This window comes from Acutalibacter sp. 1XD8-33 (assembly GCF_003612555.1).
Classification (GTDB): Bacteria; Bacillota; Clostridia; order Oscillospirales; family Acutalibacteraceae; genus Acutalibacter.
In genome coordinates, this window is sequence record NZ_RAZF01000008.1 from 1 (window position 1) to 57,671 (window position 57,671).

The following is a 57,671-nucleotide window of genomic DNA, read 5'->3' on the forward strand; positions in this document are numbered from 1 at the left end:
GGATTTGTGGTGAAACCATTGTACCAGAAGGGCTGACGGGTCTTCAACTTTCATTTTAGTTTACAGTACGCTAAAAAATTCGTGGAGGAAATGATAATGGATATTATTGAGCTGACGAGAGAATTAGGTAAAGCGATCCAGGCAGACCCCAGATATGTGGAGATGCAGCTGGCCCGCCAGCAGAGCGATGAGGACCAGGAGCTCCAGGAGGCCATTGGGGAGTTCAACCTTAAGCGGATGGCCATCAGCAACGAAGCCGCTAAGCCTGACCGGAACGATGAAACCATGCAGCGTCTGAACAAGGAGTTCCGAGAGGTCTATGGAAAAATTATGACCAATGAGCATATGAAACGATATGATGCGGCCAAGACAGAGTTCGACGCGCTCTTCCAGAGGGTGACGGGAATTCTAAATCTTTGCGCAGAGGGAGATAATCCGGAAACCTGTGATTACGACGCGGCATCCTGCGGCGGCGACTGTTCCAGCTGTGCCGGATGCCACTAAAGCGGGTAGTCACATCGAGGAATACCAATTCCACGCGGGTAGGTTTTAAAATTTACAGATAAGGGGCTGGGAGCATGGCGGATTATTCCCCGATGATGAAGCAGTATTTTGAAGTGAAAAAGGAACATCCCAATTCCATTCTGTTTTTTCGGTTGGGAGACTTTTATGAGATGTTCTTCAACGATGCGAAAACTGTCTCCCAAGAGCTGGATTTAACGTTAACTGGAAGAGATTGCGGCCAGGGAGAACGCGCACCCATGTGCGGTATCCCCTTCCACAGTGCCGAGGGGTATATTACGAAACTCCTGGCAAAAGGATACCGGGTGACAATCTGTGACCAGGTGGAGGATCCAAAATCCGCCAAGGGTTTGGTAAAGCGAGAGATCGTTCGGGTAATCACGCCCGGCACCGTGTTGGAAGGCAGTATGCTGGACGAGGCCCGGAATAACTATATCTGTTCTATGTACTATTGTCCGGCGGGGGTGGGGTTATGCTTCGCGGATGTTTCCACAGGAGAACTCCATGCCGGGCAGATGGAGGCTGGGGGACATGACTTTACTCGAGAACTGGAAAACCGTCTGACTCGCTATTCCCCCAGAGAAATTCTAATCAATCCGCAGTTTACAGATTTGACGGCTGTGGGAAATTTTATCCGGGAACGGCTGCAAAGTTCTTTGGAATGTTTGGATGAAGAGATTTTCGCGTTGAATCCTGCCAAGGCAGCTGTGGAAAGGCAGTTCAATGGTAAACCCCTGGCAGAGTTGGGGCTAGAGGACAAACCTCTTACCATAATGGCGCTGGGGGCTCTGCTGGATTATCTGAGCCGTACCCAAATCACCGGGCTGGAGCGCATCACAGAAGTGGAGCTGGAGACGGACTCCGCCTATATGGCCCTAGATCTGAGCACCATGCGGAACTTGGAGCTGATTGAAACCATGCGCAATAAAGAGCGCAAGGGTTCGTTGCTTTGGGTCCTGGACCGGACAAAAACCGCTATGGGCAAGCGGCTGATTCGCGCTTGGCTGGAACGGCCCCTTTTGAGTCCGGCTAAAATCACATTGCGGTTGAACGCGGTGGAGGAATTGGTCGGGGATCAGCTCCTGTTGGACGAGCTGGTGGAACAGCTCACCGGCATCCATGATTTGGAGCGTATAATGACCCGTGTTGTTTATGGCTCCGCGAATGGGCGGGAATTGCGGGCGCTGTGCGCCGCCCTGCAAAAACTGCCTGGGCTGAAACGGGTTCTGGAACGCTGTCAGTCCACGCTGCTGGGAGACCTGAATTTCCAGATTGACAGCCTGGAGGATGTGGCCCAGCGAATTGACCGGGCGATTGACGAGAATCCTCCTTTTACAATCCGGGAGGGTAAGCTGATCAAAAAGGGGTATAGCCCAGAGCTGGACGAAATCCGCAGCGATATGAGCGGCGGACAGGCTCTGATCGCTTCTGTGGAAGCCCGGGAGCGGGAGCGCACCGGCATCCCCAAGCTGAAGGTGGGGTTTAACAAGGTATTCGGCTACTATATAGAGGTAACCAATTCCTATAAAGACCAAGTACCCCAGGATTACATACGCAAACAGACTCTCACCGGCGGGGAACGATATATTACGCCGGAGCTGAAAGAGCTGGAAAACCGGGTTCTCGGCGCTCACGACCGGTCTATTGAGTTGGAGGGTAAGCTCTTTGAGGAGATCCGCCGCAGTGTGGCCCAGGAGTTGAATCGGATCCAGCAGAGCGCCAAGGCTGTGGCATCGTTGGATGTGCTGGCGTCCTTTGCTGTGGTTTCCATAAAAAACGACTATTCCCGGCCTGTAGTGAATGTAAGCGGCAAGCTGTATCTCAAGGATGGCCGCCATCCGGTGGTGGAAGCGCTGCTTCATGAGTCGCCTTTTGTGCCCAACGATGTGGACCTGGACATGAACGATACTCGCGTGGCGGTGATCACTGGGCCCAATATGGCGGGGAAATCCACCTATATGCGTCAGATTGCCATCATCGCCATTATGGCCCAAATTGGCTGTTTTGTGCCTGCGGCGGTGGCGGAAATCGGCATTGTGGACGGAATCTACACCCGGGTGGGAGCCTCCGACGACCTTTCGGCGGGGCAGTCCACCTTTATGATTGAGATGAGCGAGGTAGCGGAGATTCTAAGAAATGCTACCTCTCAGAGCCTGATTATCTTTGATGAAATCGGCCGGGGCACCTCCACGTTTGATGGTATGAGCATTGCCCGGGCCGTGCTGGAATATGTACAGGATCCCAAGCTGTTGGGGGCAAAGACTCTTTTTGCCACCCATTACCATGAGCTGACGGAGATGGAAAGCCTCCTGTCTGGAGTTAGAAACTTCAATATCGCGGTGAAGAAGCGGGGAGACGATATCACCTTTTTGCGTCGGATTGTGCGGGGTGGAGCAGACGATAGCTTCGGGATCGAAGTGGCCAAGCTGGCCGGTGTGCCGGATAAGGTGATCCGGCGGGCAAAGCAGGTGCTGGCCGAACTGGAAAGCACAGGCGGAGAGGAAGTCTCCCGTCGGGCGGCGTTCCGCCTACAGGAGGAGCCTGTGCAGCTGACCATAGAGGGCACGGATGGGGAGGTGCTCCAGAAACTGCGGACCCTGGATGTAAACGCGCTGACCCCCATTCAGTGCATGAACACCCTCTTTGAACTGTGTAATTTGCTGAAAGATTAGGAGACTTCTTTATGGATCATTATCAGGATATCAACGCGGCCACCATTGACAGATGGATCGAAGAAGGCTGGGAGTGGGGCATTCCCATTTCCCATGAAGAATATGAAAGTGCCAGGAATGGCTGTTGGAACGTGCTTTTGAGCCCCACAAAGCCGGTGCCACATGAATGGTTTGGCGATTTAAAGGGGAAGCGGGTGCTGGGGCTTGCCAGCGGTGGCGGGCAGCAGATGCCTATTTTTGCGGCTCTGGGCGCGGTTTGCACGGTGTTCGACTACTCAGAGCGCCAATTGGAGAGCGAACGGCTGGTATCAGAGCGGGAGGGCTATGAGATCCGCATTGTCCGGGGGGATATGACCAAGCCCTTGCCTTTTAAGGACGGGGAATTCGATTTGATCTTCCACCCCGTCTCCAACTGCTATGTGCAAGAGGTCAAGCCTATTTTCAAGGAGTGCTACCGGGTGCTCAAGCCGGGTGGTATTCTGCTTTCCGGACTGGACAATGGAATCAACTTCCTCTTTGTGGACGAAAACAATCGGGAGGAGCTCTGCACCTTTCCCTTTGACCCCACGAAAGACCCGGGATTGATGGGGCAGATGCTGGAAGCGGACGACGGGGTGCAGTTTTCTCACACCATGGAGGAGCAGATTGGCGGCCAGCTGGAGGCAGGCTTCCGCATGACGCATCTCTATGAGGATACGAACGGCGCGGGTATACTCCACGAGCACAATATTCCTTGCTTTTTGGCCACGCGTGCAGTAAAGGAATGAGTAAGATGGGAAAAAAGAAACCGGAAATTCAGAGAGTTAACAGCTATCGTGATTCTCGGTTTTCCCAGAAAGTGCTCGACCAGCATGGCGCCTTTCTGGCAGAGGGCGCGCCCTTTGAGGTGGAGATCCTCAGCGGAAATTCCGCCCGGGTATCTGGGGCAAGGCCAGAACTTTACATTGCAGTGATCGAAGCTTTCCGCTTTTATGCAGGGCATATCTATAAGTTCTACAATACCCAGGGAGAATTGATCCGGGAGTATCCGCCGGTGGAGCTGTTTCCTGTAAAGCTAAAAGACATACAGCCCTCCCAGTTCTATGTGGATGAAGAGAAGCTGGTGGCGATCCACACTTTCATCAAAAATCCGGAGGATATCGTTATCCCTGTTATGCGGGCGGACGGACGATATATTTCTGGGGACGGGCATACTCGGCTGGCGGCGGCAGTGGACATGGGATTCGAATCCGTGCTTGCTTTTGCAGCTCCGGCAGGGGATTATCTCGCCGCTTTTGCCAAGGAAGCGAGAAAACGAGGCATTTTTTCTCCATATGATCTGTCAATCGTTTCTCATCAAGACTACGAAGTAAGATGGAATCAATTTTGTGATGAATTTATAGCAAAACAAAAATTGTGACATTTTTGGCATGTAAGAAATTCTACCAATAAAGAGGGATGCTATGCCTAAAATACAGGTATTGGACAAACAGGTGGCGGAGTTGATCGCGGCTGGCGAGGTGGTAGAACGGCCGTCGGCGGTTATCAAGGAACTGGTAGAAAATTCCGTAGACGCGGGGGCCAGCGTCATCACGGTAGAAATCCGCCGGGGTGGCATTACCTATATGCGGGTAACGGATAATGGCTGTGGCATTGCTCCCGAGGACGTGCCGGTAGCTTTTTTGCGTCATGCCACCAGCAAGGTGTCCAAGCAGGATGACTTGAACGCCATAGGGACCTTGGGCTTTCGAGGCGAAGCTCTGGCGTCGATCTCGGCAGTAGCGCATGTAGAGCTTTTCACGCGGGCCGAAGGTCAGGCTGCTGGCGTGCGTTATGCTTGTGGAGGAGAGACAGAACCGGAGTGTTCGGAAGCAGGCTGCCCTCAAGGGACAACTATTGTCGTGCGAGATTTATTTTTTAATACCCCCGCCAGAATGAAATTTCTGAAGAAGGACTCTACTGAAGGGAATTCTGTAGCCGGAGTTCTGGATAAGCTGGCTATGTCCCACCCAGAAATCTCCATTCGCCTTATCCGGGATGGTAAGGAACAGCTGCATACGCCGGGAGACAATAAGCTGTCCTCCGCAATTTATGCTGTATACGGGCGGGAATTTTCCTCCACATTGATTCCGGTGGAATACGATCTGGAGCATGTAAAGGTCAGCGGCTTTATCAGTGCGCCGTCTGGCAGCAGACCCAACCGAAGTATGCAGAATTTTTTCATCAATGGACGCTTTATCCGTAGCCGTACCGCCATGGCCGCTTTGGAGGAGGCCTATAAGGGTTCTATCATGGTGGGCAAATTTCCGGCCTGTGCGCTCCACCTGCAGGTGGCCTGTGGGGCGGTAGATGTTAATGTGCACCCCGCAAAACTGGAAGTGCGGTTTGTTAATGAGAGACCAATTTTTGACGCGGTATATCATGGAGTGCGATCCGCCTTAACGGCCGGTGATAAACCCAAAGTAATGGAGTTAAAGAGGCCTCCAGCCTCTCCTTATGCGTCGGTTCTGGAAAAGCAGGAACAGATTCGTTTTCCGGTTGAACCGGCGGGACATAAGCATACCCTTTTGCGGGACAGTGGGGCTGTAGCGCGAAACCTTTATGAGGAGCCCAATCCAATTTTGGCGTTGTTGGACCAAACGCCCCGGCCTGTTTCCCCGCCAAAAGAACCGCAGAAGCATATCCCTCGGTCAGTGCCAATGCCTTTGCCTGAACCGGAAGAAAAACAGACGGAGCCTCCTCAGCCGGCGGCAGAATCAGATTCTCCGCTTTCGCCAAAAGTGACATCGGATTTTTCCTCCCGCATATTGGGAGAGGCTTTTGGAACCTATATCATTGTGGAATATAGCCAGGATGAATTGATGCTGATTGATAAGCACGCCGCCCATGAAAGGCTGCTCTATGAACGGCTGAAGGCCAATGAGAACGGTTGTGAGGCGCAGACATTGTTAGAGCCGATAGCGGTTCATTTGGATAAGGACGAATACTCTGCGGTACTAGCGAATGAAGCAAGATTAAGCGAGGCAGGGTTTGAGGTATCTGATTTTGGCACGGGAACCGTGTTGGTTCGTTCGGCCCCACTGTTGCTGGATGGCCAGGATGCCGCTGCGGCTATGATGGAGATTGCAGGATACTTAGCTGGTTTTCGGACAGAGATTACTACCGAGCATATGGACTGGGTTTACCATAGTGTGGCTTGCCGTGCCGCAATGAAGGCCGGAGACCATACCAGCCGGAAAGAATTGCTCGCTCTCGCGGCCGAGTTGGAACGCAATCCTCAGGTGCGGTACTGCCCTCATGGCCGGCCGGTATATATCCTGTTGAAACGGCGGGAGATTGAAAAACAGTTTGGGAGAACATAATGGCAGAGAAGCAAACGGTAGTGGCTATAACCGGCCCTACGGCAACGGGAAAAACTGGGTTAGCCATTGCTTTGGCGAAAGAGTGGAATGGTGAGATTATTTCCTGCGATTCCATGCAGATATATCGAGGCCTGGAAATTGGCACTGCCCAGCCGACCGCTCAAGAACGGGATCAGGTGCCTCACCATCTGATCGGCTTTTTAGATTGGGAAGAAAAATTCAGCGTTTCTGACTATGTTTCTTTGGCAGGCAAGGCTATAATGGAAATTTGTAGCCAGGGGAAACTGCCCATTCTGGTGGGAGGAACGGGGCTTTACGCCCGGTCCCTGCTGCGAGGATTTACATTTAAAGAGGAATGTCGAAGTGAAGAGCTGCGGGAACAACTGTTTCACCAGGCTCAGGAATTGGGTCCGGGCGAGATGCACCGCCGTTTGACGGAACTTGATCCAATTTCAGCAGAGATCATCCATCCCAATAATACAAAGCGGGTATTGCGGGCCTTGGAGTATACCATACTCTCCGGTGAGCCTTTCTCTCAGCAGGCAGCTCGTTCCCAAAAAGCAGAACCAGTCTATAGATATGTTATGCTCTGCCCGGTGTTTCGGGACCGCCAAAAGTTATATGAACGGATTAACTTGCGGGTAGATGAGATGTTGGCCGCAGGACTTTTGGAAGAAGCGGTAGCTTTTTTCCGCTTTTGCCAAACCGCAAGGAAGCTGCCAACTGCGGCGCAGTCCATAGGGTATAAGGAACTGTTCCCCTATTTTCGGGGGAAAATCTCTTTGAATGAGGCGGTTGAAAGCATCAAACAAGAGAGCCGCCGGTATGCGAAAAGACAGCTGACCTGGTTTGCCCGGGAACCGCAGATACGGTACCTCTATATGGATGAGCTGCACTCCATTCAGGCGGCAAAAAAGATGGCGGTCGAAATATTGAGAGAAGAAGGGGTACTATAAATTGTGGCGATACCTCTTTTTTAGATAAAAGACGGCAAAGTTGGGAGGTGCTTTTTATTGGATTCGAAAAGAATCGGGACAATGGCCTCAGTTGTAATCGCGCTGCTGCTCCTTATTTATGTATGCTTTAATGTAGTGAATGGGCAGAGCAATTCAGCCGTTACTACAGAAATTGCCTTATATGGGGAGGTTTCTGATACGCTGCAGGCTCAAGGCTTTGCGGTTCGGGAAGAGGACGTGATTACACCAAGCTATCAAGGTGTGCTGAACTTTCGGGTGGCAAGCGGCGCCAGGGTTTCAAAAGGCGGCGTAATCGCAGATGTCTTTCACTCCGAAAGCGACGCGGCAGCTCAAAATATAGCCGACCGGCTCGACCGGGAAATTCAAAGCCTCTCTCCTCTTGCTCAACCAATAGATTATTTTGTTTCTGCTTCTGTGTCTACCGGCGATCAAATTTATGACTCTCTTGGCCGCATTCTAGTCAACGTGCAGAGGAATAAGTTTACCAGTGTAGTCGTGCCAAAGGAGGACTTATTGTCCTCGCTCAGCCGCAAGCAGGTTATTTCTGGAGAAGAAAGCGCGGAAGATTATGCCCAGCGGGTGGAAGAGCTGGAGGAGGAAAAAATGCAGTTGACTGCCGGCACGGCTCAGGCAGTAGATAGAGTGGAGGCGCCTGGCTCGGGATATTTTGTAGGCTCCACCGATGGATTTGAAAATGTGATAGGAGTGGATGATATTCTGGGAATCACTCCGGAAGAAGTGGAAAACCTGCTAGCTCTTCAGCAGGGAACAGGGACCCAGTCCTCAGTGGGAAAAATATGCTCCAATTTTAAATGGTATCTGGTCTGTGTGCTGGATGAGGACGATATGATGAAGTTTGAGGGAGTGGAGGATGTAAGCCTTGATATTCCCTTTGCCAGCACGGAGACAATCCCTGCCAAGGTTGCGGCAAAAAATCGAGACATAAAAACCGGAAAAACTGCGGTTGTACTGGAATGCTCCTACATGGATGCAGATATTGCCACTGTACGCAACGAAACTGTACAGATCAATGTGAAAAAGTATTCCGGAGTGTTGGTGAACGAGAGAGCTTTACGCTTCTGTGATGTAGAATATACAGAAGTAGATGAGACCGGAAATTCGGTCACAAAAGTGAGAGAAAATGTAAAAGGCGTATATGTGGTTTTTGGTGGCCAGCTAAAATTTGTACAAGTGTTCACCGAAAAGGATGTAAATGGATATGCGGTATGTAAGACGGAATTGAGCGATGGAGAAGAGAAAAATCTGGTTACGGATAGGACCGTGCAGCTATATGATAAAGTAGTGGTGGGAGGAGTGAACCTATATGATGGAAAAATCATTCAATGAGCGCTTTCAAGAGTTCGATGAAAATTATCAGGCGATTAAAGAGCGGATTGCCAAAGCGGCGTACCGGTCCGGCAGAAGCCATGAAGAGATCACCTTGCTGGCCGCTACAAAAACTGTGCCGGTAGAAATAATCAATTACGCTGTTTCGCAAGGTCTGACCCATTTGGGAGAAAACCGGGTGCAGGAGTTGTTGGACAAATACAGCGCTTTGGACAAGGAGCATTGCGACCTGCAAATGATCGGGCAATTGCAAACCAATAAGGTGAAGTATATTGTGGACAAGGTAAGCTGTGTCCAGTCTCTGGACAGCGTAAGGCTTGCCAAGGAGATTTCCCGGCTATGCGAAAAGGAAGGCCGGGTGATGAATGTGCTGGTAGAGGTGAACATCGGGAGAGAAGCAAGCAAGGGTGGCGTAGTTCCGGAGGGATTAACTGAGTTCATTGATGAGATCCGGCTTTTGCGGGGGATTCATATAAACGGATTAATGGCAATCCCCCCAATATGTAGTGATAAAAAAATTCTTTGCCGCTATTTTTCAGCTATGAGGCAATATTATGTTGACATAAAGGCGAAAAGCATGGATAATGTAGATATGATTTGTCTTTCGATGGGGATGTCCTCGGACTTTCCAGAGGCGATAGAGAATGGAGCGACTATGGTGCGTGTGGGTTCATCGCTGTTTGGAGCGAGGGCCTATCATTAAGGGAGGTTGCGTTATCAATGGCTGGGCTTATGGATAAGCTGCAAAAAATGTGGAACTCACCAGATGATGAATACGAGTATGAAGATTACCAGGATGAGGAAGAGGCGGAACCCGAGGAGGATTACAGCGCTGGCCGGGAGGAAACCAGACGGAATGTGACAACATCCTTTTCCTCTTTTTCATCGTATACGCCAAGAGAGAGGAATACTTCTCAAGGCAAAGTGGTAAATATCAATGCCAAGACACAGCTTCAGGTTGTGGTGTGCAAGCCGGTATCTTTTGGAGACGAGGTGCGCTCCATTGCCGATGAATTGTTACGCCGGCATACTGTGGTGCTGAATCTGGAAAAAACGGAGAAAGACGTGTCCCGGCGGATTGTGGATTTTTTAAGCGGCGTAGCCTATGCCAATAATGGGAAAATCAAACGTATTGCAACCTCTACCTTTATCATAACACCCTATACGGTGGACCTGACAGGCGACGATGTGCTGGACGAGCTTGAAAACAACGGACTGTATTTTTAATCATGGATAATCGCAGGGATTTACTTTCCGCCAAGCTGAAGGATTGTCTGAGACTGTCTCAGCATAGGCCGTGCTTTCTCGGCTTTCTGGATGAAAACGAAGCTGCTTTTTGCCAAGATTTCCTTAAGCGGAAACTGGCCCGGAGTCTATTTTGGGGCGGGTATGAAGGAGCGGAACGGGTGATAGCCGGCTTTTTTCCCGATTATATGGAGCCCTCCGCTGAGGAGTTTCCTTTAGCGGCTCTGTCTTTTATTTATCGCAGGGAGTACTGTCTCGGCCACAGGGACTTTCTGGGCTCTTTGATGGGATTAGGCATTGAAAGGAACGTGGTAGGGGATATTTTAGTGGCCGAGGGACGTTGTGTAATCTTTCTTCGAGAAGAAATGAGCCAATATGTTCAAGACCATCTCCAAAAGATAGGCCATGTGGGGGTAAAAATTGCACAAGGTTTTGAGGAGCCCCTGCCGGAAATTCGAGAGTATAAAGAGATCAAAGGGGTTATCGCCTCCAGCCGTCTGGACTGTTTGACAGCGCTGTTATGCCGGACCAGTCGGGAAAAGGCCGCCGCAATCATAACCGCCGGATTGGTATCGGTGAATCATCAAGAAGCGGTATTGGTGAACAGCCGCATAGGAGAGAACGATATTATTTCTATACGAGGCTATGGAAAGTTTAGAATAGATTCATTCGGACCTTTGACGGGCAAGGGCCGCTTAACGGTGAAATGTAGGAAATATCAATAGGGGAGGAACTTCGGAATGCTGACGGTGAAGGAAATCAATGAGATAAGTTTTGGAAAGGCGGGTTTTTCCGGATATAAACCAGAAGATGTAGACCGGTTTATCGATCAGGTTGCCGCCTCCTTTCAGGAGTTGCTGGGAGAAAGGGACGCCGCGATGAAGCAGGCTTCAGATCTGGCGGCGCTGAATTCAGAATTGGCCGCAAAAAATGCCGACTCTCAGCGAAAGCTCTCTATATTGGCCCAGAAGGTTGAGGCTTACCGGCAGGAGGAAGAGGGAATCAAAGAGGCGATTTTAAGCGCTCAGCGAATGTCCAAAGATTTGGTCAAGGAGGCCCAAACCAAATCAGACGCGATTTTGCAGGACTCCCGAGCGCAGGCCGAGGCGAAATTGTTGGAAGCCAACGAAGAGGCCCGGCGCATTACGTATCACGCTGAGGAGGACGCCGCCAAGGCTGCCAAAGAATACGCCCAGCAGGTCGAGGCGAAAAAAACAGAATTGGAAGAGGTCAAGCGACAGGTAACAGCGTTTCGTTCCTCTCTTTTGGAAATGTATAAAAAGCATTTGGAATGTATTGACCATATACCAGTATTCCGTCAAAAGGAAGATCGTTCTGCAAAGCCTGCTCCAAGCCCCAAGCCTGAGCCAGGAAGAGAACCGGATCCTCCTGTGCAGAACGTGAGACCCGAGCTGGTGGAGGAAGGGGAGTCTGTGCAAGAGGTTCAGGCCCAGGAACCTGTTGCCCCTGCCCCGGCAGTTCGCCAACCTGTATCGGAAACCATTTCAGAGCCTGATCCGGTTACTTCCGTCCGTATGCCGGAACCTCCCCAGCAACATCAGGCTTCAGCGCCGGGAAGCACTCGGGAGAGAAATGCCAGCGCCTCGCCACCGGAAGTATATCAAGAGGCCTCTGCCAGACCAACTGTTTCCAGGAACGTGCCTCATACAGATCACCCACGTTATCAGGAGCCTGCCAGGCGCACGCTGAACGACAGGGTGAACTATGTCCAGGAGCAGCTTCAGCCTTCGGCGCCGCCAGAAAGCTATTTAGGGGAAAACGACCTGTCCTCGGTGGGAATTGACTTAAATGCCCACAGCAATATACCAGAGGCATTACGCAGGGAAAAAAGCAATCATTATAGCAATCTTCCCTTTGGCGATGGGGTGGAAATTGACGATCGCAAACGAAGAAGATAGCCCGAAAGGAGACGCCCTTGAAACCTCTTTTAAAAAAGTTTGCCGTTTTATTGGCAGCGGTTGTTTTGATTTTTCTCGATCAGCTTTCAAAAGACTATATTTTCGATATTCTTAAAGCAACAGGCCGGATGCAAATAACCATTATTCCCGGACTGCTTGAATTCACATATCTGGAAAACCCCGCGGCAGCCTTTGGCCTTTTTGGCGGGATTATTGGCTTTGTGGCGGTGCTTACCTTGATCGTATCGTTAGGAATTGTTGCCGCGCTGTTTCTATACAAGCATCACAGTGTTTTCAGTTATATCTCCTCGGCGCTTTTGTTAGCCGGAGGCCTTGGAAACTTGCTTGACCGTATCACCCTGGGATATGTAGTGGACTTTATCCATGTGATGTTCTTTGGATATATTTTTAATGTGGCAGACTGCTGTGTGACAGTCGGCGCGCTATGCCTTGTGGCCCATTATATTGTCTGCATGAAACGTGAAAAAGATGCCAAAGCTCAGATAGAGAAGGCGGCTCCAAAATGTTGAATGACAAGGAGGCAGGTCAGGAAATCTTTTTGCAGGCACAAGATACGGATTTGCGGCTAGATAAATGGCTTGCGGCCCAACTGCCTGACATGAGCCGCTCTGCCATACAGAATTTAATTTCCAATGGAATGGTAACGTTGGAGGGAAAGGCGCTTTCTAAAAGCACAAAACTTGTTTTTGGCAAGGAGATCCGGGTATGGATACCAGAACCAGAAAGCCTGGATGTGGCTGCGGAAAAAATTCCTCTGGACATTCTCTATGAAGACGCTGATTTGTTGGTGGTCAATAAGCCAAAAGGAATGGTGGTACATCCTGCCCCGGGAAACTACACCGGCACGTTAGTCAATGCGTTGTTGGATCACTGCGGTGAAAGCCTTTCTGGAATTAACGGCATATTGCGTCCAGGCATTGTGCATCGAATTGACAAGGACACCAGCGGGCTGCTTTTGGTTGCCAAAAATGACATGGCGCATCGAGACCTGGCGGCGCAGATCCAAGCCCACAGTCTGGTTCGAGAATATCGGGCCGTAGTTTACGGCAAAATCCAGGAGGATCAGGGGACTGTCGAAGCACCCATTGGCAGGCATCCGGTTGAACGGAAGAAAATGGCTGTGCGCTGGGGATCCGCTTCTGCGCGGAAGGCGGTTACCCATTTTTACGTAGAGGAGCGGTTTCTTGGTTTTACGTATTTGCGGTTGCGCCTGGAGACAGGCCGTACACATCAAATCCGGGTACACATGGCAAGTCTGGGGCATCCGGTAGCAGGAGATCCGATGTATGGCCCTAAAAAGGTAATTTCTAAGCTGCACGGCCAATGCCTACATGCGGGGCTTTTGGGATTTCTTCATCCCAGAACAGGAAAATATTTGGAATTTACCAAAGAACTTCCGGAATATTTTGTGAATTTTTTATCAGAACTTCGTCAAAAGGGAGGGTGGAAGGATGATTGAAATTTTGCCGATGAAAAATTATGCTGAAGAGCAGGAAATCCTTGCTCAAATAGAAAACGCGGGGCCTGAAGCCAGAGTTTTGGCGATGTGTGAACGGGGCGCACTTTTAGGCTGGGCTGCCCTGGAATTGGAGGGAGAAATTCTGCGGATTTTACAGATCTATGCGGAAGGATATGATTTTTCCCGTAAGCCCCGGGGAGAAGAAGTTTTTATTTTAGACTCCCTGATGCGTTCGGCCGCTTCCTACGGCGAAAACTTCGGCGCAAACCAGATTGAAACGGCTTTTCCGGATTTTTATGGCTTTTTTAAGGTCAGAGGATTTGACTGCGATGAAAAGCATGCTTTTACCCCCATGTGTACCATTGTAAAATATGAATTTCATTAGCGAGGGCCTGCGGCAATTCCCATATGCCGTGGGCTTTTCTTAAAAATCTATGAAAACTTTGGAAAAGCGGTTGCATGAACGCCGGAGAAATGGTAAAATTTCTTAGTTAAGGATTTTTCGCTTTTGGAGACAGGAGGAGCCGCAATGTTAAGAAGTATGACGGGATATGGCCGGGGCGAAGGTACGGTGGGAGACAGGCATATCGTCTTTGAAGTAAAGTCGGTAAACCACAAGTATTTTGAACTGAACTCCCGTATTACCAGAGGCTGCCTCTACTTGGAAGATAAGCTGAAGGCTTATCTCCATCAGCGGGTTTCCAGGGGAAAGCTGGATGTTTTTCTCCAGGTGGAAAATCTGGGAGAAGCCGGCGGAGAGGTACAGGTTAACCATTCTCTGGCTTCTGGATACTATCAGGCGCTAAGCGAGTTGCAGGAACGCTATCGCTTACCCGATGGTCCCACCTTAGCTCTGCTGAGCAGGTATCAGGACGTGTTCTCGATACACAAAGCTCCAGATGATGAAGACGCCGTATGGCAGGCAGTGTTGGATGTTGCCGCACCTGCGATAGACTCTTTTTTACAGATGCGTGAGACTGAAGGTGTACGGCTAAAAACGGATATTATGAAAAAAGCCCTCAATATTCTGTCCTTGGTGGATAAGGTAGAAGAGCTTTCACCGAATACGGTAAAAGCGTATCGTGAGCGGCTTCAGGCGAAAATCCAAGAGATGCTGGGAGACAGTCGTTTTGACGAGCAGAGGGTGCTTACCGAGGTAGCGGTATTTGCTGATAAAGTGGCTATTGATGAGGAGACGGTTCGGCTCCGCAGTCATTTTGCCCAGTTGGAAAAATTGATGGAATCCAGCGAATCGGTGGGCAGAAAGATTGACTTTCTGGTGCAGGAAATGAACCGGGAGGCTAATACCATTGGCTCTAAGTCCCAGAATACGGATATTGCTTATCTGGTTGTGGAGATCAAGTCTGAAATTGAGAAAATTCGAGAACAGGTACAAAATGTCGAATAGATTCTAACAGTATGCGTAAGAATGAAATTCTGTCATCAGGAGGCGCCGAGCTTGAAATTGGTGAATATTGGCTTTGGCAATATGGTTTCTGCGGCAAAGGTGGTGGCGATTGTAAGCAACGAGTCTGCGCCTATCAAACGCTTGGTACAAGAGGCGAAAGAACGAGGAGCGGTGATTGACGCTACGTTTGGCCGAAAGACAAAAACCGTAATCATTATGGATAGCGGCAGCGTGGTTTTGTCCGCCATTATGCCGGAAACTGTGGCCGGGCGTTTTAACGGCAAGGATGACGGGGAGGAATATAAAAATGAGTAAGGGGCTTCTACTTGTGGTTTCCGCTCCCTCTGCGGGAGGCAAAGGAACCATTTTGAAAGAGCTGTTTCAGCAGGACCCCAATTTGCGTATGTCAGTTTCAGCTACTACCCGGAAGCCCAGGCCTGGAGAAGAGCATGGAAAACACTACTATTTTGTAACCCGGGAAGAATTTCAGGAAATGGTCGACGATGGAAATATGCTGGAATATGCGGAATATGTCGGTAACTGCTATGGTACGCCCAAGGGGCCGGTAGAGCGATGGAGAGCAGATGGTCTAGATGTGGTTTTAGAGATTGAAGTTCAAGGTGGAGCACAGATCAAGTGTGTTGCCCCAGATTGCGTTTCAATCTTCATTGCCCCTCCCAGCATGGAAGTATTGGAAAAAAGGTTGAGGGGCCGGGGCACTGAGGACGAGGAAACCATACAGAAGCGACTGGAAACTGCCCGAAAAGAAATTCCACATGGGAAAAATTACGATTATATTGTAGTAAACGATCGCCTGGAGGACGCAGTAGCAGATGTGCGGGCGATTTTGCGCAGTGAGAAAATGAAATCCGAACGAAATGCAGAATTGATTGAAAAGCTGTTAGCGCCCTAAGTTTTGGGCTATAATATTTGAAAATATCGAACAATAAGGAAAGGTATGTGTTGTTTATGCTGAAACCCTCCGCAAACATTATCAAGACTCCCCATATGAATCAATACTCCTTGGTGATTGCCGTGGCAAAACGGGCCAGGCAGATTTCGGAAAAGGCCGAGAACGAGGGGGCAAAATTACCTGATAAGCCCGTAGATATTGCCGTTCAGGACTTTGTTCAGGAACGTTATCGCATTGTCGAGCCAGAAAGTCTGGAAGAATGACAGCCTTGGCTCAGGTCGCGGTAGAAAGCACCGTTTATCATTTTGACAAGCTATTTACCTATCGGGTGCCAGAGCGTTTTCAGATGCAACTTCTTCCCGGAATGAGAGTCACCGTGCCATTTGGGGCAGGAAATCGAGAACGGATAGGCGTGGTTTTTGCCCTGGGGGGCCAGGACGGCAACGGACTGAAGGAAATTGCCTCTCTGCTGGATAAGGAGCCTATGCTGAATCAGAGCTTTTTGGAATTAGCGTGCTGGATGAAAGACCGGTATTACTGTACTCTGTTCGAGGCAGTTAAACTGATGATTCCCGCTGGCCTGCAGTTCCACCTGAAAAACAGCTATGTATTAAGCGGTGGCTTTACCGATTTTGACCGGGAGGAGTATGACGATCTTTCCTGGCGGATTATTTTAACACTGCGAAAGGCCGGAAAGGCGGTCCCTTTTGAGAAGCTGGTGGATTCATTCGGAATCTCGCAGGAATGTCCAGAATTTCAAACGCTTTTGAAAAAGGGTGTTGTCTGTAAAGTGAATCTGGCGATGAGCAAAATAGGCGACGCGACATCCAAGATGGTGCGCCCAATTGTTGATTTTTCTGGAAAACTGACGGCCAGGCAGAAAGATGTATACCAGGTGCTTACCGATGTGGGCGAGGTTTCTGAGAAAGAACTCTGTTACTTTACCGGTGCGTCTGCCTCGGTGGTAAAAGCATTGGCAGATAAGGGCGCGGCGGAAATTTTTCAATATGAAGTATACCGTCGGCCAGAGCGCTTGTATCAGCCGAATGAAGATAGAAAGTGGACGCTCTCTCTGTCTCAGCAACAAGTGCTGGAGGCGCTGATCAAAGAATACATTGGCGCAGGAAAAGGCAGCCGTTGCGGGCTATTATACGGCGTTACCGGCAGCGGGAAAACTTCTGTATTCTTAAAGCTTATAGAATATGTGCTGCAAGAGGGACGGGGAGCAATTGTGATGGTCCCCGAGATCTCTCTGACTGCGCAGACTCTCCGGCAGTTCCAGCAGCTCTTTGGAGACCAGGTCGCGGTGTTTCACAGCGGGCTTTCTCTGGGCGAGCGCATGGATGAATGGAAACGGGTCCGCCGAGGCGAGGCAAAAATTGCTGTGGGTACCCGTTCGGCAGTTTTTGCTCCGGTTCAGAAGCTAGGGCTTGTCGTTATTGATGAAGAGCAGGAACACACCTATAAATCGGAAGCCAGCCCTCGTTTTGACGCACGAGAAGTTGCACGATACCGCTGCGCAAAAGAGAACGCTTTTTGTCTGCTATGTTCGGCCACCCCATCTTTGGATACCTATCGAATGGCTCAAGACGGTAAGTTCCGGTTCCACCGGCTGGACGACCGATTCGGACATGCAAAAATACCACAGGTTGATTTGGTTGATTTAAATCAGGACTATTATCCGGGGGAAGAACATGCCATTGGGTCTGTGCTGGGTGATGCCTTGGTCAAGAATTATCAGCAGAAAAAACAGTCTATCGTGCTACTGAACCGGCGCGGATACCATACGTTTGCCAGCTGCCGTGCCTGCCAGGAGGTGGTAAGCTGCCCCAACTGTAGTATTTCCCTCATATACCACAGCGCAAACCGGCGGCTGATGTGTCATTACTGTGGATATTCTGTACCGTTGCTCAAAAAATGTCCTTCCTGTGGAAGCGAGAGCCTTGCTTTTCGGGGAATAGGGACCCAAAGGGCGGAAGAACAGCTTCAGGAGCTGCTGCCAGAAGCCAGAATTTTACGTGTGGATACCGATTCCATGTCTGCCAGATATTCCCTGGAGCGGCGGCTAGATGAGTTTGCAAAAGGTGCGTACGACGTCATGATAGGGACGCAAATGGTGGCGAAGGGGCTGGATTTTGAAAATGTAACTTTGGTGGGAGTTGTTTCGGCCGACCAATCTCTCTTCAGCGACGACTTCCGCAGCAATGAGCGTACATTTGATTTGTTGACTCAAGTGGTAGGGCGGGCAGGACGAGGAAGCCTACCTGGACGTGCCATTATTCAAACCTTTGCGCCGGAGAATCCGGTGCTTCATCTGGCAGCCAGGCAAGACTATTTTTCCTTTGCAAAGCGCGAATTAGCCTACCGAAGAGCCCTGCTTTATCCGCCTTTTGTGGATATACTGGTAATCGGGTTTGTCGGTACAGACGACCGGTTGGCACGTCAATCTGCAGAACGCTTTTTGCAGGAATTGAGCTTTCTGGCAGAGAGGGAATACCGTGAGCTTCCCCTGCGCGTGCTTCGGCCGTCCCCGGCCACTGTGGCCCGGGTAAGTGGGAAATACCGCTACAAATTGATTATAAAATGCAAAAATACGCCTCGCTTTCGGGAACTGATTGCCCGACTTCTTACCAGTTTTGCATCTATTCGAGACTATCAGGCAATCACGGTATATGCGGACCCAAATCCAAACAGAATACTCTGATTGGCAAGTTAAAAATTTGGGGGACATTTTTATCCGTTTGGCTATATAAACCTATTTTGAAAGGATCGTGTATACAAAAATGGCAATTCGAAACATTGTGCTATTCGGGGATGACATACTGAAAAAAGAGTGCCGCCCGGTAGAAAAGTTCGACAGAAAGCTGCATCAGCTGTTAGACGATATGCAGGATACGCTCTACGATGCCAACGGCGCAGGGCTGGCAGCACCCCAAGTAGGTGTGCTGCGACAAATATGTATTGTGGATGTGGGGGAAGGCCCTATTGAACTGATCAATCCGGAAATTATTGCCACAGAAGGAAATCAGATTGGACCAGAAGGCTGCCTGTCTTTGCCCAATGAATGGGGAGAGGTTTCCCGTCCTATGAAGGTTACGGTGAGGGCACAAAACCGAAAGGGAAAATGGTTTGAAATCTCCGGTGAGGAATTGTGCGCCAGGGCATTCTGTCACGAGATCGACCATCTACATGGAATTGTTTTTACTGAGAAAGCCAACCGGATGCTGACGCCTGAAGAGCTGGAGGCTATGAAAGAAAAATAATGGAGGGGTTTCGTGCGTATTATTTTTATGGGGACGCCGGATTTTGCTGTTCCGGCTTTACAGCGCCTAATAGATCGAAAGGATCAAATCTGCGGGGTATTCACCCAGCCAGACAAACCGAAAGGACGTGGCCATAAGATGCAATTTTCGCCTGTAAAGGAATTGGCATTACAGTATGGACTTTCGGTATATCAGCCAGATTCTTTGCGGGATGAATCAGTGCAGTCGAAAATACAGCAGTTGGGCGCTGATATTATTGTTGTGGTAGCATATGGAAAAATTTTGCCAAAGTCAATTTTGGATGCTCCTGCCTTGGGGTGTATCAATGTTCACGGTTCACTGCTACCAAGATATCGGGGGGCCGCGCCGATTCAATGGATGGTAATAAACGGGGAGAAAACCGGCGGAATAACCACGATGCTTTTGGGAGACGGTCCGGTGGATTCTGGGGACATATTATTAACAGCGGAAACAGAAATTGGGCCAGAGGAAACAGCGGGGGAGCTTTTTGACCGCTTGAAACTGCTGGGTGCTGATTTGCTAGATGAGACTTTGGAGCGGCTGGAGCAAGGAACGCTAAAAAGGATTCCCCAAAACCATCAAGAGGCGACATTGGCGCCTATGTTAACAAAGGAGATGTCAATAATTAACTGGGAGCAGCCGGCCAAAAAGATCCATGATCTAATTCGCGGGCTAAATCCGTGGCCCTGCGCGGCGGTAAAGTGGAACGATACACGGCTAAAGCTGCTGGCCACGCAGGTTATGGAAGGCGGCGGCTTCCCAGGAAGAATTTCCTGTCAAGCGGGTGAATTAGTTGTGGACTGCGGCCAGGGAGCTTTGCGAATTACCGAATTACAGGCGGAAAATGGTAAGCGAATGAACGGAAGAGATTATCTTTTGGGGCATCCCCTGGTCAAAGATTCTTATTTTCAATAGTATATTCAAAGCATTTCAAGGCTCATAGCTTTACACAGAGAGGGTCAGTCCATGAAACAGCGAACGCAGACGCCGAGAACGGCAGCGCTTCAAGCTCTTATACAAATGAATCAGAACACGGGCTACTCAAATATTGTGCTGGATCATGTGTTAACCTGTTCCGAGCTAAACGAGCAGGACAAAGCTCTGGCCTCCGTAATTTTTTATGGTGTATTGGAGCGCCGGTTAACCCTGGACTACTTTCTTCAACAATGCCTTGCTGATCCCAAGAAGAGGCTTGATATCACCGTTCAAGAAGCCTTGCGGTGTGGTGCGTACCAAATTATATATTTGAATCGAGTGCCGGATTCCGCGGCAGTAAACGAGACGGTAACCGCGCTGAAATTGATTGGAAAACCTCAATTTTCTGGCTTAACAAATGGAGTTTTGCGGAACTTGACTCGTCGGAAAGCGGAACTAAAACTGCCTGAGGGAGAGGACTTATTTGCGCAAAGTGTCCAATACTCCGTACCAGTAGACTTAATCCGTTTGTGGCGGAATTCTTATGGAAGGGCGGTAACAAAAGCTCTGCTGGATAGTCTTTCCACAAAGTCGAAGATATTTATCCGGGTAAATGAAATGAGATGTACTGCGGAACTGTTGCGTTCGGAACTGCAAGAGGGCGGTGTGGAGTTCAATGACTTGCCGGAGCTTCCTGGCGCGGGAATTCTCTCCCGGTGCGGCGCACCGGATGAGCTGAAGACCTTTCAAGATGGCCTCTTCCATGTTCAGGATCTTTCGGCGCAATGGATCTGTAAAATATTGGATCCACAGCCTGGCGAGACAGTATGCGACTGCTGTGCGGCTCCTGGCGGAAAGAGCTTTACAATTGCGCAAATGGTGGGCGGCGGGGGAACAGTATACGCTTTTGACCTCTACGAAAACAGGGTCTGGCTCATCCGTCAAGGTGCAGAACGATTGGGACTACACAATATTAAAGCTCTTATAAATGACAGTGCAAAAGGCTTTGACCATAATATGCCGCAGGTTGATAAAATGCTCTGTGATGTGCCATGCTCCGGATTTGGGGTGATACGGCGCAAGCCAGAGATTCGTTATAAGAAATTGGATTCCTTAAAAGAATTACCGCGGTTACAATACAAAATTTTGTCTCAGGCAGCGCAAATGGTGAGGCCTGGCGGTAGGTTGCTCTATTCTACATGTACACTGAATCCAGCGGAAAATCAGGATATTGCGGAAAAATTTTTACAGGAGAATAACGGCTTTGAGCCGCTTACGATAGATATTGGGCTTCCTCATGTTATAGACGAACCCGCATATATGTTGACAATGACGCCTTTTTCTGGAGCTTCTGATGGCTTTTTCACGGCGGCGTTCCAGAAAAAACAGAATGGGAGCAGATAGTTGGAAAAGATTGACATTAAATCAAAGACTCCCCAAGAATTGCATCAGGAGTTTGTTGAAACGAAATTACCCAAATATCGCGCTGGTCAGGTCTTTCGTTGGCTGCATCAGGGTGTGGGTTCGTTTGAAGAAATGACAGATATCCCGAAAGACTTGCGGGCGGCTTTGGCAGAAAGTTATGAAATTTTCCAGGCACAGCCTTTACAAAAACGGATTTCCCGGGATGGGACGATAAAATACCTCTTTCAGATGAATGATGGCGAACTGGTAGAGTCGGTGCTGATGAACTATCACCACGGATACTCCATTTGCATTTCTACCCAGGTAGGGTGCAAAATGAATTGCAGCTTTTGCGCCACAGGAAAAGGCGGTTTTTCTCGCAACCTATTGCCATCCGAAATGCTCGCTCAGATTCAGTCTGCGCAAAAAGACGCGGAAGTGCGGATTTCCAACGTTGTGTTGATGGGAATGGGAGAGCCGTTAGACAATTATGAGAATGTACTGAAGTTTTTAGAGCTGGTTTCCCATCCTCAAGGAATGAATATTGGAATGCGGCATATTTCGCTGTCTACCTGTGGTATTGTGGATAAGATCTATCATCTGGCTGAAAAGAAATTACAGCTGACCTTGTCAGTATCCTTACACGCTCCCAATGATCAAATACGAGCGCGCACAATGCCGGTAAGCCGCCGTTGGAATGTGGAGCAATTGTTGGCTGCCTGCCGGTACTATGCCAAGACAACCGGACGGCGGATCTCTTTTGAATACGCGATGATAAGCGGTGTAAATGACACCGATGAATGCGCCAAAGAGCTGGCCGTCAGGCTGAAAGGAATGCCGGCGCATGTTAATTTGATCCCAGTGAACGATGTAACCGGTTCGGGTTATCAGAAAAGTAATTTGCAGAGGCAAAAAAGATTTATTTCCATTTTGGAATCTGGTGGCTGTACAGCTACAGTGCGAAGGACGCTAGGGTCAGATATCGAGGCTTCTTGTGGGCAGCTTCGTGGGAAATACGAAGGAGGAAACGAATATGAGAGTTGATTTTGCAACTGACACCGGTCCGGTACGGAGCTCTAATCAGGATGCCTGCCGGTGTGGTCTTTTCTCAAATGGAAGTGCGTGGGCGGTTGTTTGCGATGGCATGGGCGGCGCTAATGGGGGCAATATCGCCAGTACGATTGCCGTAAACGAGATAGAAACTTTCCTGAAAAGTGGATTCTCTGAAACGATGAGTTCAGGAAGCATGAAAAGCCTTGTAATAAACTCGATTCAACGGGCAAATACTGCTATATTTGAAAAAGCTGGTAAGCAAACTGAGCTTCAAGGAATGGGTACTACCGCTGTCGTGCTGCTGGCCGCTCATAGCCAGCTACATGTGGCACATGTAGGAGACAGCCGGGCCTATCTTCAAAGCGACGGAAGTCTCAACCAGATCACTATGGACCATTCTTATGTACAGGATCTAGTAAATTTAGGGCAGATTACCAAAGAGCAAGCTCGAACCCATCCTCGGAGGAATATCATTACCCGTGTGTTGGGGGTCCACGATCATGTAGCTGCCGACTATGCCGTATGGGATTTTCATAAAGGTGATATGGCCTTGGCCTGCACAGACGGACTGACCAACTATGTAGAGGAGGGCCTTATGGAGTCTTATATGGAAAAGCACAGGGCAAACAGCGGCGCTTTGGTAAAAGAATTGATTGGATATGCCGTAAAAAACGGCGGTTCGGATAATATCACCATAGCTGTCGTCCATAATATCTGATAGAAAGTTGAGGATAACGAAGTATGGATAAATTCATCGGAAAACGGCTGGATGGTAAGTATGAGATACACAACCTGCTAGGCATGGGCGGCATGGCCTATGTTTACCGCGCCTATGACCGGGTGGAGGACCGCTGGGTCGCTATCAAAATTTTAAAAGAGGAATTCTCGGACAATAGCGATTTCCTGCGGCGGTTTCGTAACGAGGCAAAAGCGATCACACTGCTTTCCCATCCTAATATCGTGGATGTGTTCGATGTCAGTTTTGGCGACCGGCTGCAGTATATCGTGATGGAATATATTGATGGTATTACGTTGAAACAGTATATCGAGCAGGAAGGGGCCATCCGTTGGGATGAAGCTCTACATTTTACGATTCAGATTTTGATGGCCTTGGAACACGCCCATGAGAAAGGAATTATCCACCGGGATATTAAGCCACAAAATGTAATGCTTCTTCAAGATGGTAGCATTAAAGTGACAGATTTTGGCATCGCTCGGTTTTCACAAAGTGAAACCCAGACGATGACAGACAAAGCGATTGGATCGGTACACTACATCGCGCCGGAACAGGCCAGAGGAGACTATATTACCGACAAGGCCGATATTTATTCCGTAGGCGTCATGTTGTATGAAATGATTACTGGTAGATTGCCTTTTGTAGCGGACAGCGCGGTTTCAGTTGCATTGATGCAGCTACAGGCCAAGCCAGTTATGCCCCGAGAGCTGAACCCAAATCTACCCAGAGGTTTGGAACAGATTACCATGCGGGCGATGGAGAAGAACCCTGTAGACCGGTTCCAGTCGGCGGGAGAAATGCTGGATGATATTGATCGGTTCCGGCACAATCCAGGGATGGTTTTCCACTATGATTTGCAGACCGGCAGAACCAATTTTGAGCCCTCTCGGGATATTGAATCCTACGACTCTGCACGATTCAAACCCAATTATAACGACAGCTACGAGTATGAAGAAGAATATGTGCGTTCCCGGCGGGGAGCACGAGGCGCCATGGTGGTGAAGGGAATTATTGCCGCTGCGGTTATTATTGTCCTGGCGGTGAGCGCCGTGTGGCTGCTGAAGAATTGGGATACCATGCTGAAGCCGGAAGAGGACGAACAGGTGGAAATGCCCAATTTTGTGGGACAGATCTATGAGGAGATCTTGGCCAATCCGGAGTACGCGGAGAACTTCCGCTTTAAGACAACCCAGGGGAATGATCCGGACCTGCAGCCAGGCCAGGTGATGCAGCAAACACCCAATAAGGGTATTTTGGTGAAGAAGGGCTCTGAGGTGGAATTGCTGGTAAACGGCACTATTGAACAGGTTGAAGTGCCGGATATGAAAAACTACACGCAGGCGGACGCCATTGCCTTGTTGAAGGAATATAACTTGAAGTCAAAGGCGGAGTCGGTAGCGGATGATGAGATTGAGGTCGGCCATGTGGTGGGAACGGATCCCCAGGCCCACACCATGGTGGACGTAGGCACCACAATCACTTTGAAGGTCAGCAAGGGCCCCGCTACCAAAAAGACCCGGGTTCCCAATGATCTGGTGGGAAAGTTGAAATATGACGTGACCGCCCGCCTGGAGGAAGCCAAGCTCAAAGTGGGTTCCATTACCGAGGACGACACCAGTGAGCTGGGTAAGGACATTGTTATCAGCGTCAATCCCGCTTCCGGTTCTGAGGTATCCGAGGGCGCTTCTGTAGATATTGTTGTCAGCTCCGGCAAGGGCGCTAGTAAAACGGTGAGCAAGGATATCTCCCTGCCCAGCGGTGTGGATATGGATATTGCCGTCAAAGTATACCGAAACGGCTCTGTCGTGGTGGAGGACACGGTAAATCCCATGTATGCTGGGAGCTATCCGCTTTCTTTCTCAAAAACTTCTGGGACAGATACCGTTGTCGTCAAGCTGAACGATCAGGACTATATGTATCTTACCTTTAACTATGATACGCAGGAAGCCACCATAACGCAGACTTTTGAATTTATCCCTCCCAATGGCGGCGGAGATGAGCCCGATCCCAGCAGCGGCGAAGAGGGCAACGGGAACGGCGGCGATATTCAGCCGTCAGGAGATTGATAAAGGAATATGGAATTCGAAGGTTTTGTAACAACGTGTTTGGGGGGGTTTTATACTGTCCGAACAGAGCACGGGGTTTTTATCTGTCGGGCGAGGGGGCGCTTTCGAAAGGAAGGCATTTCTCCGTGCGCTGGAGATTGGGTGATAATTGAAACAGAAAATGGAAAGACAGGGGCCTTGACAAAAATAAAACCCCGGAAAAACCATTTCACGCGTCCTCCCGTTGCCAATGTAGACCGGCTTTTTATCGTAGCTTCTCTCTTGGAACCAACGGTCAACACTCTGCTTATTGACAAAGCTCTTGCCGTAGCAGAGCTGAATGGTGTGCAGCCAGTTGTTGTCTTTACAAAAACGGATTTGGGAGATGTAGAACCTCTTAGAAAGATCTACAGTTTAGCCGGTATTCCATGCTGTGGAGTATCCTCCCAAACCGGAATGGGGATTGAGAAAATACGAGAACTGGTCAGAGCACAGGTTTCGGCATTTATTGGGAATTCCGGGGTAGGAAAGTCTACGCTGCTCAACATGGCCTTTCCCGGGCTGGACCTGCAGACAGGTGAAATTAGCCATAAGCTGGGGCGGGGCCGCCATACCACCCGTCAGGTGGAGTTCTTTCCCTTGCCGGAGGGAGGTTGGATAGCGGATACGCCAGGTTTTTCTACCTTTGATATGGAACGATACTGCCTGACGGATAAAAGCCGCCTGGTGGAAGGATTTCGGGAAATGAATGCCTTTGCGCAGAAGTGTCAGTTTACCTCATGCTCGCACACCTGCGAAAAAGGTTGCGCCGTACTGCAGGCCTTGCACGAAGAAAAGATAGCCAGATCGCGTTTTGAAAGCTATCTTTCCATGTATCAAGAGATAAAGGGTGTAAAAAAATGGGAGCAGAAAAGCAAGCATGTATGATTATTGGGGCGGCACCTATTGATAGCCGCCGCGTCTTTAAAGAGTTTGATCCCAGACATTATTATGTGATCTGCGCTGACGCAGGATATGAAACCGCGCTGAAAGCAGGAATCCAGCCAGACTTGATTGTAGGAGATTTTGACTCTGCCAAAGAACCGCCTCCAGAAACCGTAAAGTGTCTTACCTTACCGGTTGAGAAGGATATAACGGACACGATGTATGCCGTATTGAAAGGATTCAGCCGGGGACTTCGTAGTTTTTTGCTGCTAGGCTGTCTGGGTGGAAGCCGCTTTGACCACACGCTGGCCAATTTGGAAGTGCTCCAATATATTCGAGAGCACGGCGGACATGGGATTATGGCGGACAAAGGCACGAAGATTTTTTTGCTGCATGATGAAAAGCTGAAAATGACTGGCATGATGGGGGCGGCGGTATCCGTCTTTCCTTATAACGGCTCGTCCTGTACGGTAAGTTATTCTGGGTTGAAATATCCGTTGAATCGAGAACAGCTTACTTGCGGCGGATTTCCCATGGGTGTCAGCAATCAGGTGATTGATGATCCAGCCGAAGTTCGAATACATAATGGAACCGCTTTGGTTGTTGTGGACCAGTAACATTTTTAGGACCGCTGTGTATACTGGAATAACGAGTTCATCAGCCGGGGAGGTTTGGTTTCCATGTCAAAGCATAAGTTCAGGTGTACGTGTATGAAAGACCGGGACTGTAGAAATATGTGTACTGTCTGCTTTGGACTAGGACTGACCGTCTCCTGCTTTTGCCCTATAGGCTTTGCCATGTTTCTCTCCGCAGTAATCTTGGTGGCCTTGGGCGTCTCGTTATTACGGAATTGAAGCGGGGGTTTTAACATGAAAGTAATCATTCTGGAAAAGCGCAAAGGTTTTTGGGGATTCTTCCTGCGGAAGTTCTATGGAATACGAAAAACGGAAGAGGCGTAAAGCCTAAATACTTACGAAAGCTGTTCGGTGAGAAAAGTTTCGCCGAACAGCTTTTCCTTTGGGGAAGCCCGCATATTTCTCTTATGGCTGCATACATATTAGGTAAGAAAGACAAAGGAGAGGATGCTGTATGCAGGCCCAAATTAAGACCGCGCCTTACGAATACTTTGACCCCATATTTGACGGCCGTTATGAAGCGCCGGTTGACGCTGAATACAATTTACCGGATTACTGTGCGGATATCCAAAAAATACTAAAATGCAGAATGGTCCCGGAGATATCATCGTATATTATTTCTGGGGACACTCTAACCTGCGATGGTGTGTGTGACATTCGGGTTCTTTATCTAGACGGCAAGGGAGATACTGTTCGCTGTTGTGATTTCACAAAAGACTTCACCGCCAGCATCAAGCTGAAGAGCTCTGAGGAAAAAGCTGTCGCCTGCGTGCAGGCCTCTATCGCGCATTTGACTTGCCGGGCAGTTAGCGCCAGGAGGGTGGATTTACATGCCGCTATCTGCCTGCAGGTGTTAGCTGTGGTGCAGAAAAAAGAGCTGATCACATGTAGCCTGGAGGATGAAACCATTGAAAAACGAGGAGAGAGTTTTCAGGCCCATCAAGCTGTAAACGCGGTCTGCCATCAGTTTACCATTGAGGACACATTACCTGTCAAAAACGGAAAACCTCCTATTGAAACGATCCTCCGCCGGGATGTTTCCTGCCGGGTCATAGAAAGCAGGATTAGTGAAGAGCGTTTGACAGTAAACGGTACGGCGGACATTTCTTTCTTGTACACATCTGCTGTCGATAGCAATACTGTGGAAAAGCTGTCGTCTTCCATTGATTTCAGCCAAGTAATCGAATGTGCCGGAGCGGAGGAAAGCTGTGTTTGCGACCTGCGTATCGTAACGGGAGAAAGCAGCATACAGCCAAGAGAGGACGACGTGGGAGAATATAACAGCGTTAGCGTTGTCATAAAAGTATTCCTTATGGCATTCCTCTATAAATCATGTGAGGTCGAAATTATCGATGACGCCTACTCTGTGAAAGCGCCTTTGGAACTGCGGTATTCTCAGAGCGTTTTTACACAAATTCATGGAATAACCTCTGAGACACTGAAAAAGAAATGCAGCTTGACAGTTTCTGATGATGAGATTCAAAAGGTGCTGGATATTTGGTGCGAACAGGATTTGGTCCAGACCATTTGTGAAAAGGCGAAGCTGAACTATCGGGTGAAATATACAGTTTGCATGCTTTATATGAATGCACAAGGCAGGATTCTCTATATAGAAAAGCAGTTCGACCACAATTTTACCACAGAGATGGAGAATCCCTTAATTAAGAGGGCTGATACCACCTGGCATACTGACATGTGGGAGTACCGGATTGCAGACAGAAACACCGTCGAGGTTTCTGTGGAAACATCCGTAGTTTCTACGCTCTTAAGCCTGAATACTGTTAAATATCTGACCTCTGCGGCAACAGATGAAAACACAAAGGACTTTGACCTACGGCCTAGGTTCTTAGTATATTACGCTTCACAGGGCGAAAAGCTATGGGATATTGCCAAGGGTCATCGGGCGATGCTCTCGGATATTCGGAATCAGAACGAGCTTTTTGACGATATTGTGCCTGAGCCCCGGCCTATTATCATTTGCAACCGATAAAATATAGGGAACAGCCCAGAAAGGAACGAGAGCATGGAGAACTTTAACGTATATAAAGATATACAAGACCGTACCAACGGGGAAATATATATAGGAGTGGTGGGGCCTGTACGCACCGGAAAATCTACGTTTATCAAGAAGTTTATGGACACTGTGGTGATTCCCAATATTCCAGACGGGCTTCAGCGAGAACGGGCGGTTGATGAACTACCGCAATCTTCAGCAGGGCGTACCATTATGACAACCGAGCCCAAATTTATCCCAGAGCAGGCTGTTTCGGTGCAGATTGATAACGAAGCCATGTTTAGTGTGCGGATGATCGATTGTGTGGGATATATTGTGCCCAGCGCCATAGGCTACATAGAAGAGGATCAGCCCCGCATGGTACGCACCCCTTGGTTTGATGAGCCCATCCCTTTTAATATGGCTGCGGAAATCGGCACAAAAAAGGTGATTACAGAGCACTCTACGATTGGGTTGGTCATTACCACTGATGGCAGCATCAGCGACATTCCCCGGGAAGAGTATGAAGAGGCGGAAGAAAGGGTTATTGATGAGTTGAACCAAACCAACCGTCCTTTTGTCATTCTACTGAACTGCGTGGACCCAGGGAATCCGGAATCCAGAGCTCTAGGAGCAAGGCTGTCCGAAAAGTACGGGGTGCCTGTATTGCCAGTAAACTGCATCGATATTACAGAACAGGGCATCAAAGACATCATTGCAAGCCTTCTATATCAATTCCCTGTACGGGAGGTTGCGCTGAATGTGCCAGGCTGGGTAGCCTCTCTGGGAGCGGATCATTGGCTATATTCTTCTGTATTCGGCATAATCAAGGATTCCTGCGGAATTACTCGTATGCGGGAAGTAAAGTCTATGCTGGAAAGTGTGCGTGCCTGTGATTCCATTCAAAGTCTCAATGTACGAAAAATTGATCTGGGCAGTGGCTGCGCCCATGTGGACCTGATATTCGATCAGTCTCTGTTCTACAAAATCCTCAGTGAAAAGACCGAACTGGATATCAGGGACGAATCAGAGCTTCTGGCTCAACTGATTGAGATGACGCAAATCAAAAAGACCTTCCAAAAACTGAGCCAGGCATACGACGATGTCCTGGAGTCCGGCTATGGAATTGTTATGCCCGATGTGGAGGAGCTCACCCTGGAAGAGCCCCAAATTTTGAAACAGAATGGCAAATACGGCATCCGCCTGAAAGCCACGGCGCCATCCATCCATATGCTGAGAACTCAAATTAATACGGAAATTACGCCTATCGTTGGGTCAGAACAGCAGTCAGAGGAATTGGTATTATACCTATTAAAAGAATTTGAGGAGAATCCTGTAAAGATATGGGAGTCCAATATATTTGGAAAATCCCTGCATTCGCTGGTCAATGAAGGAATGCACAATAAGCTATACCGAATGCCCAATGATGCCCGGGAAAAGGTACGCGAAACAATCGAACGCATTATCAACGACGGCTGCAGCGGCCTGATCTGTATCATACTATAATGCAGGATCCAGAGAAGCTGCGGGAAATTGACAGCCTGGGCGAAGAGTTCGATGATTCTTTCCAGGAAGAGGATTGGGAAGGGCCTGAGGAAAAGTCCCATTGGGGAGGAGCGCTTTTGCTGCAATCGGTAATCTGCGCCCTTGCTATGCTGGCGCTGGTATTTTTTCGGATAACAGACGATGAAAGATATCAGGAAATTGCGCAGTGGTATGGGCGGGAGATGTCCCAGGAAATTGAACTGCCTCAATTACAGCGAACAGTCTCAGAGCCGGATCCTACTCCGGAACCATCGCCTAGTGCTTCTCCGCTAGATTTAGACGGCGCTTCCCAACAATTACTATAATGATCAGATTTGCGATTGGACCATGCCCCATAGAAATTCATTTTTCCTGTTTCGCGCTGTTTGCTTTTTGCTGTATTTTTACGGGAATGGGCGGCAGCGCGATTTGTTTTGTGTCAGTACTTCTCCATGAGTCCGCCCATCTGGGAGCAATGTTGAGCTTGCATATGGCGCCAGCCAGGATTATCTTGTCAGCGTTAGGATGCCGGGTGGTCCTGAATAGAGGATGTCATCTATCTGATTGGAAACAAGCGATCATTTCGTTGTCCGGGCCTGCCGCAAATTGGCTGGTATTTTTATCCACTTTGATTTTGGGGTTCGCTGACAGTCCTTTGGCAATGGTAAATTTGGCCCTTGGCCTAACACATATCCTACCCATAGAACCGTTAGATGGGGGATTCGCATTGAGATACATCCTTCGCAGCCAGTTCGGCGAAGAAAAAGCAGACAGCGTTAGTAAAGGGATTTCCGTGCTTTTTTTGCTTCCATTGGCTCTATTGGGATTTTATATTCTCCTTCGTACCCAATATAATTACTCTCTTTTGGCTCTTAGCATCTATCTCATGCTATATTTGGTGTTGGGAAAGGATGAGGCAGCTCCTTAGGACTTGCAAAAACGAGAAGAATCCATTATAATAAGCAAAAAAGCATGGAAAAGAGATGGATATGTATCCCAAAGAAGTAGAAAGGCTTTTGCAGAAAGTGCAAAAGCCCGGCCGGTATGTAGGTGGAGAGACAAAATCAGTTGTAAAAGACAAAAAAGATGTTGACGTGCGCTTTGCTTTTTGCTTTCCCGATCTCTATGAAATTGGAATGTCCCATTTGGGAATCAAAATCCTGTATGGCGCAATGAATGAGATCCCATATTTTTGGTGCGAGAGGGTGTTCGCTCCTTGGGTGGATATGGAAGCCCAGCTGCGGGAAAATAATATCCCTCTTTATGCGCTGGAAAGCGGAGATGCTGTAAAGGATTTTGACTTCATTGGGTTCACTTTGCAATATGAATTAAGCTATACGAATGTGCTGAATATGTTGCGTCTGGCGGGAATCCCTCTACGCAGCGCGGACCGTACCGAACTCTTCCATATTGTTGTGGGAGGAGGTCCTTGTGCATGCAATCCCGAGCCTTTAGCGGATTTCTTTGATATCTTCTTTCTTGGCGATGGTGAGGAAGTTGACATAGAGGTGATGGAGCTCTACCGGCAGTGCAAAAAGGAAGGGAGGGACAAACACAATTTCCTCCTAAGAGCAGCACAAATTGAAGGCGTATACGTTCCATCCCTATATGATGTGGAGTATAATCCCGATGGCACCGTAAAAGCGTATTTTCCCAAGGAAGGCGCGCCAGCAAAAGTTCGGAAGCGTGTGGTCAATGACATGGACAGTGCCTACTTTCCGGAATCCTTCCCCGTACCTTTGATCGATATTGTCCACGACCGGGTTTCCGTAGAGGTTCTGCGGGGATGTATACGCGGGTGCCGATTCTGTCAAGCTGGATTTCTTTACAGACCTTTTCGGGAGCGGAGTATTGAAACTATAGATAAGCACTGTCGGGCAATGTGCGCTTCCACAGGATATGACGAGATCTCTCTTTCTTCTTTAAGCACCAACGACTATGGCCGGCTGAATGAGCTGCTGGACTATTTACACCGTTGGACAGAAACAGAAAAGGTGAGCTTATCACTGCCTTCTTTGCGAGTAGACAATTTCTCTCCTGAGCTGATGAAACGAGTAAACTCGGTGAGAAAAAGCGGACTTACCTTTGCTCCCGAGGCTGGATCTCAGCGGCTGAGAGACGTAATCAACAAGAATGTGACAGAGGAGGAGCTTCTGCGTACGGTTAACGTGGCCTTTACCGAAGGCTGGACTCGGATCAAGCTGTACTTTATGATCGGCCTGCCGACAGAAACCATGGAGGATGTTCTGGAAATTGTGGAACTGGGGAAGAAGGTTGTGGACGCTTTTTATCGCAACAAGGAAAAGCCAAAAGGAAAAGGAGTGGAGGTTTCCCTAAGTGCAGCGGCTTTTGTGCCAAAACCCTTTACACCTTTCCAGTGGTTCGGTCAGGATACCATGGAAACTTTGCAGGAGAAGCAGCGAGGATTAAAATCTGGAAATCATTCAAAACGAGTGAATGTGAGCTATCACGGAGCACAGACCAGCTTTTTGGAAGCTGTTTTTGCCCGGGGCGACCGGCGTCTTGGAGGTGTGTTGGAAAACGCATTGAATCGGGGCCTGCACTTTGATGGTTGGGATGAGTGTTTTGATTTTGACAGCTGGATGGAATCGTTTGCTGTCTGCGGTGTAGATCCTGCTTTCTACGCCACCCGGACTCGTGCTTTTGATGAAATCTTTCCCTGGGACCATCTGGACTATGGAATTAGCAAAGAATTTTTGCAGGAGGAATGCAGGCGGGCTTATGAAGCCCAAACCACACCAAATTGTCGGGAAGCATGCTCGGGATGCGGCGCTGCTTGCTTTAAAGGAGGGCTTTGCCTTGAAAAACGTTAGAGTATGGTTCCAAAAAATTGGCACAGTAAAGTATATTTCCCATTTGGACCTCACTCGCTGTATGGCTCGAGCCCTCAAACTTTCCAGACTGCCGGTCTGGTATACAGAGGGATTTAACCCACGGATTTATATGTCCTTCGCAATGCCCCTGTCTTTAGGCGTCAGCGGAGAAAGGGAGTGCATGGATGTCCGTTTTATGGAAGATGCCGATTTGACGGAGGCAGCCTCCCGGTTAAGGACATATCTGCCGGAGGACCTTTCTATTTTGGAGATGACCGAGCCTCTTATGACATTTGAGTCCATTGCCTTTGCCGAATATGAATTCCGAATAGAGGCGGAAGAACCTTCTCAATTGGCGGAAACGATTGACAGACTTCTGTCATCAGACTCTGTCCTGGTAAAAAAGCATAGCAAAAAAGGCGATAGGGAAGTAGACATTAAGCCCAGTTTCTCAAATATGAAAAAAAGCATTACAGAAGAAGCACTGGTTCTTCAGGTGCCGCTTCCCTGCACTTTAGAGGGGAGTGTGAACCCAAATCTGCTTTTAGAGGCATTGAAGTCGCATTGCGGTCTGGACCTCTATGCCCAAATTATCCGCAAACGGCTGCTTACAAAAGATTTTTCCGATATTCGGTAAAAAAATCTTGCCATTTACTACAAGTTGTGGTATACTATTTTAGCATTTGAAGTTCCGCGGGTTTTCTCTTGAGAGGCTTGCCCGTGGGGATCTCAGCGCGGTATCCCGCGCAAGAAGCGGACAGTCCGCTGCCTTTGCCGGCATGAATGTCTGAAATTATAAATTTGGAGGAATTATCAAATGGACGCAATCAAACTGATCTCGCAGGACTCTCTAAAGGCTGAAGCGCCAAAATTCAATATTGGCGATACAATCCGAGTGGATGTGAATATCCGCGAAGGAGAGCGGGAAAGGATTCAGCAGTTTGAAGGAACTGTAATTGCCCGCAAGGGCAGTGGCGTCAGCGAAACCTTTACTGTACGCCGGGTGTCCTATGGCGTTGGCGTAGAGAGGGTCTTTCCCCTGCATTCTCCTAATGTAAAGGCTGTCCGGGTGGTGCGCCAGGGCCGCGTACGCCGAGCCAAGCTCTATTACCTGCGCAATCGTGTGGGTAAGGCTGCTAAAGTAAAAGAGCAGATAAAGTAAAATTGAAAATTCATTTGGGAGAAGGGACGTTTCGTCCCTTTTTCTATATCTTTCTTTGATCTGTGAGCGGGTGCAAACAGGCTGGAAGTTGCTAAAAAAGTGTCCGCATCGAAGTTGACTTTGGCTTTGATTGCTGTATAGCAGGAATCATTAGCGGGAGATCCTCGGTAAAACGATTTGGCGACTATCTTCGCTGAGTCATTTTGGAGAGATCGACCAGAGAATTCAAAGGAGAGGAGGCGTTGCATTGGACGAGAAAGCAGAAAATGCTGTCATAGAAAAGGAACTACAGCAGAAACCACGCCGTTCCTTTCGAAAATGGGCATTAGAGTGGCTTGAAACCATTGTAGCCGCTTTTGCCTTGGTGACAGTGGTATTTACCTTTGTGGCGCGGGTGATTACAGTTGACGGTATTTCCATGGAACCTACCTACTTTGACGGTAACCGGGTCTTAGTGACTGCTTTGGCCGGAGAAGCACAGCAGGGGGATGTGGTGATTATTGTTCATGCCCTGGAAGATACCATTATCAAGCGTGTGGTGGCGACAGAAGGCCAATGGGTAGATTTTGACCCTGAATTGGGTGAGCTCACAGTAGATGGAGTTCCCCTTTTTGGTGAAAAATATGGGATCGAAAACGGTATCACACAAATCCCCCAGCGTCCTGGTCTCGTAATGGATTTTCCCCAGCAAGTGCCGGAGGGTTGTGTCTTTGTGTTGGGGGATAACCGAGGCGCATCTACGGATAGCCGGTATTTAGCGGTGGGAATGATTGACCGACGTAATATTTTGGGCAAGGTGGTGTTTGATCTATACCCGTTTTCCAAGCCGGGACAGGCTCGTGAATAGGAGAGAGAAAGATATGGTACAGCCGGTACAGTGGTTTCCGGGCCATATGGCAAAGACCCGGAGAAAGATTGCGGAAGATTTGAAATTGGTGGATATTGTCCTAGAACTGTTGGATGCCCGAATTCCGATCAGCAGCTCCAATCCGATGCTCCGGGAGATTATTCAAAACAAGCCCAGAATCGTGGTCCTCAATAAACGGGACCTAGCGGATGCATCGCAAACTGCGCATTGGGTTGTCAAATATGAACAGCAGGGACTAAATGCCGTTCCAGTTGATAGTAAAACAGGAAAAGGATTTCCCGCTCTTTTTAGCACGATCCGAGAAGAGCTAAAAGATCAGATTGCAAACTGGAATAAAAAGGGAATGACAGGCAGGCCCATTCGAATTATGGTGCTGGGAGTTCCCAATGTGGGTAAGTCTTCGATCATTAACCGTATGCTTCTCGGCGGCGGTGCGGGAAAAGCAGAAGTGCGTGATAAGCCTGGCGTTACCCGGCGGAATCGTTGGTTCACAGTAGGAAAGGGCTTTGAGCTTTTGGATACCCCTGGCGTGCTTTGGCCGAAGTTTGAGGATCCTGTGGTTGGGGAATATTTGGCTTTTACAGGAGCGATTCGGGATGAAATCTTAGACACGGAAGAACTGGCCGGACGTCTGCTGGAAGTTCTGGCTGAACGGTATCCGCAAGCAATTGCCACTCGGTATAAACTTGTTTTACCGCTATCCCCAGCAGAAGGCCATAGGATGTTGGAGCAGGTGGCGCGGAAACGGGGTATGCTGCTTTCCGGTGGAATGATTGATTTAGAACGGGCAGCCATTATGATATTGGATGAATTTCGAGGCGGTAAATTAGGTCCGCTCACTTTGGAGTGGGTATAACATGACAGATGGATATGCGGTTCAAAGGAGAACAGAAGAGCAGGGATTCCGTTATATATGTGGGATTGACGAAGCGGGACGTGGCCCTTTGGCGGGTCCAGTCTGCGCCGCCTCGGTAATTTTACCTATGGACTGCCAAATAGAAGGGCTGAATGATTCCAAAAAGTTAAGTGAAAAAAAACGCGAGGCTCTTTATCCGCTCATTATAGAGCAAGCCGTCTCCTATGGAATTGGCTGGGCAGATGAAGAAGAGATTGATGAGAAAAATATTTTGCAGGCTACCTTTTTAGCAATGCTGCGAGCAGTTGAGAGTATGAAAATTTCGGCAGACTATGCCCTGGTAGACGGGAATCGAATGCCCACCTTAGATATTCCAGGTGAAGCTATTGTTAAAGGCGATGAGGTCTGCGCCTGTATTGCGGCGGCTTCCATTTTGGCAAAAGTCAGCCGGGACCGTTTCCTTTTGGAGCTGGATAAGCGTTATCCGGAATATGGGTTTGCCCAGCACAAGGGGTATGGTACAAAAGCGCATTATTCTGCTATTAAAACTTATGGCATTCTACCTGTCCACCGGCGTAGCTTTTTGCGGAATCTTTCAGAAAAATAGCATGGAAAGGCATCCACCTTTTCTCAAAGGGACGATTCAACTATGTCGCAATCAGTTGGCCAGGCAGGAGAAGAGTACACGGCAGAATGGCTAAGTCATCATGGGTATCGCGTTATTGAGCGAAACTATCATTCCAGATTTGGGGAAATAGACATTATTGCGGTAAATTCGCAATACATTGTATTTGTAGAAGTGAAAACACGCCAAAGCAATGGAATGGTTTCAGCTCTGGAAGCGATAACTTTGCAAAAGCAGCAGAAAATTATTACTACTGCTCAGGTCTATCTGTCGCAATATCAAGGTAATCTACAGCCGAGATTTGATGTAGCTGCGGTAACAGCCCAAGGTGGAAAGCCTCTGGGTCTGAAATATTTTCCTAATGCCTTTGGATCCTGAGAGGAGAATGGCAATGCGCTATTTCGATTTGCACTGTGACACCATAACACAATGCTTTACCCAGAACAAGGATCTGACAGAGAATGATTTACAGATTGATTTAAAGCGGGCGGAATTTTTAGATGCCTATACTCAGTGTTATGCAGTATGGTTGCCTGACCAGTTTCGTGGCCAAGCGGCGTTTGAGCGCTTTTTCGCTGTAGCAACATATCTTTCCCAAGAAATTGAAAAAAACAGTAATTCGATTTGCTGGCAAAATAGCGTGGACAATTTGAGCCAGAACCCCTGTCAAGCGGTTTTAACAGTTGAAAACGCTTCTGCTCTAGGCGGAAACATCGAAAATGTAGAGGTCTTTCGACGCTTAGGCGTGAAGCTGTGCAGCTTAACATGGAATGGGGAAAATGAGTTGGGCAGAGGTGTTATGTCTCCAGGGAATACTGGGATCACGCCATTTGGAAGAGAAGTTGTCGCTCAACTGGAGAAGAACGAAATATGCATTGACATTTCCCATGCCAGTCCAGAGCTCTTTTGGGATGTTATTTCGATTGCGGAAAGGCCGGTTGTAGCAACTCATTCCAATGCCAAACATGTTTGCGCGCATCCAAGGAATCTCACAGATCAGCAATTTGAAGCGATTAAGGTATCTGAAGGTTTGGTCGGGTTGAATCTTTATAGAGGCTTTCTCAACGATGATTCTCAAAAGGCTAGTTATGAGGACATTCTTCGCCATACGGAACATTTTCTCAATCTGGGAGGAGAAGACATATTGGCCTTTGGCGCGGATTGGGATGGTAGCGCAAGGAGAGATTTTGTCGCCACAGGGATTGAAGCTGTAGCGGAATTATATGAAATGTTCTGCCGGTATAATTACAGCGAGACGTTAATAGACAAGATTTTTTATAAAAACGCTGCGGATTTTTTTGAAAGGCAGAAATCCCACTAAATTTTCTTTGACAGATAGCACAGATTGCGGTATAGTGATGTTAGCGAAATAAAGCGATAGGGTGATAGAAATGCAGTATAAAAGCACTAGGGATTCGAAAATCCGTCTGGAGGCATCGCAGGTAATCGCACAGGGAATTTCGGCAGAAGGAGGTTTGTTCGTTCCCGAAACGTTGCCAAGTGTTCAAGATAAGCTGCCTCAATTGTTGAAAATGGGTTATCGCCAGCTGGCGGAAGAAATTTTTACGCTTTTCTTGACGGATTTCTCTCGTGATCAGATTGCGGATTGTGTAAAAATGGCTTATACAGAAGAAAAATTTGGCGCCTCTCCCGTAAAGGTTGTCGGCCTGTCAGCAAGTGTAGGGAACCCATATCTTCTGGAACTTTGGCATGGGCCAACCTGTGCGTTCAAGGATATGGCCCTGCAAATTTTGCCCCATTTTTTGACGGAGTCTTTAAAAAAATCTGTGCCGGGAAAAGAGGCTGTCATTTTGGTTGCCACCTCGGGAGACACCGGGAAAGCAGCTTTAGAGGGGTTCCGGGATGTGCGGGGAACAAAAGTAATTGTGTTCTACCCGCAGGACGGTGTAAGTCCTATGCAAAAACGGCAGATGGCCACACAGGAAGGGGGAAATGTATCTGTTTGCGCGATTAACGGCAACTTTGACGACGCTCAGACAGCAGTTAAGAAAATTTTCACTGACAAAAAGATGGACCGCGCTTTAGCGGAGCATAATTTTTTGTTCTCTAGCGCCAATTCTATTAATTGGGGTAGGCTTTTGCCGCAGATCGTTTACTATTTTTACGCCTATTTCCAGCTTTGCCGCGATGGCAGGATTTCCCTGGGAGAATCTATAAATGTGGCGGTGCCCACAGGCAATTTCGGAAATATTTTAGCGGCATATTATGCTCGGGAAATGGGATTGCCAATCCAGCGATTTATTTGTGCCTCCAATTCCAACAAGGTCCTTGCCGACTTTATTGCGACCGGAATATATGACCGCAGGAGGGAATTTTTTGCCACTTCATCGCCCTCTATGGATATTCTGATCTCCAGCAATTTGGAGCGGCTTTTGTATGCTCTGTCTGGAGAAAACAGCGAGGTTCTTTCCGTATGGATGGAGAGCTTGGCTCAAGAAGGACATTATGATGTGGGAGATATGGTTCGGAAAAAGGTTCAGACTCTCTTTTTCGGTGGCTTCTGTAATGACGAAGATACCACAAAAACAATTGCGGAAGTGTGGAAAAGAGAGAATTATCTTTGCGATACACACACCGCTGTTGCTGTAAATGTTTACGCACAATATGTTCAAAAAACCGGCGACAGCGCAACGCCAACCATTATTGCGTCTACCGCCAGTCCCTACAAATTTGTGAAAGATGTTCTGGGTGCTTTAGAGCCTGTAGCCGCCCAGGATGAATTTATGAATATTGCCCGGCTGGAAACGTTGACTGGAACATCGGCGCCTTCCCAGCTAAAAGAACTAGAAGATAAGCCTGTCCGATTCCATACAGTTCTGGAAAAAAATCAGTCTGCCAAATATATTTTGGAAACGCTGGGAATCGATGAGGGATGAATATGGCTCTATTTGTAATTGCTGACCTGCATCTTTCCCTTGGGACGGACAAGCCGATGGACGTTTTCCCCGGATGGCAGGATTACACGCAACGATTGGCAGATAACTGGCGTTCTTTGGTGTCTCCCCAGGATACTGTAATCATCGCGGGCGACATTTCCTGGGCTATGAAGTTGGAGGACTGTACAGCAGATTTCGCCTTCATTCATTCGCTGCCAGGAGAAAAGCTGCTGATGAAAGGGAACCACGATTATTGGTGGGGTACACGGAATAAAATTGATACCTTCCTTATGGAAAATAAATTTTATTCTATGCATATTCTGCATAATTGTGGATATCGGGTAGGAAATCGGGCAATATGCGGAACTCGAGGCTGGCTCTATAATTCTGAAACAGCGGAGGACCGCAAAATTGTCAGCCGGGAGGCGGGTAGATTGCTTGCCTCTATGGAACAGGCCAAAAGCCTTGGGGGTAAATTAACCGCATTTCTGCACTATCCTCCCATATATGGTGGCATGGAATGCCAGAAAATATTGGATATTCTGGTGGAAAATCAGGTTTCTGACTGCTATTTTGGACATATCCACGGTCGATATGCTGCCCAAAAGGCCTTGACCGGCGATTATCAGGGGATAAAAATGCACTTAATCTCTTGTGACTACGTAGGATTTTGCCCGGTTTTAGTAGAATAAGCGTTCCGGGAATTTCCTAAGATTATTTACGAAGAAAGTATAGATTCTTCGCTTATATTGTGCTATAATAGACCAGATATTGAAAAGCACGGCGCTTACCGCCGGGTTGAGTATAAAGTTTAACTTTGAGAGGGAAAATCGAAATGAATCTGAAATCATCGAACAACGTGGAAATCAACAAGTACGAACTGGAACTGGAAGTTACTCCCGAAGAGCTAAACCAGGCAATCAACGAGGTATGCAAGCGGGAAAGCAAGAAAATGAACGTTCCAGGATTCCGTAAGGGCAAAGCTCCCAGAGCTTATATTGAAAAGTATTATGGCGAGGACGTGTTTTTTCAATCTGCGGTAGATCATTTATATAATCCTATGATGAATGCTGCTATTGAGCAATCCGGATTAGAAGTTGTGGGGGTAACCAGCTACCGTATTGAGGAAATCAAGAAGGAAACCGGTATTCTGGCAAAGCTGACGGTTACCGTTCAACCCGAAGTGAAGATCGAAGGCTACAAGGGGATTGAGGTAATTAAGGAGTCGACCGAGCCTACTTCCACCGAAGTGGATGATGAAATTGAGAGGATCCGCCAGCGCAATTCCCGCATGGTCACAGTAGAGGACCGTGCGGCGGAAAACGGAGATATCGTAGTCATTGATTTCGACGGTTATACGGATGGGAAACAATTTGACGGCGGCAAAGCGGAGAATTTTGATTTGACCTTGGGCTCCGGACAGTTTATCCCCGGTTTTGAGGAGCAGGTAGTCGGTCATAACGCAGGGGATGAGTTTGATGTAAACGTGAAGTTCCCGGAGGAGTATCACGCGGAAGAGCTGAAGGGGAAGGACGCCGTGTTTAAGATCAAACTTCATGAGATCAAACGTCGGGAACTGCCGGAGCTTGATGATGAGTTTGTGAAGGATGTCAGCGAATTCGACACGGTGGAGGAATACCGCAAAGACCTGAAAAATACAGTGCGCAGCCGTAAAGAGCGGGCGGCGGAGTCCAATGTGGAGCAGCAACTGATCAAAGCTATTGTAGACAAAGTGGAATCTGAGATTCCTGATATGATGGTAGAGCGGGAGGTTGATGAAATTATCAATTCCTTCGATATGCAGTTGCGGGACCAAGGCATGAATCTGGAGACTTACTTAAAGTATACCCAGGGCACGGTAGAAAGCCTGCGGGAGCAGTATCATGAGCGGGCAGAACAGCAGATCCGGGTACGCCTGGGGCTGGCTAAGATCGCAGAACTGGAAAACCTAGAAATCACTGAGGAAGAAATTGAGGAAGAATATAAGAAGGTTGCTGACGCCTATGGCGTACCCCTGGAAAATGTAAAAAATCTGGTGCGTGGCAAGGATATCCGCAAGGACATCGCCAACCAGAAGGCCATGGATCTGGTAAAGGACAATGCCGTTTTCACCGAAAAGTTGCCTGAGCCAGAAGAAGAAAAATCCTCTGAAGAGTAAAAACCGGGGCTAAATTTACTGGATATGGAATAAATCTTATTGTTTGTATTCATAATAAAAAATGCGTCTTGTGAAAGGAGCAATCTGAAACGATGAGCCTAGTACCGTACGTAGTAGAACAGACCAACAGGGGCGAACGCTCCTATGATATTTTTTCCCGACTGTTGAACGACCGTATTGTTATGCTGAACGAGGATGTAAACAGCGCCTCTGCAGGCGTAGTTGTGGCCCAACTACTGTATTTGGAAGGCCAGGATCCTGAAAAGGACATCGCCCTCTATATCAACAGTCCTGGCGGTGTTATCACAGACGGCATGGCTATTTATGATACTATGCAGTATATTAAATGCGATGTGTCTACGATATGCATTGGTATGGCGGCCAGTATGGGAGCTTTCCTTTTGGCTGCCGGAGCCAAGGGAAAACGGTTTGCCCTTCCTAATAGTGAAATCATGATTCATCAGCCTAGCGGCGGCGCAAAAGGCCAGGCTACGGATATCAGCATCCACGCCAATCATATTCTGCGTACTAAGAAGCGGCTGAATCAGATTTTATCTGAACGTACCGGCCAGCCTTTGGAAGTTGTGGAACGGGACACCGAACGGGATAATTTCCTGACTGCCCAAGAGGCTCTTGAGTATGGATTGATCGACAAGGTGATTGATAAGAGATAACAGAAAGGAAGCGGATGGATGGCTGTGAATAACGAAAACGATATTGCCTGTTCTTTTTGTGGCAAGCCGCAAGTCATGGCTGGACAACTGATTGCTGGTGCGGGAGTGTATATCTGCGACTCCTGCGTACGGTTATGCATGTCAATTATCAGTGACGAGGATCGCTTAAAGCGGGGAAAAACCAGCGAGCATGACGGCAGCATCCTTTTACCTAAGCCTGTTGAAATCAAGCGTAAATTGGATGAATACGTTGTGGGGCAGGATGAAGCAAAAATTGCCCTTTCCGTGGCGGTTTATAACCATTATAAGCGTATCTACTTTTCTGGGGATGGTGGAGTAGAGCTTTCTAAAAGCAATGTTCTGCTCTTGGGGCCAACTGGCGTAGGTAAAACCTATCTGGCTCAGACATTGGCGAAGCTGCTGGACGTACCCTTCGCAATAGCGGATGCTACTACGTTAACAGAAGCCGGCTATGTGGGCGACGATGTGGAAAATATTCTGCTCCGGCTGATTCAGGCTGCGGATTATGATATTTTCCGGGCAGAGCGAGGCATCATTTATATTGATGAGATTGATAAGATTTCCCGTAAATCGGAAAATCAGTCTATTACTAGGGATGTCAGCGGCGAAGGCGTTCAACAGGCCTTGCTGAAGATTTTAGAAGGCACTGTCGCCAGCGTGCCACCTAAAGGCGGGCGAAAGCATCCCCAGCAAGAAGCCATCAATATTGATACGTCTAATATCCTCTTTATTTGCGGCGGGGCTTTTGACGGTCTGGAAAAGGTTGTGCAGAAGCGAATGGCAGCCAGCTCATTGGGGTTTGGCGGCGAAGTTCATGGGAAAAGAGAATTGGATGAAAAAAACTGGATGCGGGATGTAACGCCTCATGATTTAGTGAAGTATGGCCTAATTCCGGAACTTGTGGGCCGCATCCCGGTGATTTCTTCCCTGGAGGCTTTGGATGAGGAAGCTCTTGTCCGCATTTTGAAGGAACCCAAAAATTCTTTGATACAACAGTATCAGAGGTTGTTCGACTTAGACCGAGTAGATTTGGAGTTCACTGATGAAGCGCTGGTTTCTGTTGCAAAGAAAACACTGGAGCGCAAAACAGGCGCTCGTGGGTTACGCTCCATTTTAGAAGATCTGCTCATGCCGGTTATGTATCAAGTTCCCAGCGACTATACCGTTGAGAAAGTAGTGGTAACGAAGGACATGGTAGAAAAGAGCACTGGTCCGGATATCACCTATAACAAAGATCGTAAGCCAATGAAGATTCGCATTACAACACCCAAACGCAGAGAACGCCGGGATTCGGCGTCGTGAAAACCAAACAGCTCGAAGGCTGCCGCCATAAGAATGGCTGCAGTCTTTCGCTGGTTTTAGGAGAACATCATGCAAAATTTAACAGAATCCAATGAAAAGAATGATACAAATATTACTTTGCCTGTTTTGGCAGTTCGTGGCCTGGTCTTTTTTCCGGGGATGATGCTGCAGTTCGACATCACTCGAAAAAAATCCGTATTGGCCGCTTCAGAGTCAATCTCGAGGGACAGACTTATTTTCTTGGTTTCTCAGGTTCATATGGCCGATACGGAACCGGTAGGGGAGGATCTTTATAAAGTCGGGGTAATTGCCCGGATTAAGCAAGTACTTCACCATTCTGAGGATGGCGCCAAGCTGCATGTGGAAGGAATCTGTCGGGGAGAGATTGTCTCCCTTGTCCAAGAAGAGCCCTATTTGCTGGGGAATATCCTAAAATGTCCAGTGCTGACTTATAAGAAATCGATTAAGTCAGAGGCTTTGATTCGGATTATCCATGAAAAATTCGACGAATATCTCAGGCTCTTTAAGCATGTTCCTCCAGACGTCCTGTTAGGTGTGTTGCAAGAAAAAGACTGCGGCCGCTTAGCGGATTATATTGCCTCCAACATCTCCATTGATTTTGAGCGCAAGCAGTTTGTCCTGGATGAATTGCGTCCGCTGAAACGGATGCAAAAGCTTATTGCAGTGCTCACAGAAGAAATTCAGATTTTAGAAGTGGAGAACGAAATCAACCAGAAAGCCCAAGCGCAGATTGATGAAAACCAGCGGGAATACTTTTTAAAAGAACAGCTTCGGGCAATTACCAGTGAATTAGGTGAGGACGACAATCCGCAGCAGGAAGCTGATGAGTTAAAAGAAAAGGTTCTTGCCTTACATCTACCGCAGATCTGTGAGGAAAAGTTGTTGAAAGAATGCGACAAACTTTTTCATATGCCCACCGGCTCTCATGAAGCCAGTGTTATTCGTCTATATCTGGATACCTGCTTGGAATTACCCTGGAATAAGGTATCCAAAGAAAGATTAGATCTTAAGCATGCCCAAAAAATCATGGACAGGGACCATTATGGCCTAAAGAAAGTAAAGGAGCGTTTTATTGAGATTCTGGCTGTTAAAAAATTAGCGCCTGCACCAAGCGGACAGATTATCTGCTTGGTTGGCCCTCCTGGTGTGGGAAAGACATCGATTGCCCGTTCAATTGCGCAAGCTACCGGACGAAAGTACGCGCGGGTTTCTCTGGGAGGAGTAAGCGACGAAGCGGAGATTATGGGACACCGGAAAACCTATGTAGGTTCTATGCCAGGACGCATCATTAATGCTGTAAAACAGGCTGGTGTAAAAAATCCGCTCCTTTTATTAGACGAGATTGATAAATTGGGTGCAAACTTTAAAGGCGACCCTGCTTCCGCTCTTTTGGAGGTTTTGGATCCGGAACAAAATGCGGAGTTTACAGACCATTACATAGATATGCCATTTGATCTGAGTCAGGTGCTGTTTATTACTACCGCTAATGATGCCTCTCGAATTCCTGGCCCTCTATACGACCGTATGGATATCATTGAGCTGGGAAGTTACACTCTGGAAGAGAAAATGAATATCGCCACAAAGCACTTGGTTAAAAAGCAGTTGGATAAGCATGGGATTAAGCCCACTCAGCTGAAATTCTCCAAACCGGCTATGCGGCTGCTCATTGATGGATACACCAGAGAGGCAGGGGTACGTACTTTAGAGCGCAATATTGCAGCCATTTGCCGTAAAGTGGCAAAAATGATTGTTCTGGAAGAAGATTTTGAGAGCTACGCTGTGAAACCTAATCTGTTAGAGGAGCTCCTGGGCCCCCAAAAATATACAAGGGACAATGCATCAAAAGAGGACACCATTGGCCTGGTGAACGGGCTGGCCTGGACCAGTGTGGGAGGTGAACTGCTCCCCATAGAAGTAGCTGTAATGTCCGGCACGGGGAAGATTCAGCTCACCGGTTCTCTCGGCGACGTTATGAAGGAATCCGCCAATGCCGCGATTACCTGCATTCGTACTCGGATAAATATGCTGGGAATCTCTCCAAAGTTTTATGAAAAATGTGATATTCATGTTCATGCGCCGGAAGGAGCGGTTCCAAAGGATGGGCCTTCCGCCGGAATTGCCATGGCAACTGCCATTACTTCCGCGCTGTGCGGAATACCGATTCGTCACGATGTGGCCATGACCGGAGAAATTACCCTCCAGGGAAGGGTTCTTCCCATTGGAGGACTAAAGGAAAAGTCCATGGCCGCATATAAAAATGGAGTTCACACGGTAATCATCCCCGCCGATAATGTACCGGACCTTGCCGAAGTGGATCAGGTTGTAAAGGATCATGTGCAGTTTGTGCCTGTTAAACGCATTGATACTGTTTTTGAGTATGCTCTACAGTATATGCCTCGGCCAATGCCCCAAGAGCCGGCAGCCGTACTTCAGGCCGAAGTTTCCAAGCAGCCCGCATCAGGATACGCCTGTGACAGCAGCTCTCAGCAAAGGAGTTACCAGTGAATTTTCAAAATGCAGAGTTTGAACTGGCAGCAGGTACGGTCAATCAGTTGCCCAAGCCCCAATTGCCGGAGATTGTGTTTTCTGGGCGATCAAATGTGGGCAAGTCTTCGCTGCTCAATAAACTTGTAAATCGAAAGGCACTTGCGCGCACAAGTGCTACTCCGGGTAAAACGGCAACAATTAATTTCTTTCGGTTAGATCATTGTCGTTTTATAGATTTACCTGGCTACGGCTACGCCAAAGTTTCAAAAAGTGAAAAGGAGCGGTGGGCTACTTTGGTCAATGGCTATTTCGCCCAAGAACGTCCCATTGCATTGGTTCTGCAGTTGGTAGACATGCGCCATAAACCAACTGCGGACGATATGCAAATGATAGACTTTTTGTCGGCAAGCGGATTACCTTTCGCCGTAATATGCACGAAAAGCGATAAGCTGAACCAAAGTGAAACGCAAAAACAGATGGAACTTTTCCAGAATATTTTCGGAAGTATTGGACTGGTGTTTTATCCGTTTTCTTCAATAAAGGGCACGGGATTAAAAGATATTCAGGAAAAGATATGCGATTCAATCCAGGGAATAAGCTAAGAGAAGGGAATGGTTTATATTTATTCGCCATGCTTAAAGGTTAACGAAAAAGGTCATCTATCGATTAGCGATTGTGACACAATAGATTTGGCTCAACAATATGGCACGCCACTCTATGTGATGAGTGAGGACGAGATCCGCCGGGTATGCAGAAGTTATGTAGAGTCTTTTCAAGAATTTTATGGGGGGAATGGCCGTCCCATTTATGCCAGCAAAGCATTCTGCTGCAAAGAAATGTGCCGTATTGTCTCCAGCGAAGGATTGGATATTGAAGTTGTCTCTGGCGGGGAACTATACACCGCTCTGAAAGCCGGTATTTCTGGCGCAAATATTCATTTTCAAGGAAACAACAAAAGCACAGCTGAATTAGAATTTGCCCTGGAAAATAATGTGGGCGATATTGTAGTCGATAATTTCTCAGAATTGGAACAATTAGGAAAGATCGCTGCTGAAAAAGAAAAGGTCGCCTTGATCTCTCTAAGAGTAAAACCAGGAATCGATGCTCATACCCATGAATTCATTCGTACAGGACAGATTGACTCCAAATTTGGCTTAGACCTGGCCAGCGGTGAAGCTTTTCAAGCGGCAAAGCATTCTTTGGAATTGCCAGGTGTAAAGTTGATAGGTTTGCACTGCCACATTGGATCGCAAATTATGGAGAAACTTCCTTTTGTTCACGCGGCAGAAGTCATGCTGAATCTTTACAATCAGATAAAGCAGGAGCTGGGTGTGGAGTTGGATCATCTTAATTTAGGTGGCGGATTTGGAATCCACTACACAGAAAAGGACGATTTTATTCCGTATCATGAGTACATGAAAGCGGTTTCTGCCGTAATTCATGAAAAATGTACAGAGTTGGGATTGAGTCTTCCCAAAATCTATATTGAACCTGGTCGTTCGATTGTCGGCGAGTCTGGGATAACGCTTTACACCGTGGGAAATATCCGAGAAATCCTTCAGGTGCGGAACTATGTGGCAATTGATGGAGGAATGTTTGAGAATCCTCGATATGCTCTCTATCAATCTGACTATACCTGTCTGATCGCCAATAAAGCCGCTCAGCCTGCAGCGTATACTGCCACGATAGCAGGAAAATGTTGTGAAAGTGGAGATTTGATTCAAGAACATACACTTATACAGCCGCCAGAAGAGGGGGACATCTTGGCAGTGCTTTCTACCGGAGCTTACAATTATTCAATGGCTTCCAACTATAACCGTAACTTGCGTCCGCCTTGTATAATGGTGAGCCATGGACAGAGTCGCGTAATTATAAAGGGAGAAACTTATGAGGATTTGTTAAGAAATGACATATAAATCATTTACTTTTTTGGGGTTTTGTGTTATAATCAGCATTATACCGCATGATCCGCCTTGAAGGCTAAGACCGGGGAGATGAAATGCATATGAAAGAAAAATTGCAAGACGAAAACATTGATACACTTTTTCAAGCGGTTCTGTCGTTAAAAACCCCAGAAGAATGTTATCATTTTTTTGAGGATTTGTGTACGGTTCCTGAATTGAAAGCAATGTCTCAGCGGATTGCTGTGGCACAGATGCTCATGGAAGGACACATATATGCGGATATTGTTGCTAAGACAGGCGCATCCACCGCGACAATCAGTCGGGTTGCCCGAGCCCTAAACTATGGAAGCGATGGCTATCATTTGGTTTTTGAGCGCATGGGAATTCCCGGACAAGAGAATTAGCATGGCTGGATATTCTGTATTTGCGGAGTTTTATGATGAATTAACCATAAATGCTGAATATTCTCGTAGAGCGGAATATTTTTTGGTATTGCTGAAACGCTTGGGTCACAAACCTGTTTTGGCATTGGATTTGGCGTGTGGCACTGGTTCCTTGACTTTAGAACTGTATCGTAAAGGCATTGACATTTACGGTGTGGATGCATCCGTGGAAATGCTCTCTCGAGCAAGGGAAAAGTGCATAGACGCTGGGGCTGACATTCTGTTTTTACAGCAAAAGATGCAGGATCTGGATTTATATGGCACGGTTGACACGGTTTTTTGTTCTTTAGATAGTATAAACCATCTTCAGGGAAAGGAAGAGGTGCAAAAAGCCTTTCAAAAGGTCGCACTTTTTCTGGAACCGCGCGGATACTTTGTCTTTGATTTGAATACCCTGTATAAGCATGAAAAAATATTGGGGTCAAATACTTATATCTATGATATGGAGCGAATATACTGTGTCTGGCAGAACCGTTTTATTTCCAGTACAGGTAGGGTGGATATTTCTCTAGACTTTTTCCATCGGGAAGGAGATTTATATCATCGAAGCAGGGAACGATTCTCTGAGTTTGCCTATCCAATTCAGTATATTACACACTGGCTACAGATGGCGGGCTTTGATAAGATACATCTATTTGATGAGCTGAGTTTTGAGCCCCCTAGAAAAGACAGCCAACGAGTGGTGGTCGCCGCAAGAAAAGGATGTTAAGGAGCGCAATTATGGACCGCATTATTCGTACAATTACCTCAGACGGGAGTTTGATGGCATCTGCCATAGATTCTTCAGAGCTTGTCTATACCGCACAGCGTCTACACGGGTTGACAAAAACCTCTTGTGCGGCTTTGGGCAGGCTGCTTACAGGAGCTTCTTTGATGGGAGCGATGCTGAAAGAAGCCCATGCCACACTTACCTTAAAAATTGCTGGTGACGGTCCTTTGGGGAATCTGTTGGCCTTAGCAGATAGTAAGGGGAATGTGCGTGGCTATGTAGATCATCCAGGCGTGGAGCTGCCTTTAAGATCCGACGGAAAACTGGATGTTGGAGGAGCTGTTGGCCATCATGGAAGACTGGCAGTAATCCGGGATTTTGGAACGGGTGAGCCGTATTCCGGGCAGGTAGAGCTTGTAAGCGGAGAAATCGCAGAAGACTTAACAAATTACTATGCTACCAGTGAGCAAACTCCTACCGCTTGCGCTTTGGGTGTTCTGGTGGATAAGGAGACTGGGGAGTCTATGCTGGCAGGCGGCCTGCTTATTCAGGCGCTGCCCGGCGCGGATGAAGCGGTGCTGTCACAGCTAGAGAATAATCTGGCAAAGTTGGACTCAGTTACGACTATGCTGGCAAAAGGCTTCGGGCCGGAAGAAATGTGCCGATGCACCCTCAATGGTTTCCATGTGGAAAAGTTGGATGAATTTCAGATAGATTATGCTTGTAATTGCAGCAAGGACCGGTTTTCTCGTGTGCTATTAACTTTGGGGGCGAAAGAATTGGCATCACTGCCTCTTAATGATCAGGGAATGGCAGAAACAGTCTGTCAGTATTGTAATCGGAAATACTATTTCTCCAAAGATGAGCTGGATGTGTTGGCAAAAAGATCTCAAAAAAAAGATAAATAATTTTGAATTTTCCTATTGACAAATCCGGCCAAATCTTGTAAAATAATAAACGTCGCCGGGGAAGATTGCTTTGAAAGGCGCATGAGGGGGCATAGCTCAGCTGGTTAGAGCACCTGCCTTACAAGCAGGGGGTCATAGGTTCGAGTCCTATTGTCCCCACCATATTTAAATTTGGCCCGGTAGTTCAGTTGGTTAGAACGCTAGCCTGTCACGCTAGAGGTCGACGGTTCGAGCCCGTTCCGGGTCGCCAAATAGTTCCTTTGGGAACTATATTTGCCTCTGTAGCTCAGTTGGTAGAGCAGGGGACTGAAAATCCCCGTGTCATTGGTTCGATTCCGATCGGAGGCACCATTTGCGGGCGTAGCTCATCTGGTAGAGCGCCACCTTGCCAAGGTGGAGGTAGCGAGTTCGAGCCTCGTCGTCCGCTCCAGGAATGAGAAAAGACGCACCTTTTTGTAGGAGCGTCTTTTCTTGAAAGTGGTGACATAGCCAAGTGGTAAGGCAAAGGTCTGCAAAACCTTCATTCCCCGGTTCAAATCCGGGTGTCACCTCCAAAAACGCTATGGACATTTTGTCTGTAGCGCTTTTTATTTTAGAAAAGGGGGAGAAGAGTACATGACATTAAAAACGGAAAGATTGATCTTGCGGGAATTGACAGAGAATGATTTTGGTTCGCTTTTTGAGATTCTCTCTGATCGGGAAACCATGCAGTTTTATCCAAATCCCTTTAATGAGGAGAAAGTGGCAGACTGGATCCGCTGGAATCAAGAAAATTACCGCATTTTTGGTTTTGGACTCTGGGCCGTGGTTTTGCAGGAAAACAACCGCTTAATTGGAGACTGCGGCATCACTATGCAGCAAATTGGGAGACGAATTAAGCCGGAGATAGGCTACCATATTCATAAAGAGTACTGGCGCAGAGGATATGCCTGCGAAGCCGCGCGGGCTTGTCGGAATTGGCTCTTTGAGAATACCCCTTTTCAAATGGTTTTTTCTTACATGAATCATACCAACACTGCCTCTTGTGCCACAGCAGCTGCCAATGGAATGCGTCTTTTGGAGGAATTTTCAGACGAGGTCAATACGATTACCAAGGTTTATGGAATCACGAGAGAGGAGTGGGAAAAGATATGAGGGATCTTGACTGGGGGATCCCAACATTATTGGAGGCTACAGACCTAGAACATGCCGCAGCTTTGTGCCGGACGCTAGGATTTCAATTTGTGGAATTGAATATGAACTTGCCGGAATACCAGAAATGGGATATTCCTCTACTTCAAGGTGTGGCAAGCTGCCATCAAATTTATTTTACAATCCATCTGGATGAGAATTTAGATATGTGTAATTTTAATGTAAGGATTGCGGACGCCTATTTGCAGACACTGCTTGAGACAATCAAAATAGCTGGAGTGCTTGGGGTCCCTATTCTTAATATGCATTTGCTGCCCGGAGTATATTTTACGCTTCCTGAGAAAAAGATGTATCTTTATAATATGTATAAAGATCGGTTTCTAGATCGCCTGCGGGAAGTAATTGAATTGTGCGAGGCAGCTGCACAGGGGTGTAATCTCTCTATTTGTATTGAGAATACCGGGAATTTTGCACTGCCCTTTTTGCAGGAGGCATTGGAGCTGCTCTTGCAAAGCCCGCTATTTCAACTAACATTCGATATTGGACACAATCATAGTGCTCAGAATGCGGACAGGCCTTTTTTACTCCAACATGAAAATAGGCTGCGTCATTTCCACATTCACGACGCTTTGGGTGGAAAAAATCATCTGGCTTTAGGTTCCGGTGAACTGGATCTACTTTGGCATATCGATTTGGCTAAGAAAACTCATAGCCGGGCGGTGTTGGAGGTAAAAACTGTTCAGGCACTCCTGGAATCTGTAGACTGGCTACATCAACATGACTCACGATGAAAAGACAATAGATTTCCAGGGAAAACACTACGATAAGAAAAGGCCCAGTAGGGAGAAACTCCTCCAGACTGGGCCTTTTTTAATACCGCTTTTCTTTAATATAGTCAATTGAAGCCTTTTTACTATATAGTAATTTATAGCTCGTTTGCCAAGCTCATTGCATATCGCACAGAGGCCATCGCATCCGCACCGTAAAAATCCGCACCGATCATGTCGGCGTATTCTTGCGTGAGCACCGCGCCGCCTACCATAATCTTAGCCCAAGGAGTCTCCTGACGAAGAAGCTGTATGGTTTCTTTCATATTCACTACAGTAGTCGTCATCAGTGCGCTAAGGCCTACCAATCCAGCCCGCTCTCTCTTGACAGTATCTACTACCACTTCGTGAGGAACATCCTTCCCTAAATCGATTACATGAAAGCCATAATTCTCTAAAAGCACCTTTACGATATTTTTTCCAATGTCATGGACGTCTCCTTTCACCGTCGCAATAATAATCGTCAATTTGCTTTGTTCAGAGCTTTGACCGCCTATATGGGACTTGATAACGTCAAAGGCAGCTTTTGCGGCATCCGCACTCATAAGCAGCTGGGGCAGAAACAACGTTTTCGCCTCAAATTTTCGGCCGACTTCATCCAAAGCAGGAATGATTTCCTGATCAATTAGTTCTAGGCCTGACATATTTTTCTCCGCTTTCTGAGCAGCCAGGGCTGCGGCATCTTTTAGTCCTTTCTCAATGGCTTCCCGTAGGGAATAATCAGCTACAGCCGTAACAGGCGCGGAAGGGGATTGCTGTGTATACGCATCAATATAGGCCATACAGTTTTCATCATAGCCGGAAAGAGCGCAGAAGGCCCGGTAAGCACGCATCATTCCTTCTGAAAGGGGGTTCATAATTGCAGCGTTCAATCCTGATTGCAAAGCCATAAGAAAGAACGCTGCTGTCACGTTTTCTCGTTGCGGCAGACCAAAGGAAACGTTTGAAACTCCCAAAGACGTATATACCCCTAATTCCTGACGGATTCGAGCCAGCGCCTCCAATGTAACAAGCGCCGCATTCTTTCCCGCGCTGACTGCCATAGTAAGGGGATCAATAATAATATCTCTTTTTGTGATTCCGTAGGTTTCGGCAGTTTCAATGATATGCCGCGCGGCATCTACACGGCCCTGTACAGTTTCAGGAATGCCCGCTTCTGTGATGGTTAGACCAATGACAACTCCGCCATACTTTTTTACCAAAGGAAAGATCGCCTCCATGGAACTCTGTTTTGCTGTCACAGAGTTTACCAGTGGCTTCCCATTATAAATCCTCATGGCGCTTTCCATAACTTCAGGATCAGAAGTGTCAATTTGCAAAGGCAGAGGGGAGAGGGACTGCAATTCTGTCACTGTCTGGCACATGATGTCCTGTTCGTCAATCTCAGGCAACCCCACATTAACGTCCAAAATGTGTGCTCCCGCGTCCTGCTGTGCAATCCCTTCCCGCAAAATATATGGCAAATCATTGTTCCGAAGAGCTTGTTTAAATCTGGACTTTCCTGTTGGATTGATACGCTCGCCGATAATTACAGGAAAATTGCCGAATTCTACCGTCTGGCTTCCAGATGTCACCACAGTAGAATGGACTTCAGGCAGCTTCTGACAAGGTATCGTGTTACAAAGAGAAACTGTCTGGCGCAAATGGTCCGGTGTGGTCCCGCAGCATCCGCCAATCGCCCAGGCGCCAGCCTTTACGATCTCCTTCATCAATAAAGAAAATTCCTCGGGACCTACATCATACAAGGTCTTTCCTTCCTGCTCCCTGGGCAACCCCGCATTGGGATTCACTATCAATGGCAGCGAAGTGATCGCACGAAGCTCCTGAATTAATCCCAACATTTGTGCAGGGCCTAATCCACAGTTCATTCCCATTGCATCTGCACCAAGGCCTTCTAATACCGCTGCCGCAGTTCTAATATCTCCTCCAGTAAGCAGTTTACCCTGCTCATCAAATGTCAATGTTACAAAAGCTGGAAGTGAAGTGGTCTCCTTTACAGCCAGAAGAGCAGCCTTTGCTTCATATAAATCATTCATTGTTTCAATCAAAACGCAGTCTGCACCAGCGGCTGTTCCGGCTTGCGCCATCTGAGAAAAGGCTTGAACCGCCTCCTCAAAGGGCAGTTCACCCAATGGGGCCAGCAACTTTCCTGTTGGGCCCATATCCAAAGCAACCATCCCATGGCCAGCCTGAGCGACTGCCTGACGGGCTAACTGAACCCCTGAAGAGACTACAGTTTTTAGGTCAGTATGGTTATCATGGCATTTAAAAGGATTTGCACCAAATGTATTTGCTTTAAGAATATCCGCTCCAGCTTTTAAATAAGAAAGATGGACCTCCCGGACTTTTTCAGGATAGCTTAGATTCCATAGCTCGGGCGCTTCACCGGCAGCTAATCCCATACTTTGTAGGATGGTGCCCATAGCGCCGTCAAAGAAGAGGACTTTTTTTCCGAAATTTTCCAGAATAGAATCCATATTAATATTTTTTCCTCCTAAATGGACAATTTTTCATAGAACAAGACATACATTTATTAATGTGACAAAGAGAGGGATCCCTAGAAAGTCCGATTATCGCTGTTATCGATTTAAACGGAACCATTAAAAAATTTTCTGTGAGCGTGACCCCAATTTTCTTTGAGATTTCCAGCATATTAAATACTATGCGTTGATTTTCCAGCTGAAAATCTCCATAGCCAGGACTATACCTGGGACGAAGATACATTTTGTTCTGTTCGGCATAGTCCTCCAATTCTTTCTGTGCTATATCCGTATAATGCTCAATATAAGCTGCTGCAACAGCCTGCACTACAGGAAGCATAGGAACATTTGTAATGCTATATCGCTTTACAAGTGAGTCAACACCAACCCCTAAAGTACTGGCAAAAAGAAAACCTTGCTGACATCCCTCCAAATGCTGCGATAAATCTCTACTCTTTATTGGCGTTCCGTCTAAGATTATGCAATCTTCAGAGGCGATCACTTCTATAGAGACAAGACGCGCAATATGTTTTGGCCGAGATGTCCGAATCACTTCATCTTCTGCCCGGTTAATCATGGAATTTATTGTGTCATTATTCTGTGCAGCCCCTATATACCGAAGAACTTCATCTCTATCCAGCATAACGTTCACCTTAAAATATGGTCGAGATTATGAAGAATCTTTTCTGCCGTTGTGGGCCGGTTCATTGTATACAAGTGAATATGCTTTACACCATTGGCAATCAAGTCAACAATTTGATCTGTAGCATAGGCCACCCCCGCCTGTTCCATTGCCTGGGGATTATCTGAAAACTTGTCCGCAATAGCAAGAAAACGCGCGGGCATAGCTGCACCAGATAGCTCTGCAGAGCGCTTGACCTGTTTGGCATTGATAATTGGCATAATTCCAGGGATAATTGGAACACGAATTCCGACGGCTAAGGCCCTGTAGAGAAAATTATAGAAAAGATTGTTATCAAAAAACATCTGTGTGGTTAAGAAGTCCACCCCCGCGTCTACCTTTTCTTTTAAGTAAAGAAGATCTTCTTTTTTATGAGAACACTCTACATGGCCCTCAGGATAGCAGGCGCCACCGATACAAAAATCACCGTTGCGGCGAATATCCCGAATCAGCTCTATGGCATGGCTGTATTGACCAGGGCCTGCAAAATCGACTGGCTTATCACCACGCAAAGCCATAATGTTTTCAATGCCGCAGTTCTTTAGTCCTTCTAGGTGGTCATGGATATGCCTTTGCGTGGAATCAATACAGGTAAGGTGAGCAAGTGCAGTTGTTCTGCACTGATTTTGAATATAGGAGGCAACTTCTGTCGTTTTTTTAGAAGTGCTTCCGCCGGCGCCATAGGTTACACTTATAAAATCTACCCCCATTGCGCTGATACGATCTACAACCTGAAAAACTTCGTTGAAATTTCCCTCCTTTTTGGGCGGAAATATTTCACAGGAAAATGTTATTTTATTTTCCTCTTTCAGTAGATCTCGAATCTTCATACGTATTCATCCCCTTATATCTCTCTACAAACAGAAATTTCACGCGTTTATTATATCATAATTTGCTCATTTTGAAAAGAGAATACTTTTTCCCTTGATAACATAGCTATTTCCAGGAGGGAGTTTAAATGAAACACAAGTTTGTAGTCTCGCTTTTGTTCGCTGCGTCCATTGCTCTTTTTGCCATGCAAACCTTGCAGGCCTTTGGAATTGTGGCATTTCATGCAGACTTTTTTAAGAAAAAAGGCACCATTGTTCTGGATGCTGGTCACGGAGGAGAGGATGGAGGCGCGGTGGGAACAAATGGTGTGCTGGAAAAGGAGATCAACCTGGCTATCGCGTTGGAATTAGAAAAAAATTTACGACAAAATAATTTTGATGTGATTATGATTCGAGGCAGTGACTGTTCTGTGGGTGACCAGAGTCTGGGCACGATTGCAGAACGGAAGCGCTCTGATACCAAAGCGAGACTCCGCATGGTCGAGGAAGCTGGAGATTGCCTGTTTATCAGCATCCATCAAAATCATTTTTCTCAAAGCCGCTATAATGGAGCGCAAGTGTTCTATTCAGCGAACCGGCCTGAAAGTGCCAGCCTGGCCGAAGCAGTCCGCCAGAATATTGTGAGCTCCCTTCAGCCAGACAACAAAAGAGAAAATAAGCAAGCAGATAAAAACATCTATATTTTGCATCATTGTCAGGTTCCCGCCATATTGGTAGAGTGCGGCTTCTTGTCAAATCCTGTCGAAAATGAAAAATTGTGCCTGGAAAGCTATCAAAAGGAAATGGCCGCAGCTATTTACAATGGTGTAATCGACTATCTACAAAATGATAAAAATACAGAAATGACAGTCAAGTCAGAAATTCAAGGCTTGGCAAATACTTAAATTCATGCTATACTTTATAAAATGAAAGGTGTCTATCTAAAATCCAATTATTATGAAAAAGGAGCCGTTGAATGGCCGGAAAGACAAAACTGATTTATCAATGCACTCAATGTGGATATGAATGCCCAAAATGGACTGGAAAATGTCCTGGCTGTGGTGAATGGAATACCTTATTGGAGGTCATTAAGGAACCTATAGCAACTTCACGCAATGGGTCTGCAAAAGCAGGGGGAAATGTTTCCCGGCCAATGGCTATCAACGAAATCAGCACTACTGACGAGCATCGATACCATACTGGACTTTCTGAATTAGACCGAGTATTGGGCGGCGGTATCGTGAAAGGATCTTTGGTATTGATTAGCGGAGATCCAGGTATCGGGAAATCGACAATTTTACTGCAAATCTGTGAATATCTTGGAAAAAATCTACAAATCCTTTATGTTTCCGGAGAAGAGTCCGCCCGACAGATCAAACTGCGCGCCTCCCGGCTGGGCGTACAAAGTCCCAACCTAAAAATTCTTACAGAAACAGACGTACAATATGTCATTGAGCAAATCCGGAGTGAATCCCCTAACTTGGTTATGATCGATTCTATCCAGACCATGAATCATACAGAACTGACTTCTTCACC

Annotated in this window: 56 protein-coding genes and 5 tRNA genes (1 of these 61 running past the window's edge); 58 read left to right on the top strand and 3 right to left on the bottom strand. The window is 47.5% G+C overall.

The annotated features are described in order from the left end of the window. Positions 1-96: 96 nt before the first annotated feature. The 56 genes from D7X94_RS07855 (at position 97) to D7X94_RS08135 (ending at position 52,128) form a co-directional block, all read left to right on the top strand. Positions 97-504 carry a YlbF family regulator gene (locus D7X94_RS07855; RefSeq protein WP_120427180.1) on the top strand — a complete coding sequence of 136 codons (408 nt, stop codon included), beginning with the start codon at positions 97-99 and terminating at the stop codon, positions 502-504. Positions 505-578: 74 nt separating this feature from the next. After that, a complete protein-coding gene (gene mutS / locus D7X94_RS07860) occupies positions 579-3,194 on the top strand; it encodes a DNA mismatch repair protein MutS (protein ID WP_120427181.1) in 2,616 nt (871 codons plus the stop codon). Positions 3,195-3,205: 11 nt separating this feature from the next. Then, on the top strand, positions 3,206-3,961 hold the full coding sequence (locus tag D7X94_RS07865) for a class I SAM-dependent methyltransferase (protein ID WP_120427182.1): 756 nt from the start codon (positions 3,206-3,208) through the stop codon (positions 3,959-3,961). A gap of 5 nt (positions 3,962-3,966) precedes the next feature. Beyond that, positions 3,967-4,593, top strand: a complete 627-nt coding sequence (locus D7X94_RS07870) for a hypothetical protein (RefSeq protein ID WP_120427183.1) — start codon at positions 3,967-3,969, stop codon at positions 4,591-4,593. A gap of 43 nt (positions 4,594-4,636) precedes the next feature. Next, the gene (mutL, locus tag D7X94_RS07875) at positions 4,637-6,535 is read left to right on the top strand and encodes a DNA mismatch repair endonuclease MutL (RefSeq protein ID WP_120427184.1); all 1,899 of its coding nucleotides are present in this window, start codon (positions 4,637-4,639) and stop codon (positions 6,533-6,535) included. Next, the gene (gene miaA / locus D7X94_RS07880; RefSeq protein ID WP_120427185.1) at positions 6,535-7,491 is read left to right on the top strand and encodes a tRNA (adenosine(37)-N6)-dimethylallyltransferase MiaA; all 957 of its coding nucleotides are present in this window, start codon (positions 6,535-6,537) and stop codon (positions 7,489-7,491) included. The genes mutL and miaA overlap by 1 nt, the downstream gene beginning before the upstream one ends. A 57-nt stretch (positions 7,492-7,548) precedes the next feature. Then, complete coding sequence (locus tag D7X94_RS07885) at positions 7,549-8,859, top strand: HlyD family efflux transporter periplasmic adaptor subunit (protein WP_147401680.1); 1,311 nt, start codon at positions 7,549-7,551, stop codon at positions 8,857-8,859. Next, a complete protein-coding gene (locus D7X94_RS07890; RefSeq protein ID WP_120427187.1) occupies positions 8,837-9,562 on the top strand; it encodes a YggS family pyridoxal phosphate-dependent enzyme in 726 nt (241 codons plus the stop codon). Before D7X94_RS07885 ends, D7X94_RS07890 begins: the two co-directional genes overlap by 23 nt. Positions 9,563-9,579: 17 nt before the next feature. Further along, positions 9,580-10,086, top strand: coding sequence for a cell division protein SepF (locus D7X94_RS07895; protein ID WP_120427188.1), 507 nt, complete (start codon positions 9,580-9,582; stop codon positions 10,084-10,086). 179 nt (positions 10,087-10,265) lie between these two features. Then, positions 10,266-10,829, top strand: a complete 564-nt coding sequence (locus D7X94_RS18130) for a YlmH/Sll1252 family protein (protein ID WP_158590948.1) — start codon at positions 10,266-10,268, stop codon at positions 10,827-10,829. 15 nt (positions 10,830-10,844) lie between these two features. Then, positions 10,845-12,023: a DivIVA domain-containing protein gene (locus D7X94_RS07905; protein WP_120427190.1), complete on the top strand. Its 1,179-nt coding sequence runs from the start codon at positions 10,845-10,847 to the stop codon at positions 12,021-12,023. Positions 12,024-12,040: 17 nt separating this feature from the next. Next, on the top strand, positions 12,041-12,553 hold the full coding sequence (gene lspA, locus D7X94_RS07910; protein ID WP_158590949.1) for a signal peptidase II: 513 nt from the start codon (positions 12,041-12,043) through the stop codon (positions 12,551-12,553). Then, positions 12,547-13,503 carry an RluA family pseudouridine synthase gene (locus D7X94_RS07915; protein WP_120427192.1) on the top strand — a complete coding sequence of 319 codons (957 nt, stop codon included), beginning with the start codon at positions 12,547-12,549 and terminating at the stop codon, positions 13,501-13,503. The genes lspA and D7X94_RS07915 overlap by 7 nt, the downstream gene beginning before the upstream one ends. Beyond that, the gene (locus tag D7X94_RS07920) at positions 13,496-13,888 is read left to right on the top strand and encodes a hypothetical protein (protein WP_120427193.1); all 393 of its coding nucleotides are present in this window, start codon (positions 13,496-13,498) and stop codon (positions 13,886-13,888) included. Before D7X94_RS07915 ends, D7X94_RS07920 begins: the two co-directional genes overlap by 8 nt. A 144-nt stretch (positions 13,889-14,032) precedes the next feature. Continuing rightward, positions 14,033-14,911: a YicC/YloC family endoribonuclease gene (locus D7X94_RS07925; protein WP_120427194.1), complete on the top strand. Its 879-nt coding sequence runs from the start codon at positions 14,033-14,035 to the stop codon at positions 14,909-14,911. A gap of 21 nt (positions 14,912-14,932) precedes the next feature. After that, the gene (locus D7X94_RS07930; protein ID WP_199715046.1) at positions 14,933-15,226 is read left to right on the top strand and encodes a DUF370 domain-containing protein; all 294 of its coding nucleotides are present in this window, start codon (positions 14,933-14,935) and stop codon (positions 15,224-15,226) included. Continuing rightward, positions 15,213-15,824 (top strand): guanylate kinase, encoded by a 612-nt coding sequence (gene gmk / locus D7X94_RS07935; RefSeq protein WP_442857894.1) that lies wholly within the window; start codon positions 15,213-15,215, stop codon positions 15,822-15,824. The genes D7X94_RS07930 and gmk overlap by 14 nt, the downstream gene beginning before the upstream one ends. 56 nt (positions 15,825-15,880) lie before the next feature. After that, complete coding sequence (locus D7X94_RS07940) at positions 15,881-16,087, top strand: DNA-directed RNA polymerase subunit omega (RefSeq protein WP_120427197.1); 207 nt, start codon at positions 15,881-15,883, stop codon at positions 16,085-16,087. Next, complete coding sequence (gene priA, locus D7X94_RS07945) at positions 16,084-18,528, top strand: replication restart helicase PriA (RefSeq protein WP_120427198.1); 2,445 nt, start codon at positions 16,084-16,086, stop codon at positions 18,526-18,528. Before D7X94_RS07940 ends, priA begins: the two co-directional genes overlap by 4 nt. 79 nt (positions 18,529-18,607) lie before the next feature. Further along, on the top strand, positions 18,608-19,087 hold the full coding sequence (gene def / locus D7X94_RS07950) for a peptide deformylase (protein ID WP_120427199.1): 480 nt from the start codon (positions 18,608-18,610) through the stop codon (positions 19,085-19,087). A 12-nt stretch (positions 19,088-19,099) separates the two neighbouring features. After that, positions 19,100-20,023, top strand: coding sequence for a methionyl-tRNA formyltransferase (gene fmt, locus D7X94_RS07955; RefSeq protein WP_120427200.1), 924 nt, complete (start codon positions 19,100-19,102; stop codon positions 20,021-20,023). Positions 20,024-20,074: 51 nt separating this feature from the next. Continuing rightward, on the top strand, positions 20,075-21,427 hold the full coding sequence (rsmB, locus tag D7X94_RS07960) for a 16S rRNA (cytosine(967)-C(5))-methyltransferase RsmB (RefSeq protein WP_120427201.1): 1,353 nt from the start codon (positions 20,075-20,077) through the stop codon (positions 21,425-21,427). Beyond that, positions 21,428-22,471, top strand: a complete 1,044-nt coding sequence (rlmN, locus tag D7X94_RS07965; protein ID WP_120427202.1) for a 23S rRNA (adenine(2503)-C(2))-methyltransferase RlmN — start codon at positions 21,428-21,430, stop codon at positions 22,469-22,471. Further along, complete coding sequence (locus tag D7X94_RS07970; RefSeq protein ID WP_120427203.1) at positions 22,461-23,198, top strand: Stp1/IreP family PP2C-type Ser/Thr phosphatase; 738 nt, start codon at positions 22,461-22,463, stop codon at positions 23,196-23,198. The genes rlmN and D7X94_RS07970 overlap by 11 nt, the downstream gene beginning before the upstream one ends. Positions 23,199-23,221: 23 nt before the next feature. Beyond that, complete coding sequence (gene pknB / locus D7X94_RS07975) at positions 23,222-25,282, top strand: Stk1 family PASTA domain-containing Ser/Thr kinase (RefSeq protein WP_120427204.1); 2,061 nt, start codon at positions 23,222-23,224, stop codon at positions 25,280-25,282. A 9-nt stretch (positions 25,283-25,291) separates the two neighbouring features. Further along, positions 25,292-26,188 carry a ribosome small subunit-dependent GTPase A gene (rsgA, locus tag D7X94_RS07980; RefSeq protein ID WP_120427205.1) on the top strand — a complete coding sequence of 299 codons (897 nt, stop codon included), beginning with the start codon at positions 25,292-25,294 and terminating at the stop codon, positions 26,186-26,188. Next, positions 26,161-26,802, top strand: a complete 642-nt coding sequence (locus D7X94_RS07985; protein ID WP_120427206.1) for a thiamine diphosphokinase — start codon at positions 26,161-26,163, stop codon at positions 26,800-26,802. The genes rsgA and D7X94_RS07985 overlap by 28 nt, the downstream gene beginning before the upstream one ends. 472 nt (positions 26,803-27,274) lie before the next feature. Beyond that, a complete protein-coding gene (locus D7X94_RS07990; protein ID WP_120427207.1) occupies positions 27,275-28,810 on the top strand; it encodes a DUF3794 domain-containing protein in 1,536 nt (511 codons plus the stop codon). 33 nt (positions 28,811-28,843) lie between these two features. Next, positions 28,844-30,319, top strand: a complete 1,476-nt coding sequence (gene spoIVA, locus D7X94_RS07995; RefSeq protein ID WP_120427208.1) for a stage IV sporulation protein A — start codon at positions 28,844-28,846, stop codon at positions 30,317-30,319. After that, on the top strand, positions 30,319-30,663 hold the full coding sequence (locus D7X94_RS18855) for a hypothetical protein (protein WP_120427209.1): 345 nt from the start codon (positions 30,319-30,321) through the stop codon (positions 30,661-30,663). The genes spoIVA and D7X94_RS18855 overlap by 1 nt, the downstream gene beginning before the upstream one ends. 657 nt (positions 30,664-31,320) lie before the next feature. Further along, positions 31,321-33,171, top strand: a complete 1,851-nt coding sequence (locus D7X94_RS08010) for a TIGR03960 family B12-binding radical SAM protein (protein ID WP_442857892.1) — start codon at positions 31,321-31,323, stop codon at positions 33,169-33,171. After that, positions 33,158-33,808: a TIGR03936 family radical SAM-associated protein gene (locus D7X94_RS08015; protein WP_158590950.1), complete on the top strand. Its 651-nt coding sequence runs from the start codon at positions 33,158-33,160 to the stop codon at positions 33,806-33,808. Before D7X94_RS08010 ends, D7X94_RS08015 begins: the two co-directional genes overlap by 14 nt. A gap of 180 nt (positions 33,809-33,988) precedes the next feature. Continuing rightward, on the top strand, positions 33,989-34,333 hold the full coding sequence (gene rplS / locus D7X94_RS08020; RefSeq protein ID WP_120427213.1) for a 50S ribosomal protein L19: 345 nt from the start codon (positions 33,989-33,991) through the stop codon (positions 34,331-34,333). A 247-nt stretch (positions 34,334-34,580) separates the two neighbouring features. Beyond that, positions 34,581-35,180: a signal peptidase I gene (lepB, locus tag D7X94_RS08025; RefSeq protein WP_158590951.1), complete on the top strand. Its 600-nt coding sequence runs from the start codon at positions 34,581-34,583 to the stop codon at positions 35,178-35,180. Between the two features lie 13 nt (positions 35,181-35,193). Continuing rightward, the gene (gene ylqF / locus D7X94_RS08030; protein ID WP_120427215.1) at positions 35,194-36,057 is read left to right on the top strand and encodes a ribosome biogenesis GTPase YlqF; all 864 of its coding nucleotides are present in this window, start codon (positions 35,194-35,196) and stop codon (positions 36,055-36,057) included. 1 nt (position 36,058) lies between these two features. Beyond that, the gene (locus D7X94_RS08035) at positions 36,059-36,664 is read left to right on the top strand and encodes a ribonuclease HII (RefSeq protein ID WP_120427216.1); all 606 of its coding nucleotides are present in this window, start codon (positions 36,059-36,061) and stop codon (positions 36,662-36,664) included. Positions 36,665-36,706: 42 nt separating this feature from the next. Continuing rightward, positions 36,707-37,060 carry a YraN family protein gene (locus D7X94_RS08040; RefSeq protein WP_120427217.1) on the top strand — a complete coding sequence of 118 codons (354 nt, stop codon included), beginning with the start codon at positions 36,707-36,709 and terminating at the stop codon, positions 37,058-37,060. 13 nt (positions 37,061-37,073) lie between these two features. Then, complete coding sequence (locus D7X94_RS08045; protein ID WP_158590952.1) at positions 37,074-38,003, top strand: dipeptidase; 930 nt, start codon at positions 37,074-37,076, stop codon at positions 38,001-38,003. A gap of 70 nt (positions 38,004-38,073) precedes the next feature. Then, on the top strand, positions 38,074-39,579 hold the full coding sequence (gene thrC / locus D7X94_RS08050) for a threonine synthase (protein WP_199715048.1): 1,506 nt from the start codon (positions 38,074-38,076) through the stop codon (positions 39,577-39,579). Positions 39,580-39,581: 2 nt separating this feature from the next. Continuing rightward, positions 39,582-40,271 (top strand): metallophosphoesterase, encoded by a 690-nt coding sequence (locus D7X94_RS08055; protein WP_120427220.1) that lies wholly within the window; start codon positions 39,582-39,584, stop codon positions 40,269-40,271. A gap of 143 nt (positions 40,272-40,414) precedes the next feature. Further along, positions 40,415-41,737 carry a trigger factor gene (gene tig, locus D7X94_RS08060; RefSeq protein ID WP_120427221.1) on the top strand — a complete coding sequence of 441 codons (1,323 nt, stop codon included), beginning with the start codon at positions 40,415-40,417 and terminating at the stop codon, positions 41,735-41,737. Positions 41,738-41,829: 92 nt separating this feature from the next. Next, entirely contained in the window at positions 41,830-42,411 is a 582-nt protein-coding gene (gene clpP, locus D7X94_RS08065; protein ID WP_120427222.1) for an ATP-dependent Clp endopeptidase proteolytic subunit ClpP, read from the top strand. 18 nt (positions 42,412-42,429) lie between these two features. Then, positions 42,430-43,734: an ATP-dependent Clp protease ATP-binding subunit ClpX gene (gene clpX / locus D7X94_RS08070; RefSeq protein ID WP_120427223.1), complete on the top strand. Its 1,305-nt coding sequence runs from the start codon at positions 42,430-42,432 to the stop codon at positions 43,732-43,734. A gap of 69 nt (positions 43,735-43,803) precedes the next feature. After that, a complete protein-coding gene (lon, locus tag D7X94_RS08075) occupies positions 43,804-46,260 on the top strand; it encodes an endopeptidase La (protein ID WP_120427224.1) in 2,457 nt (818 codons plus the stop codon). After that, positions 46,257-46,844, top strand: a complete 588-nt coding sequence (yihA, locus tag D7X94_RS08080) for a ribosome biogenesis GTP-binding protein YihA/YsxC (RefSeq protein WP_120427225.1) — start codon at positions 46,257-46,259, stop codon at positions 46,842-46,844. Before lon ends, yihA begins: the two co-directional genes overlap by 4 nt. Before the next feature lie 9 nt (positions 46,845-46,853). Next, positions 46,854-48,158 carry a diaminopimelate decarboxylase gene (lysA, locus tag D7X94_RS08085; protein ID WP_120427226.1) on the top strand — a complete coding sequence of 435 codons (1,305 nt, stop codon included), beginning with the start codon at positions 46,854-46,856 and terminating at the stop codon, positions 48,156-48,158. An 89-nt stretch (positions 48,159-48,247) separates the two neighbouring features. Further along, on the top strand, positions 48,248-48,550 hold the full coding sequence (locus D7X94_RS08090; RefSeq protein ID WP_120427227.1) for a YerC/YecD family TrpR-related protein: 303 nt from the start codon (positions 48,248-48,250) through the stop codon (positions 48,548-48,550). 1 nt (position 48,551) lies between these two features. Then, a complete protein-coding gene (locus tag D7X94_RS08095; protein ID WP_120427228.1) occupies positions 48,552-49,298 on the top strand; it encodes a class I SAM-dependent DNA methyltransferase in 747 nt (248 codons plus the stop codon). An 11-nt stretch (positions 49,299-49,309) separates the two neighbouring features. Then, the gene (gene hslO, locus D7X94_RS08100) at positions 49,310-50,206 is read left to right on the top strand and encodes an Hsp33 family molecular chaperone HslO (RefSeq protein WP_120427248.1); all 897 of its coding nucleotides are present in this window, start codon (positions 49,310-49,312) and stop codon (positions 50,204-50,206) included. An 85-nt stretch (positions 50,207-50,291) separates the two neighbouring features. Next, positions 50,292-50,368 (top strand) — tRNA-Val (locus tag D7X94_RS08105). Positions 50,369-50,379: 11 nt separating this feature from the next. After that, a tRNA-Asp gene (locus D7X94_RS08110) sits at positions 50,380-50,456 on the top strand. Positions 50,457-50,481: 25 nt separating this feature from the next. Further along, positions 50,482-50,557 (top strand) — tRNA-Phe (locus tag D7X94_RS08115). Between the two features lie 3 nt (positions 50,558-50,560). Further along, a tRNA-Gly gene (locus tag D7X94_RS08120) sits at positions 50,561-50,636 on the top strand. Between the two features lie 49 nt (positions 50,637-50,685). Continuing rightward, a tRNA-Cys gene (locus tag D7X94_RS08125) sits at positions 50,686-50,760 on the top strand. A 61-nt stretch (positions 50,761-50,821) separates the two neighbouring features. Then, positions 50,822-51,340, top strand: a complete 519-nt coding sequence (locus D7X94_RS08130; protein WP_120427229.1) for a GNAT family N-acetyltransferase — start codon at positions 50,822-50,824, stop codon at positions 51,338-51,340. Beyond that, the gene (locus tag D7X94_RS08135) at positions 51,337-52,128 is read left to right on the top strand and encodes a TIM barrel protein (RefSeq protein WP_120427230.1); all 792 of its coding nucleotides are present in this window, start codon (positions 51,337-51,339) and stop codon (positions 52,126-52,128) included. The genes D7X94_RS08130 and D7X94_RS08135 overlap by 4 nt, the downstream gene beginning before the upstream one ends. A 134-nt stretch (positions 52,129-52,262) precedes the next feature. Here the strand turns inward: D7X94_RS08135 and D7X94_RS08140 are convergent, their stop codons facing one another. Genes D7X94_RS08140 through metF form a run of 3 tightly spaced genes read right to left on the bottom strand, consistent with a single transcriptional unit; the run spans position 52,263 to position 56,156 of the window. Further along, a complete protein-coding gene (locus D7X94_RS08140) occupies positions 52,263-54,641 on the bottom strand; it encodes a homocysteine S-methyltransferase family protein (RefSeq protein ID WP_120427231.1) in 2,379 nt (792 codons plus the stop codon). Between the two features lies 1 nt (position 54,642). Continuing rightward, positions 54,643-55,287, bottom strand: coding sequence for a vitamin B12 dependent-methionine synthase activation domain-containing protein (locus D7X94_RS08145; RefSeq protein ID WP_120427232.1), 645 nt, complete (start codon positions 55,285-55,287; stop codon positions 54,643-54,645). A 5-nt stretch (positions 55,288-55,292) separates the two neighbouring features. After that, positions 55,293-56,156, bottom strand: a complete 864-nt coding sequence (gene metF / locus D7X94_RS08150) for a methylenetetrahydrofolate reductase [NAD(P)H] (protein WP_120427233.1) — start codon at positions 56,154-56,156, stop codon at positions 55,293-55,295. A gap of 128 nt (positions 56,157-56,284) precedes the next feature. On the opposite strand from metF, the gene D7X94_RS08155 reads away from it, so the two are divergent. After that, positions 56,285-57,040: an N-acetylmuramoyl-L-alanine amidase gene (locus tag D7X94_RS08155; protein ID WP_120427234.1), complete on the top strand. Its 756-nt coding sequence runs from the start codon at positions 56,285-56,287 to the stop codon at positions 57,038-57,040. Positions 57,041-57,111: 71 nt separating this feature from the next. Beyond that, positions 57,112-57,671, top strand: partial view of a DNA repair protein RadA gene (gene radA / locus D7X94_RS08160; protein WP_120427235.1) — the 5' portion only. 820 nt of this gene lie beyond the right edge of the window; 560 of the gene's 1,380 nt are visible here — the first part of the coding sequence; the start codon lies at positions 57,112-57,114; its stop codon lies beyond the right edge, outside the window.

Coding starts and splice junctions, on each gene's coding strand:
- D7X94_RS07855 (WP_120427180.1), top strand. CDS start 97: ATGGATATTATTGAGCTGACGAGAGAATTAGGTAAAGCGATCCAGGCA.
- mutS (WP_120427181.1), top strand. CDS start 579: ATGGCGGATTATTCCCCGATGATGAAGCAGTATTTTGAAGTGAAAAAG.
- D7X94_RS07865 (WP_120427182.1), top strand. CDS start 3,206: ATGGATCATTATCAGGATATCAACGCGGCCACCATTGACAGATGGATC.
- D7X94_RS07870 (WP_120427183.1), top strand. CDS start 3,967: ATGGGAAAAAAGAAACCGGAAATTCAGAGAGTTAACAGCTATCGTGAT.
- mutL (WP_120427184.1), top strand. CDS start 4,637: ATGCCTAAAATACAGGTATTGGACAAACAGGTGGCGGAGTTGATCGCG.
- miaA (WP_120427185.1), top strand. CDS start 6,535: ATGGCAGAGAAGCAAACGGTAGTGGCTATAACCGGCCCTACGGCAACG.
- D7X94_RS07890 (WP_120427187.1), top strand. CDS start 8,837: ATGATGGAAAAATCATTCAATGAGCGCTTTCAAGAGTTCGATGAAAAT.
- D7X94_RS07895 (WP_120427188.1), top strand. CDS start 9,580: ATGGCTGGGCTTATGGATAAGCTGCAAAAAATGTGGAACTCACCAGAT.
- D7X94_RS07905 (WP_120427190.1), top strand. CDS start 10,845: ATGCTGACGGTGAAGGAAATCAATGAGATAAGTTTTGGAAAGGCGGGT.
- D7X94_RS07915 (WP_120427192.1), top strand. CDS start 12,547: ATGTTGAATGACAAGGAGGCAGGTCAGGAAATCTTTTTGCAGGCACAA.
- D7X94_RS07920 (WP_120427193.1), top strand. CDS start 13,496: ATGATTGAAATTTTGCCGATGAAAAATTATGCTGAAGAGCAGGAAATC.
- D7X94_RS07925 (WP_120427194.1), top strand. CDS start 14,033: ATGTTAAGAAGTATGACGGGATATGGCCGGGGCGAAGGTACGGTGGGA.
- D7X94_RS07930 (WP_199715046.1), top strand. CDS start 14,933: ATGAAATTCTGTCATCAGGAGGCGCCGAGCTTGAAATTGGTGAATATT.
- D7X94_RS07940 (WP_120427197.1), top strand. CDS start 15,881: ATGCTGAAACCCTCCGCAAACATTATCAAGACTCCCCATATGAATCAA.
- priA (WP_120427198.1), top strand. CDS start 16,084: ATGACAGCCTTGGCTCAGGTCGCGGTAGAAAGCACCGTTTATCATTTT.
- def (WP_120427199.1), top strand. CDS start 18,608: ATGGCAATTCGAAACATTGTGCTATTCGGGGATGACATACTGAAAAAA.
- rsmB (WP_120427201.1), top strand. CDS start 20,075: ATGAAACAGCGAACGCAGACGCCGAGAACGGCAGCGCTTCAAGCTCTT.
- D7X94_RS07970 (WP_120427203.1), top strand. CDS start 22,461: ATGAGAGTTGATTTTGCAACTGACACCGGTCCGGTACGGAGCTCTAAT.
- pknB (WP_120427204.1), top strand. CDS start 23,222: ATGGATAAATTCATCGGAAAACGGCTGGATGGTAAGTATGAGATACAC.
- rsgA (WP_120427205.1), top strand. CDS start 25,292: ATGGAATTCGAAGGTTTTGTAACAACGTGTTTGGGGGGGTTTTATACT.
- D7X94_RS07985 (WP_120427206.1), top strand. CDS start 26,161: ATGGGAGCAGAAAAGCAAGCATGTATGATTATTGGGGCGGCACCTATT.
- D7X94_RS07990 (WP_120427207.1), top strand. CDS start 27,275: ATGCAGGCCCAAATTAAGACCGCGCCTTACGAATACTTTGACCCCATA.
- spoIVA (WP_120427208.1), top strand. CDS start 28,844: ATGGAGAACTTTAACGTATATAAAGATATACAAGACCGTACCAACGGG.
- D7X94_RS18855 (WP_120427209.1), top strand. CDS start 30,319: ATGCAGGATCCAGAGAAGCTGCGGGAAATTGACAGCCTGGGCGAAGAG.
- D7X94_RS08010 (WP_442857892.1), top strand. CDS start 31,321: ATGGATATGTATCCCAAAGAAGTAGAAAGGCTTTTGCAGAAAGTGCAA.
- rplS (WP_120427213.1), top strand. CDS start 33,989: ATGGACGCAATCAAACTGATCTCGCAGGACTCTCTAAAGGCTGAAGCG.
- ylqF (WP_120427215.1), top strand. CDS start 35,194: ATGGTACAGCCGGTACAGTGGTTTCCGGGCCATATGGCAAAGACCCGG.
- D7X94_RS08035 (WP_120427216.1), top strand. CDS start 36,059: ATGACAGATGGATATGCGGTTCAAAGGAGAACAGAAGAGCAGGGATTC.
- D7X94_RS08040 (WP_120427217.1), top strand. CDS start 36,707: ATGTCGCAATCAGTTGGCCAGGCAGGAGAAGAGTACACGGCAGAATGG.
- D7X94_RS08045 (WP_158590952.1), top strand. CDS start 37,074: ATGCGCTATTTCGATTTGCACTGTGACACCATAACACAATGCTTTACC.
- thrC (WP_199715048.1), top strand. CDS start 38,074: ATGCAGTATAAAAGCACTAGGGATTCGAAAATCCGTCTGGAGGCATCG.
- D7X94_RS08055 (WP_120427220.1), top strand. CDS start 39,582: ATGGCTCTATTTGTAATTGCTGACCTGCATCTTTCCCTTGGGACGGAC.
- tig (WP_120427221.1), top strand. CDS start 40,415: ATGAATCTGAAATCATCGAACAACGTGGAAATCAACAAGTACGAACTG.
- clpP (WP_120427222.1), top strand. CDS start 41,830: ATGAGCCTAGTACCGTACGTAGTAGAACAGACCAACAGGGGCGAACGC.
- clpX (WP_120427223.1), top strand. CDS start 42,430: ATGGCTGTGAATAACGAAAACGATATTGCCTGTTCTTTTTGTGGCAAG.
- lon (WP_120427224.1), top strand. CDS start 43,804: ATGCAAAATTTAACAGAATCCAATGAAAAGAATGATACAAATATTACT.
- lysA (WP_120427226.1), top strand. CDS start 46,854: ATGGTTTATATTTATTCGCCATGCTTAAAGGTTAACGAAAAAGGTCAT.
- D7X94_RS08090 (WP_120427227.1), top strand. CDS start 48,248: ATGAAAGAAAAATTGCAAGACGAAAACATTGATACACTTTTTCAAGCG.
- D7X94_RS08095 (WP_120427228.1), top strand. CDS start 48,552: ATGGCTGGATATTCTGTATTTGCGGAGTTTTATGATGAATTAACCATA.
- hslO (WP_120427248.1), top strand. CDS start 49,310: ATGGACCGCATTATTCGTACAATTACCTCAGACGGGAGTTTGATGGCA.
- D7X94_RS08130 (WP_120427229.1), top strand. CDS start 50,822: ATGACATTAAAAACGGAAAGATTGATCTTGCGGGAATTGACAGAGAAT.
- D7X94_RS08135 (WP_120427230.1), top strand. CDS start 51,337: ATGAGGGATCTTGACTGGGGGATCCCAACATTATTGGAGGCTACAGAC.
- D7X94_RS08140 (WP_120427231.1), bottom strand. CDS start 54,641: ATGGATTCTATTCTGGAAAATTTCGGAAAAAAAGTCCTCTTCTTTGAC.
- D7X94_RS08145 (WP_120427232.1), bottom strand. CDS start 55,287: ATGCTGGATAGAGATGAAGTTCTTCGGTATATAGGGGCTGCACAGAAT.
- metF (WP_120427233.1), bottom strand. CDS start 56,156: ATGAAGATTCGAGATCTACTGAAAGAGGAAAATAAAATAACATTTTCC.
- D7X94_RS08155 (WP_120427234.1), top strand. CDS start 56,285: ATGAAACACAAGTTTGTAGTCTCGCTTTTGTTCGCTGCGTCCATTGCT.